Origin of the sequence: Amycolatopsis samaneae, assembly GCF_039541975.1 — a bacterium.
Classification (GTDB): domain Bacteria; phylum Actinomycetota; class Actinomycetes; order Mycobacteriales; family Pseudonocardiaceae; genus Amycolatopsis; species Amycolatopsis samaneae.
The window spans coordinates 281502-337617 of sequence record NZ_BAABHG010000003.1 but is presented as its reverse complement, the minus strand read 5'-3'; the positions used below and the strand labels follow the sequence as shown (position 1 = coordinate 337617).

General features: G+C 70.1%; 56 protein-coding genes (2 of these 56 only partly in view). 27 read left to right on the top strand and 29 right to left on the bottom strand.

Annotated elements, in window-relative coordinates; genetic code table 11:
• The 5 genes in view from ABD987_RS08670 to ABD987_RS08650 are tightly spaced (at most 55 nt apart) and all read right to left on the bottom strand, a layout consistent with a single transcriptional unit that may run on beyond the window.
• A protein-coding gene (locus ABD987_RS08670; protein WP_345388936.1) for an HAD family acid phosphatase crosses the window boundary here: on the bottom strand, window positions 1-595 show its 5' portion. It extends 176 nt beyond the left edge of the window; the window shows 595 of its 771 coding nt (coding positions 1-595); the start codon lies at window positions 593-595; the stop codon falls past the left edge of the window.
• Between the two features lie 39 nt (window positions 596-634).
• Window positions 635-1810, bottom strand: a complete 1176-nt coding sequence (locus ABD987_RS08665; protein ID WP_345388934.1) for a class I SAM-dependent methyltransferase — start codon at window positions 1808-1810, stop codon at window positions 635-637.
• Between the two features lie 3 nt (window positions 1811-1813).
• Window positions 1814-2794: a class I SAM-dependent methyltransferase gene (locus tag ABD987_RS08660; RefSeq protein WP_345388932.1), complete on the bottom strand. Its 981-nt coding sequence runs from the start codon at window positions 2792-2794 to the stop codon at window positions 1814-1816.
• Window positions 2795-2798: 4 nt separating this feature from the next.
• Window positions 2799-3578 (bottom strand): enoyl-CoA hydratase/isomerase family protein, encoded by a 780-nt coding sequence (locus tag ABD987_RS08655; protein WP_345388930.1) that lies wholly within the window; start codon window positions 3576-3578, stop codon window positions 2799-2801.
• Between the two features lie 55 nt (window positions 3579-3633).
• The gene (locus tag ABD987_RS08650) at window positions 3634-4446 is read right to left on the bottom strand and encodes an ABC transporter ATP-binding protein (RefSeq protein WP_345388928.1); all 813 of its coding nucleotides are present in this window, start codon (window positions 4444-4446) and stop codon (window positions 3634-3636) included.
• A gap of 324 nt (window positions 4447-4770) precedes the next feature.
• Here ABD987_RS08650 and ABD987_RS08645 point away from each other — a divergent pair, with 324 nt between their 5' ends.
• Complete coding sequence (locus ABD987_RS08645) at window positions 4771-5316, top strand: cysteine dioxygenase (protein WP_345388925.1); 546 nt, start codon at window positions 4771-4773, stop codon at window positions 5314-5316.
• The gene (locus ABD987_RS08640; protein WP_345388923.1) at window positions 5313-5708 is read left to right on the top strand and encodes a rhodanese-like domain-containing protein; all 396 of its coding nucleotides are present in this window, start codon (window positions 5313-5315) and stop codon (window positions 5706-5708) included. Before ABD987_RS08645 ends, ABD987_RS08640 begins: the two co-directional genes overlap by 4 nt.
• A gap of 179 nt (window positions 5709-5887) precedes the next feature.
• On the opposite strand, the gene ABD987_RS08635 is transcribed toward ABD987_RS08640, so the two are convergent.
• Window positions 5888-6166: a hypothetical protein gene (locus ABD987_RS08635; RefSeq protein ID WP_345388921.1), complete on the bottom strand. Its 279-nt coding sequence runs from the start codon at window positions 6164-6166 to the stop codon at window positions 5888-5890.
• A gap of 132 nt (window positions 6167-6298) precedes the next feature.
• Here ABD987_RS08635 and ABD987_RS08630 point away from each other — a divergent pair, with 132 nt between their 5' ends.
• Window positions 6299-7153: a helix-turn-helix domain-containing protein gene (locus ABD987_RS08630; RefSeq protein ID WP_345388919.1), complete on the top strand. Its 855-nt coding sequence runs from the start codon at window positions 6299-6301 to the stop codon at window positions 7151-7153.
• Window positions 7154-7171: 18 nt separating this feature from the next.
• Entirely contained in the window at window positions 7172-7357 is a 186-nt protein-coding gene (locus ABD987_RS08625; protein WP_345388917.1) for a DUF397 domain-containing protein, read from the top strand.
• Here the strand turns inward: ABD987_RS08625 and ABD987_RS08620 are convergent.
• The gene (locus tag ABD987_RS08620; RefSeq protein WP_345388915.1) at window positions 7354-9498 is read right to left on the bottom strand and encodes an ATP-binding protein; all 2145 of its coding nucleotides are present in this window, start codon (window positions 9496-9498) and stop codon (window positions 7354-7356) included. The genes ABD987_RS08625 and ABD987_RS08620 overlap by 4 nt on opposite strands.
• 460 nt (window positions 9499-9958) lie before the next feature.
• Between ABD987_RS08620 and ABD987_RS08615 the strand changes: the two genes are divergently transcribed.
• Window positions 9959-11170 (top strand): hypothetical protein, encoded by a 1212-nt coding sequence (locus tag ABD987_RS08615; protein ID WP_345388913.1) that lies wholly within the window; start codon window positions 9959-9961, stop codon window positions 11168-11170.
• A gap of 465 nt (window positions 11171-11635) precedes the next feature.
• Here ABD987_RS08615 and ABD987_RS08610 read toward each other — a convergent pair whose 3' ends face one another.
• The gene (locus ABD987_RS08610; RefSeq protein WP_345388911.1) at window positions 11636-12625 is read right to left on the bottom strand and encodes an LLM class F420-dependent oxidoreductase; all 990 of its coding nucleotides are present in this window, start codon (window positions 12623-12625) and stop codon (window positions 11636-11638) included.
• A gap of 105 nt (window positions 12626-12730) precedes the next feature.
• On the opposite strand from ABD987_RS08610, the gene ABD987_RS08605 reads away from it, so the two are divergent.
• From ABD987_RS08605 to ABD987_RS08595, 3 genes are read left to right on the top strand one after another with little or no spacing between them, the layout of a single operon-like run.
• Window positions 12731-13069 (top strand): PadR family transcriptional regulator, encoded by a 339-nt coding sequence (locus tag ABD987_RS08605; protein WP_345388909.1) that lies wholly within the window; start codon window positions 12731-12733, stop codon window positions 13067-13069.
• Complete coding sequence (locus ABD987_RS08600; protein ID WP_345388907.1) at window positions 13066-14019, top strand: hypothetical protein; 954 nt, start codon at window positions 13066-13068, stop codon at window positions 14017-14019. Before ABD987_RS08605 ends, ABD987_RS08600 begins: the two co-directional genes overlap by 4 nt.
• 42 nt (window positions 14020-14061) lie before the next feature.
• Window positions 14062-15825 (top strand): arabinofuranosyltransferase AftB family protein, encoded by a 1764-nt coding sequence (locus tag ABD987_RS08595; RefSeq protein ID WP_345388905.1) that lies wholly within the window; start codon window positions 14062-14064, stop codon window positions 15823-15825.
• A 28-nt stretch (window positions 15826-15853) separates the two neighbouring features.
• Here ABD987_RS08595 and ABD987_RS08590 read toward each other — a convergent pair whose 3' ends face one another.
• The gene (locus tag ABD987_RS08590) at window positions 15854-16348 is read right to left on the bottom strand and encodes a hypothetical protein (protein ID WP_345388903.1); all 495 of its coding nucleotides are present in this window, start codon (window positions 16346-16348) and stop codon (window positions 15854-15856) included.
• 14 nt (window positions 16349-16362) lie between these two features.
• Complete coding sequence (glgP, locus tag ABD987_RS08585; RefSeq protein ID WP_345388901.1) at window positions 16363-18903, bottom strand: alpha-glucan family phosphorylase; 2541 nt, start codon at window positions 18901-18903, stop codon at window positions 16363-16365.
• Between the two features lie 119 nt (window positions 18904-19022).
• Between glgP and ABD987_RS08580 the strand changes: the two genes are divergently transcribed.
• Window positions 19023-20480, top strand: coding sequence for a neutral zinc metallopeptidase (locus tag ABD987_RS08580; protein WP_345388899.1), 1458 nt, complete (start codon window positions 19023-19025; stop codon window positions 20478-20480).
• 287 nt (window positions 20481-20767) lie between these two features.
• Here ABD987_RS08580 and ABD987_RS08575 read toward each other — a convergent pair whose 3' ends face one another.
• Window positions 20768-21751, bottom strand: coding sequence for a tetratricopeptide repeat protein (locus ABD987_RS08575; protein WP_345388897.1), 984 nt, complete (start codon window positions 21749-21751; stop codon window positions 20768-20770).
• A gap of 118 nt (window positions 21752-21869) precedes the next feature.
• Here ABD987_RS08575 and ABD987_RS08570 point away from each other — a divergent pair, with 118 nt between their 5' ends.
• Window positions 21870-22274, top strand: coding sequence for a hypothetical protein (locus ABD987_RS08570; RefSeq protein ID WP_345388895.1), 405 nt, complete (start codon window positions 21870-21872; stop codon window positions 22272-22274).
• 7 nt (window positions 22275-22281) lie between these two features.
• Here the strand turns inward: ABD987_RS08570 and ABD987_RS08565 are convergent, their stop codons facing one another.
• The gene (locus ABD987_RS08565) at window positions 22282-22581 is read right to left on the bottom strand and encodes a thiamine-binding protein (protein WP_345388893.1); all 300 of its coding nucleotides are present in this window, start codon (window positions 22579-22581) and stop codon (window positions 22282-22284) included.
• Between the two features lie 89 nt (window positions 22582-22670).
• Between ABD987_RS08565 and ABD987_RS08560 the strand changes: the two genes are divergently transcribed.
• Window positions 22671-23171: a MarR family winged helix-turn-helix transcriptional regulator gene (locus ABD987_RS08560; RefSeq protein WP_345388891.1), complete on the top strand. Its 501-nt coding sequence runs from the start codon at window positions 22671-22673 to the stop codon at window positions 23169-23171.
• Between the two features lie 32 nt (window positions 23172-23203).
• Here the strand turns inward: ABD987_RS08560 and ABD987_RS08555 are convergent, their stop codons facing one another.
• From ABD987_RS08555 to ABD987_RS08515, 9 genes are all read right to left on the bottom strand, one after another.
• On the bottom strand, window positions 23204-23455 hold the full coding sequence (locus ABD987_RS08555; RefSeq protein WP_345388889.1) for a hypothetical protein: 252 nt from the start codon (window positions 23453-23455) through the stop codon (window positions 23204-23206).
• 118 nt (window positions 23456-23573) lie between these two features.
• Window positions 23574-24431, bottom strand: a complete 858-nt coding sequence (locus ABD987_RS08550; RefSeq protein WP_345388887.1) for a helix-turn-helix domain-containing protein — start codon at window positions 24429-24431, stop codon at window positions 23574-23576.
• Complete coding sequence (locus ABD987_RS08545; RefSeq protein ID WP_345388884.1) at window positions 24431-24976, bottom strand: DUF6879 family protein; 546 nt, start codon at window positions 24974-24976, stop codon at window positions 24431-24433. Before ABD987_RS08545 ends, ABD987_RS08550 begins: the two co-directional genes overlap by 1 nt.
• On the bottom strand, window positions 24963-25157 hold the full coding sequence (locus ABD987_RS08540) for a hypothetical protein (protein WP_345388882.1): 195 nt from the start codon (window positions 25155-25157) through the stop codon (window positions 24963-24965). Before ABD987_RS08540 ends, ABD987_RS08545 begins: the two co-directional genes overlap by 14 nt.
• Before the next feature lie 144 nt (window positions 25158-25301).
• A complete protein-coding gene (locus ABD987_RS08535; RefSeq protein WP_345388880.1) occupies window positions 25302-25673 on the bottom strand; it encodes a DUF3817 domain-containing protein in 372 nt (123 codons plus the stop codon).
• Between the two features lie 205 nt (window positions 25674-25878).
• Window positions 25879-26208: a hypothetical protein gene (locus tag ABD987_RS08530; protein ID WP_345388878.1), complete on the bottom strand. Its 330-nt coding sequence runs from the start codon at window positions 26206-26208 to the stop codon at window positions 25879-25881.
• A gap of 129 nt (window positions 26209-26337) precedes the next feature.
• Window positions 26338-27336, bottom strand: a complete 999-nt coding sequence (locus tag ABD987_RS08525) for an ArsR/SmtB family transcription factor (RefSeq protein WP_345388876.1) — start codon at window positions 27334-27336, stop codon at window positions 26338-26340.
• A 156-nt stretch (window positions 27337-27492) separates the two neighbouring features.
• Window positions 27493-29892 (bottom strand): GH92 family glycosyl hydrolase, encoded by a 2400-nt coding sequence (locus ABD987_RS08520; RefSeq protein ID WP_345388874.1) that lies wholly within the window; start codon window positions 29890-29892, stop codon window positions 27493-27495.
• Window positions 29893-29975: 83 nt separating this feature from the next.
• Window positions 29976-33209 carry a GH92 family glycosyl hydrolase gene (locus ABD987_RS08515; RefSeq protein ID WP_345388872.1) on the bottom strand — a complete coding sequence of 1078 codons (3234 nt, stop codon included), beginning with the start codon at window positions 33207-33209 and terminating at the stop codon, window positions 29976-29978.
• Window positions 33210-33528: 319 nt separating this feature from the next.
• Between ABD987_RS08515 and ABD987_RS08510 the strand changes: the two genes are divergently transcribed.
• The 7 genes from ABD987_RS08510 (at window position 33529) to ABD987_RS08480 (ending at window position 39988) form a co-directional block, all read left to right on the top strand.
• Window positions 33529-34515, top strand: coding sequence for a LacI family DNA-binding transcriptional regulator (locus ABD987_RS08510; RefSeq protein WP_345388870.1), 987 nt, complete (start codon window positions 33529-33531; stop codon window positions 34513-34515).
• A 76-nt stretch (window positions 34516-34591) separates the two neighbouring features.
• A complete protein-coding gene (locus tag ABD987_RS08505; RefSeq protein WP_345388868.1) occupies window positions 34592-35638 on the top strand; it encodes a class I mannose-6-phosphate isomerase in 1047 nt (348 codons plus the stop codon).
• Window positions 35635-36402 carry an ATP-binding cassette domain-containing protein gene (locus tag ABD987_RS08500; RefSeq protein ID WP_345388866.1) on the top strand — a complete coding sequence of 256 codons (768 nt, stop codon included), beginning with the start codon at window positions 35635-35637 and terminating at the stop codon, window positions 36400-36402. The genes ABD987_RS08505 and ABD987_RS08500 overlap by 4 nt, the downstream gene beginning before the upstream one ends.
• 70 nt (window positions 36403-36472) lie before the next feature.
• Window positions 36473-37531, top strand: a complete 1059-nt coding sequence (locus tag ABD987_RS08495; RefSeq protein ID WP_345388864.1) for an ABC transporter permease — start codon at window positions 36473-36475, stop codon at window positions 37529-37531.
• A gap of 31 nt (window positions 37532-37562) precedes the next feature.
• Window positions 37563-38552: an ABC transporter substrate-binding protein gene (locus tag ABD987_RS08490; protein ID WP_345388862.1), complete on the top strand. Its 990-nt coding sequence runs from the start codon at window positions 37563-37565 to the stop codon at window positions 38550-38552.
• A 558-nt stretch (window positions 38553-39110) separates the two neighbouring features.
• Entirely contained in the window at window positions 39111-39374 is a 264-nt protein-coding gene (locus tag ABD987_RS08485) for a PLD nuclease N-terminal domain-containing protein (protein ID WP_345388860.1), read from the top strand.
• Between the two features lie 86 nt (window positions 39375-39460).
• The gene (locus tag ABD987_RS08480) at window positions 39461-39988 is read left to right on the top strand and encodes a DUF6069 family protein (protein ID WP_345388858.1); all 528 of its coding nucleotides are present in this window, start codon (window positions 39461-39463) and stop codon (window positions 39986-39988) included.
• An 18-nt stretch (window positions 39989-40006) separates the two neighbouring features.
• On the opposite strand, the gene ABD987_RS08475 is transcribed toward ABD987_RS08480, so the two are convergent.
• On the bottom strand, window positions 40007-40750 hold the full coding sequence (locus ABD987_RS08475; RefSeq protein ID WP_345388856.1) for a DJ-1/PfpI family protein: 744 nt from the start codon (window positions 40748-40750) through the stop codon (window positions 40007-40009).
• A complete protein-coding gene (locus ABD987_RS08470; protein WP_345389888.1) occupies window positions 40747-41733 on the bottom strand; it encodes a GlxA family transcriptional regulator in 987 nt (328 codons plus the stop codon). Before ABD987_RS08470 ends, ABD987_RS08475 begins: the two co-directional genes overlap by 4 nt.
• Window positions 41734-41895: 162 nt before the next feature.
• Between ABD987_RS08470 and ABD987_RS08465 the strand changes: the two genes are divergently transcribed.
• The 6 genes from ABD987_RS08465 (at window position 41896) to ABD987_RS08440 (ending at window position 48203) form a co-directional block, all read left to right on the top strand.
• Window positions 41896-42936, top strand: a complete 1041-nt coding sequence (locus tag ABD987_RS08465) for a sensor histidine kinase (protein WP_378214386.1) — start codon at window positions 41896-41898, stop codon at window positions 42934-42936.
• Entirely contained in the window at window positions 42933-43691 is a 759-nt protein-coding gene (locus ABD987_RS08460) for a LytR/AlgR family response regulator transcription factor (RefSeq protein WP_345388854.1), read from the top strand. The genes ABD987_RS08465 and ABD987_RS08460 overlap by 4 nt, the downstream gene beginning before the upstream one ends.
• The gene (locus ABD987_RS08455; protein ID WP_345388852.1) at window positions 43688-44038 is read left to right on the top strand and encodes a hypothetical protein; all 351 of its coding nucleotides are present in this window, start codon (window positions 43688-43690) and stop codon (window positions 44036-44038) included. The genes ABD987_RS08460 and ABD987_RS08455 overlap by 4 nt, the downstream gene beginning before the upstream one ends.
• A gap of 388 nt (window positions 44039-44426) precedes the next feature.
• Window positions 44427-46154, top strand: coding sequence for a sodium/solute symporter (locus tag ABD987_RS08450; protein ID WP_345388850.1), 1728 nt, complete (start codon window positions 44427-44429; stop codon window positions 46152-46154).
• 70 nt (window positions 46155-46224) lie between these two features.
• Window positions 46225-46572 (top strand): DUF485 domain-containing protein, encoded by a 348-nt coding sequence (locus ABD987_RS08445; protein WP_345388848.1) that lies wholly within the window; start codon window positions 46225-46227, stop codon window positions 46570-46572.
• Window positions 46569-48203 carry a solute symporter family protein gene (locus ABD987_RS08440; RefSeq protein WP_345388846.1) on the top strand — a complete coding sequence of 545 codons (1635 nt, stop codon included), beginning with the start codon at window positions 46569-46571 and terminating at the stop codon, window positions 48201-48203. Before ABD987_RS08445 ends, ABD987_RS08440 begins: the two co-directional genes overlap by 4 nt.
• A 122-nt stretch (window positions 48204-48325) precedes the next feature.
• Here ABD987_RS08440 and ABD987_RS08435 read toward each other — a convergent pair whose 3' ends face one another.
• A complete protein-coding gene (locus tag ABD987_RS08435; RefSeq protein WP_345388844.1) occupies window positions 48326-49069 on the bottom strand; it encodes an isocitrate lyase/PEP mutase family protein in 744 nt (247 codons plus the stop codon).
• Window positions 49066-49530 (bottom strand): carboxymuconolactone decarboxylase family protein, encoded by a 465-nt coding sequence (locus ABD987_RS08430; protein WP_345388842.1) that lies wholly within the window; start codon window positions 49528-49530, stop codon window positions 49066-49068. Before ABD987_RS08430 ends, ABD987_RS08435 begins: the two co-directional genes overlap by 4 nt.
• Before the next feature lie 46 nt (window positions 49531-49576).
• Between ABD987_RS08430 and pdxR the strand changes: the two genes are divergently transcribed.
• Complete coding sequence (pdxR, locus tag ABD987_RS08425; protein ID WP_345388840.1) at window positions 49577-50959, top strand: MocR-like pyridoxine biosynthesis transcription factor PdxR; 1383 nt, start codon at window positions 49577-49579, stop codon at window positions 50957-50959.
• Window positions 50960-51005: 46 nt separating this feature from the next.
• The gene (locus tag ABD987_RS08420) at window positions 51006-51692 is read left to right on the top strand and encodes an MBL fold metallo-hydrolase (protein ID WP_345388838.1); all 687 of its coding nucleotides are present in this window, start codon (window positions 51006-51008) and stop codon (window positions 51690-51692) included.
• 420 nt (window positions 51693-52112) lie between these two features.
• Here ABD987_RS08420 and ABD987_RS08415 read toward each other — a convergent pair whose 3' ends face one another.
• The 3 genes from ABD987_RS08415 to ABD987_RS08405 form a co-directional block, all read right to left on the bottom strand.
• Window positions 52113-52817 (bottom strand): peptidylprolyl isomerase, encoded by a 705-nt coding sequence (locus tag ABD987_RS08415; protein WP_345389882.1) that lies wholly within the window; start codon window positions 52815-52817, stop codon window positions 52113-52115.
• 126 nt (window positions 52818-52943) lie between these two features.
• Complete coding sequence (meaB, locus tag ABD987_RS08410; protein WP_345388836.1) at window positions 52944-53909, bottom strand: methylmalonyl Co-A mutase-associated GTPase MeaB; 966 nt, start codon at window positions 53907-53909, stop codon at window positions 52944-52946.
• Window positions 53909-55096, bottom strand: a complete 1188-nt coding sequence (locus tag ABD987_RS08405) for an acetyl-CoA C-acetyltransferase (RefSeq protein WP_345388834.1) — start codon at window positions 55094-55096, stop codon at window positions 53909-53911. Before ABD987_RS08405 ends, meaB begins: the two co-directional genes overlap by 1 nt.
• Window positions 55097-55235: 139 nt before the next feature.
• Between ABD987_RS08405 and mce the strand changes: the two genes are divergently transcribed.
• Complete coding sequence (gene mce / locus ABD987_RS08400; RefSeq protein ID WP_345388832.1) at window positions 55236-55688, top strand: methylmalonyl-CoA epimerase; 453 nt, start codon at window positions 55236-55238, stop codon at window positions 55686-55688.
• Here mce and ABD987_RS08395 read toward each other — a convergent pair.
• Window positions 55685-56116, bottom strand: the 3' portion of a protein-coding gene (locus ABD987_RS08395) for a TetR/AcrR family transcriptional regulator (protein ID WP_345388830.1). It continues 144 nt past the right edge of the window; the window shows 432 of its 576 coding nt (coding positions 145-576); its start codon lies beyond the right edge, outside the window — the gene reads right to left on this strand; it ends in the stop codon at window positions 55685-55687. The genes mce and ABD987_RS08395 overlap by 4 nt on opposite strands.

Here is a 56116-nt window from a genome sequence, read left to right as displayed (position 1 = left end):
AGTCGGGCGCCTTCGTCTTCGGCTTGAAGAAGGCGTCGGCCGGGGCGGGGAAGCCTTCGTTCGCCAGGTTCTTCAGCGACTGCGGCCCCTGAAACTCGTTGCGCCCGGTCAGGAAGTAGATCTTGACGCCGCGCTGCGCGGCCCAGTTCGCCAGCTCCAGCACCGGCTTGTTCGGGCCGAACGTCCCGTTGTCGATCGCCTGCTGCTGTTTGACCGGATCGAACCCGAAGTCGTTGTCTGCCTCCCAGCCGTAGGTGATCTCGGCGGTGTCGTCGACGTCGAACACGATCGCCGGGTTCTTCACCTGGTCGGCCAGCCGCTTGGACAGGTAACGCTTGGCGTTCTCCACGACGCGCTTCGTGTCCGACACGAAGCGGCTGCTTTCGGAGTAGTGGTGCTTCCCCGACGCGTCGAGATAGTCGCCGTAGTAGGCCTTGACGTCGTTCTTGACCTGCCCGATGTTGGCGGGTTCCTTGGCACGGGCGGCACTCGCGTCGTCCTGCCCGGCCAGCGCGGACGCCCCGCCCGCGATCGTGGCGCCGACGGCCGCCGCGGCGGCGAGCTTGACGAGTCCGGACACACGGCTTCTGAACACGGCTTTCCTCCCAGCGTGACGACTGACCGGGAGAACGTACTACGGAATCCGCTCGGCGCGGCACAGGAAAGCGACCGGCGACCGGGCGATCCGGGTGAGCACCACGGAAGCCTCGGCCTTGCCCCGGGGTTTCAGCCTGCGACGCAGGGCGTCCGGATCGACGTCGAGGCCGCGCACGAGGATTTCCAGCCTGCCGACGTCGTGTCGCTTGAGGACGGTCCGCAGCGCCTTCTCCTGGTACGGACCGTGTTCGAGCACCCGGAAGGCGCGCACACCCGAAGGCGGGGTGTCACCGGTGAGGTAGGCGATCCGCTCGTCGAGCTGCCAGAGCCCGTGCCGGGCCGCGTAGTGCCGCACCAGCCCGGCCCGCACCACCGCGCCGTCGGGATCGACGATCCACTCCCCCGGTCCCTTGTGCGGCAGTTCGTCCGGTTCGGCGTCCGTGACCGTCCACTGTGTCCCGTCCGAACGCAGGACCGTCGCCCGGCGGGAGACGCCCTCGCCCAGCCCGCGCCACAGGCAGGCCTCCCGGACCTGACCGTCCAAAGAGACCAGTTCGACCTCCTCGGCCCACGGCGCGATCGCGAAGTCGAGACCGGGCGCGCACTTCACCGACAGCGGCCTGCCGGGGTACGCGTCGACGAGATCGTCCAGCGGAGGAAGGAAGTCCGCCGGTTTCCACGCGCGGCGCCCCGCCGAATCACGCCGGGCCGGATCGGCGACCACCACGGCGTCCCGGCTCACCGGACGCAAGGCGTCGGCGCGTACTAGCGCCGGGGAAACCCGGGCGGTTTCGGCGTTGTGCCGGGCCATCGCCAGCCGCACCGGGTCCACATCGGACCCCAGCGCCCGCCGCGCCACCCGCGAGATCTCGACCAGGTCCGCGCCGACGGAGCACGTCACGTCGTGGACGTCACGACCGTCCAACCGGGACGCCCGGTGCCGCGCCACCGCCGTCGCGCTCGCCTGCTGCAGGGCGTCCGAAGTGAACAGCCAGGACGTCGCATCATCCACTTTGGACGAGGATTTCCGGCGCAACACCAAGGTTTCCAGCACCGCACCGGCGTACCGCTCGCCGACGGCACGCCGTACGAAGCCGACGTCGGACAGCCGCGAGGAATCCGTCAGCGGCAGCGCGGCACACTCGTCGAGCGCCGCGCTTCCCGCGCCGGAGCGCAGGAAGGCGACGTCGTCGAGCGTGAACGCATAAGGCATCTACTACGAAGGACGCTTGGTCCCGGTGATCATCACGTTGTAGAACAGCTCACGCGGCAGCACCTTCGAGAGCAGCTTCTTGTCCAAAGCGGACAGCCGCAGCCAGAGGCGGTAGGCGAACAGGCGCCAGCGCAGCGTCAGCCGCTCCTGCGGCACGGCGGCCTCGAAGGTCCGGATCGGCCAGCCGGTCAGCGCCGCGGCGAACTCCTCGGTGACCGCGCGGACGTCCTGCGCCCCCGCACCCCGCGCCATCGACTCCAGTTCGGACGGGTCGAAGGTGTGGATGTCGACCACGGCCTCCAGCGCCGCCGCCCGCGAGGACTCGTCCAGTTCGGACTGCGGACGCCGCCAGCCCGACAGCGCGGGCAGCTTCGTCAGGTTCGTGGTGAGGTACCAGGTCAGCTGGCCGAGCTTGCGCGCGTAGAAGTCGCCGACCTTCGTCGGCTCGCCCGCGAACACGAACCGCCCGCCCGGCTTGAGCACGCGCAGCACCTCGGCGAACGCCGCGCGGACGTCCGGGATGTGGTGCAGCACCGCGTGCCCGACCACCAGGTCGAACGTGTTGTCGTCATAGGGAATGCGCTCGGCGTCGGCGACCCGGCCGTCGACGTCGAGGCCCAGCTTCTCGGCGTTGCGCAGCGCGACCTGCACCATCCCCGGCGAGAGGTCGGTGACCGACCCCTTCTTGATCACGCCGCCCTGCATCAGGTTGAGCAGGAAGAACCCGGTGCCGCTGCCCAGTTCCATCGCCGTCGGATACGGCTGGCCGTCCTCGCCCGCGACCGCGTTGAACACGTCGGTCGCGTACGAGATGCAGCGCTCGTCGTAGGAAATGGACCACTTCTCGTCGTAGGTCCCGGCTTCCCAGTCGTGGTAAAGCACGTTCGCCAGCTTCGGGTCGGCGTAGGCCGCCTGGACCTCTTCGGCGCTGGCGTGCGGGTTCGGGGCCGGATCGGAGACGGCCCTGTCGGCGGTGTCGGTCAAGGCGCTACTTCCCTTCGAAGGTGGCCTTGCCGGGGCCGTTCTCGATGAACGACTTCATGCCGTTCTTCTGGTCCTCGGTCGCCCAGAGCGCGGCGAACAGGTTCGATTCGAGCTTGAGCGCGTTGCCGAGGTCGGTGTCGAGACCGCTGTCGATCGCGGTCTTCGCGGCGCGCAGCGCCACGGCCGGGCCGTGCGCGAACTGGGCCGCCCACCTGTGCGCCTCGGTGTAGACGTCGTCGGGCGCGACGACCCTGTCGAGGATGCCGAGCGAAAGTGCCTCGTCGGCCTTCACGAACCGGCCGGTGAACACGAGGTCCTTGGCCTTGCTGGGGCCGACGAGCCGCGCGAGCCGCTGCGTGCCCCCGGCGCCGGGAATGACGCCGAGCTGGATCTCCGGCTGGCCGACCTTGACGTTGTCGCCCGCGACCCGCCAGTCCGCGGTGAGGGCGAGTTCGAGGCCGCCGCCGAGCGCGTAGCCGGTGATGGCGGCGACGACCGGCTTCGGGATCGACGCGATGAGCGCGAGCGAGTTGGTCAGCGCGGTGCCGAACTTCGAGATCTCCGGGTAGGTCCGGGTGGCCATCTCCTTGATGTCCGCGCCACCGGCGAAGGTCTTCTCGCCGCCGTAGAGGATCACCGCGCGGACGTCGTCGCGGTCGGTCGCCTCGCGCGCGGCGTCGGCGAGCTCGGCCGTCAGCTGGGCGTTCAGGGCATTGACCGGCGGCCGGTTCAGCCGGATCGTGCCGACCCCGTCCTCGACCTCCAGGGTTACGAACTCTCCCACGCCGAATCCTCCTCGTTGACGATCTGCCAGCAGGCTACCGGTCAGTAAACACAACTTACCGCCGCCGGGCGAAGAACCGGTCACCCGAACGCTGGAGAACCAGGTCCTGATCGAAGGTCTTGGACAGGTTCTCGCTGGTCACGACGTCATCGACGAGCCCGGACACGACGGCGTGCCCCTCGCGCAGCAGCAGCGCGTGGGTGAAGCCGGGCGGGATCTCCTCGACGTGGTGGGTGACCAGCACCATCGCCGGCGCCTCCGGGTCGAGCGCCAGCGCGGACAGCCGCGCGACCAGGTCCTCGCGGCCACCGAGGTCGAGCCCGGCGGCGGGCTCGTCGAGCAGCAGCATCTCCGGGTCGGTCATCAGCGAACGCGCGATCAGCGCCCGCTTGCGCTCGCCCTCGGACAGCGTGCCGAAGGTGCGCTCGGCGAGGTGCCCGATGCCCAGCGCGTTCAGTAGCTCCTGGGCGCGGGCGGTGTCGAGTGTGTCGTACGCCTCACGCCAGCGGCCGACGACCGCGTACCCGGCGCTCACGACGACGTCGAGCACCTTCTCGTCGCCGGGCACGCGCTGCGCGATCGCGGCGGAGGTGAACCCGATGCGCGGGCGCAGCTCGAAGATGTTGACCTTGCCGATGCGGTCGCCGAGCAGATCGACCGTGCCGCTGGTCGGGTGCAGCTCGGCCGCGGCCAGCCTGAGCAGCGTCGTCTTGCCCGCGCCGTTGGGTCCGAGCACCACCCAGCGCTCGTCCAGCTCGACGTTCCAGTCGAGGTCGGCGAGGAGGTCGTTGCCGTTTCGGCGTACGCCGACGCCGGCCATCCTCACCACGAGATCGTCAAGGTCGCTGGGCTGGATCGGCTCGCTCACGCGCCCATTGTGTCCGCTCACGCGCGCGCGTCTGCACCCGCCCGGTCGTCGGCGGCTCCATGCCTGGTCGAAGCGTCCAGCGACTGGGACGCGCCCCGGCGCGTGTGCTCGTTGTGGCATGATCGGGTCATGTCCGCAGCCGCGCCCGCACCCTCGGTGACCCGGGGTTCGTTCTGGCGCCGCCGGACCATCGACCTGCTCCTGGTCGCCTCCTGCGGGTGTACCGCCTCGCGGCACGCCTGAATCCCCCTCGCCCCGGCTCTTCGCCGCCGAGCGGGTGCGTGCCGCGCGTACGCCCGCCCGTCGCTACCCGAGGAGCCCGTCTTGACCACGTCCATCGCCCGTCCCGACGTCGAGATCCACCCGCGGCTGACCGATCCGCTGCTGGCCGACCTGCTGCACCCGAAGCGTCTGCTGTGGACACCGAGGGAGCTGGCGGATCTGACCGCCACCGTGACCACCGAGCTGACCGCGAACCTGCGCTCGATCCTGCGTTTCGACTCCGAGCAGCGCTGGTGGGCGCGGCTCGCGCTGACCGACGGCGTCGAGCTGTGGCTGCTTTCGTGGCTGCCCGGCCAGCACACCAAGCCGCACGACCACGGCGGCGCGTCCGGCTCGTTCACCGTGCTGCAGGGCGAACTCGGCGAGGAGTACCGCTATCCCGGCGGCCCGATCCGCCGCCGCACGCATGTCGCGGGCGAGGGCATCGGCTTCGGCGCCGGGCGGGCGCACCAGGTCACCGGCCTCGGCACCGAACCGGCCGCCAGCGTCCACGCCTACTCGCCGCCGCTCGTGCCGACCCGCGACTACACCTCGCTGGCCGAGGTCCCGCCCGAGATCCCGCCGCTCCCGGCGCTGGTGCGCCCGTGACGGGTGTCGACGACCTGCTGACCTCCGCGCGGGCCCAGCTGGATCGCGTGGAGCCGGAGCGGGCCCGGCGGCTCCAGGCCGAGGGCGGGCTGATCGTGGACATCCGCCCGCACGCGAACCGCCTGGCGGAGGGCGAGATCCCGGGCTCGGTCATCGTCGAGCGCATCCACCTGGAATGGCGGCTCGACCCGGCCGGCGAGTGGCGGCTGCCCGAGGTCCGCGCCGAGCTGCCGGTGATCGTGGTGTGCAACGAGGGTTACGCCTCCAGCCTGGCCGCCGCGGACCTCCAGCGTCTCGGCCTTTCGCGGGCGACGGACCTCGTCGGCGGCTATCGCGCGTGGCGGGCCGCGGGGTTGCCGGTGCGTCCCGGCGGCAGCCCCGCCGTTCCCTAAAGGACGCCTTCAGTGCGTTGGGCGCGCTGAAGGACGCTTTCAGTGCGCTGGATGCACCGAAGGCGTCCTTCAGCACTCCCAGCCACCGAATCATCGAACGTCTCGAACGGAGCGGCCGGGCATGTCCCGAACGTCCGTGAAGGCCTCCTTCACAGCGCTCAACGCTGTGAAGGAGGCCTTCACGGCACGACGACACCTTTGCCACCCGTCCTTTTACGTTCCTCCTCCTCGTCGCGCAGGTCGGCGTCGGCCTGCGCGATGGCCTCGTCGAGCGCGTCGCGGAAGTCGGCGATTTCCGCGCCGCCGTCCAGGCTGAAATCGCCGCAGCCCGGGAGCCAGATCACGATCCGCCCCCGGTTGACCTCCAGCACGCACACGGCGTTGGAGAGATCCTCGTCCGTACAGCGCACGAGCCATTCCCGGCGCGGCACGGCACTCTTGATCATGGTTTCCGGCATGTCCTTCCCCTTTCGAGTGATCCCAGGTCGTGGCAGGCCCCTTCTCCCGCCGACAGTTGCTAGCCTGAACCTGAAGCCCTTAATTTGCAACTGCTGTAGAGCAATTGACTCGAACAGGTGATGGCCTTGCCGATGACTCCGACCGTGCGACTGAAGTTCCTCTCGATCTACATGCGGGAGGCGCGGAAGGAAGCAGGCGTCGACATGAAGGACGCCGCCAAGCTTCTCGGCCGCGACACCACGCGGGTCACGAAGATGGAGAAGGGCCGCGAGGGCCTCACGCCGGGCGACGCCAAGATGCTGCTCGACCACTACGACGTGCACAGCGACGAGCAGAAGGCCGCCATCGTCGAACTGGCGCGGACCCGCAGCCAGCGCGGCCGCTGGTCGGGTCACCGCGCCGCCGTCCCGCTCCAGCAGCGCGCCTACTACGACTTCGAATGGGACGCGAACCGCATCCAGCACTACGGCGCCGAGATGGTGCCCGGCCTCCTCCAGACCGAGGCGTACATGCGCGCCATGTTGGCTCGCGCCATTCGTGTCGAGTCGGACGAGGTCGATGACGTGATCACGACTCGCTTGGAGCGTCAGGAGGTACTGTTCCGACAGCGGCCCGCGACCGCCAACTTCGTGCTCAGCGAGAGCTGCCTGCGCCGGATGGTCGGTGGCAACGCGGTGATGCACGAACAACTGAAACATCTCGCGACCATCGCCCGGCGGCCGAACGTCCAGCTCCAGGTCCTGCCCTTCGACGCACCAGGCAATGCCAGCACGTTCGGCTTCACCATGCTGCGCATCCCCGCACCCACCGCGTCGGCGCAACCGCTGGAGATGGTCTACGTGGAGAACCTGCACGACGCGGACTACCTCGACGGCATCGCAGAGGTGTCGGACTACGCAGCGTTGTGGAGCCGCCTTACCGCGAACGCGTCAGGTCTCGACAAGTCTCGGCGGCTTATCCTGGAGATCGCCCAGACTTACGAGTAACAACGAAGGACGGTCCCCATGTCCCCCGACTTCTCCACGGCCACCTTCAGGATTTCCACCTACACCGAGGAAAACGGTACCTGCGTCGAGGTCGCCACCATCCCGGGCTATGCCGCAGTCCGTGACACGAAGGACCGCGCCTCCGGCCACCTCACCGCATCCGCCGCGAGCTTCACCGCCCTCCTCACCACGCTGAAGGACTAACCACCGTCAGACTCCAGCGCGCGGAGGCGTTCTCGCAGTTCGGGCGCCTGGTGGTAGTCGAAGTGGTCGAAGATGGCCAACGCTTCGCGCCAGCACGTGATCGCCCTCGCGGTGTCACCGGTGTGCCGCAGTGAATCGCCGAGGGTGTCGAGGATGAAGGCGTGGTTGCGCGGGTCCCGGACGACGGGTTCGATGCGGAGCGCCTTCTCGCACAGCTCGATCGCCTCGGCGTGCGCACCGGCGCCCTGCCTGGCCTTCGCCATGTAGTGCAGGATGTACGCCTCGACATCACGATTGCCGGATTTCCGGTGGAGTTCGAGGCTGCGTTCGGCGTGCCGGAGTGCCTGCGCGAAGTCGCCCAGCCCGGTGCACACCGCGCTGAGGTTGAATTCGATGAAGGCTTCCAGGTATCCGAACTGTGCGCCGGGGCTGAGCGGGAGCGCCGCCCGCAGGTGTTTTCCCGCCTCCACGTACTGCCCGTGTTCGACGTACGTGTGGCCGAGGTTGCTCAGCGCCTCAGCCTGGAGCCAGGCGTCACCGAGATCGCGAGCCAGTGTCAAAGCGGCTTGGAAAGCATCGTCGACCTCCTGCCACTGGGCGACGTTGCGGTGTGTCGTGCCGAGCCGCAGCAGCAGGAAGTATTCGGCGATCCGATCGCCGATCCGGCGAGCCGCCGCCAGGCCGAGACGACAGGCGTCGAAAGCGTCGCTCCAGTGTCCCTGTACCAGCAGGGGAAGCACGGAAAGGTCCGCCATGAGGACAGTGAGGTGCGGAAGGTCATGACGGGCGGCGGCGCGGACGGCGGCGATGAAGTTGAGGTATTCGTCGGTGATCCACCGGTATGCCTCGACGGCGCCGGGGAAGGCGATTTCCGGGCTGGCCCGGGTTTTCAGGCCGGCTCCGGCATGCCAGCCGTCGAGCGTGGGAATGATGACCCGGTGGACGCTCCTGATGTGATGGGCGTACCACTCCAGGAGAACACGACGAGCGTGGTCGCGGTCCTCGGGAGCATCGTCGGTGTTGGCGCGCTCGGCCGCGTAGGCACGGAGAAGATCGTGTAACCGGTAGCGGTCCCGGGCCACCTGCTCGATCAGATGACCTTCCGCGAGCGCGTCGAGCAGCCGTCGCGCCGCCACCACGTCGAGACCGGCAGCCGCCGCGGCGGCGTGGAGGCTGATCTCGGGACCCGGATGCAGCCCCAGACGTCGGAACATCCGTGCCTGTTCGGCGGAGAGCCGGCGGTAGGACCAGTCGAACACCGCGCGCACGGCGGTGCGCTCGTCGGTCGCGACGCTCAACGCCTCCCAGCGCCCCTGTTCGCTGTTCAGCTCGGCCACCAGATCGGCGACCGTGAGGTACGGCTGGGCGGCGACACGCCCGGCGGCGATCCGCAACGCCAGCGGCAGCTGGGCGCACGCCCGGATCAGCTCGGCCACCGCCCCCGGCTCCGCGTCGGCCCGTTGCGGGCCCAGCACCGCCCGCGCCAGCTCCAGCGCTTCCTGCTCGGTGAACAGATCCACGGTGATCCGGGTCGCGCCCTCCCCGATCGCCAGCCCGGTCAGCCGGGACCTGCTGGTCACCACCACGCATCCCGCGCCACCGGGCAGCAGGGGCCGGACCTGCTCGGCGGCGTGGGCGTTGTCCAGCACGATCAGCACCCGCCGCTCCGCCAGCACCGACCGGTACAGGCCCGACCTGGCCTCCACCCCGACGGGGATCCGCTCGGACGGCACGCCCAGCGCGCTGAGGAACCCGGCCAGCACTTCGTCGGGGGTGGCCGGTTCGCCGGGGCCGTAGCCGCGCAGATTGGCATACAGCGTGCCATCGGGAAAACGGTGCTGAACCCGGTACGACCACCGGATGGCCAGCGCGGTCTTGCCCACCCCCGCCGCGCCGTCCACCGCCGAGATCACCACGTCGCCGCCGGGGCCGTCGTCCCCTGGCAACCAGGAATCGAGCGCGGCCAGGTGATCGGCACGACCGGTGAAATCCCGGAGCGCCAACGGCAGCTGACGGGGCACTATCGGCTGCTCGTCGGCCGCGGGGCCGCCCACCCAGACGTCCCCCATCGCCCCGGACTGCACGAAAAGGCTGTTCGCCGCACCACCGGCAATGTTGTGCACGCTCGGCTGACCGCTCACCCGAAGCAGTCTGTCATCTCGACCGGCGACTTCGGGGGATGATCCGCCAAGACCACACCTACGGATCACGCTCACCGGCGTCGCCGGGCAGGGCGGCGAGCGCGAACAGCCCGGCCGCGAACACCAACCACCTGCCGAGCGCGGGACACCGTCGCCCCGTCACTCCGAAGACTCCTTACGGCGTAACGATTCATGAGGCCAACCAGGAGCGATTATGACCGGCGTCACACAGGCAACCTTCGGGACCCCCAGCCGCGTCAGGTGATTATCAGGGGGGTACCCGGCCGGCGGCGACGCCACGGACATGGGGCAAGAAACGTCGATATCGACGTTTCTTGTCGTGTCGGTGTCGAACAACGCGGCTATTTCCGGTTTCTCCGTCTGATTCTCATTCTTTCGCTGGTTCACCCAGCAATGCCACACGACGACTGATCGATGCCTTCACCGGAAAGTTGACGCCATGAAACCAGCGCTCGCCCGCCACGCCAAGCTGGGTTCCCTCGTGGGGAAAACCGTTACCGCACAAAGACTCTGGGCGTACCTGGGACTGCTCACCGTCACCCTGCTCAACGTCATCTCGCACGCGAACCTGGAACCCGGCGCCCACCGCAAAGCCTGGGGCGACGCGGTGAACTACTACCGGATGTCCGAACAAACCGGCGCCCCGGTGGACAATCCCTTCGCGCTCCGGATGCTCAGCCCGTGGCTGGTACACCGCGCGCACCTGCTCACCGGGGTCTCGCTCGACACGCTCTGGCTCGGCCTGACGGTCATCTTCACGTTCGCCGCCCTCGTCGTGTTCTTCGAATTCCTCTGGTCCCGCCTGAACGTGCGGCTCTTCACGGCCGTGCTGATTTCGATCGCGCTGGCCTGCACGTTCTGGTACGCGCCATACGCTTTTTCCAACCCGTATCTGGTGGACCCGCTCAACAACCTGGCCTACGTCTGCGCGCTCTACGCCGCTTTCGATCGCCGGCTGGTACTGTTCACCGCGATCATCGTTCTCGGCTCACTCAACAAAGAAACCACACTGCTGCTCGCGCCCCTTTATCCGTTGCTGGCCTGGTCGCGCAGCCGCACCCTGCGCGATCGCGGCGTACTCGCCGGAGCGGCCGTGATGGTCGTCGCGGGCGGCGTCTACTTCGGCTACCGGCTCTGGGCACAGCACCTGATCGGCGGCGACTACGGGTTCGGCGCCGGACAGGCCAACGGAAGCCTGCTCGGCAACATCCAGTTCGCACTGTCGGCGAACAAGGGAACCGACCAGCTCGAACTGTTCACGACATTCCACTTCTTCTGGCTGGTCTTCGCCTACGGGCTCTATCAGCTCTACCGGCGGCACGGCCTGCGCAGCGAGCTGCTGGTCGCGAGCATCTGGGTGTTCGCCTGCTGTGTCGCCGGAAGGCTGGTCGCCACCGACACCACGCGCGTGTTCGTCATGATGGCCCCGCTCGTCCTCGGCGTCACCGCGCTCGTGCTCGACAAGCACCGCGACGAACGCCGACAGCACTGGGTCGGACTGCTCGTGTTCCTTTATCTCGCCGTCAGTCTCCGCTGGGTCCCCGCCCCGGCGAGCTTCTTCCTCGATGTCGCCGGCGCCGGCGTCTTCGTCGCGCTCATCACCTTCCCGGTACGGCTGCCCGGCACGCCGCCACCGGTAGCCACGCCCTAGCCGGACCCGCCGCTCACGTCCCGCTCGCCGACGGGCCGTCGCGCCGACCAGTAGGCGAACACGGCGTCGCTGAGTTCCTGAACCCGACTCGTCGCGAGCCTGTGGCACGGGCGGCGGCGCGCCGAACTGGCCCAGCTCGCCTACGCCCAGTGGGAGCGAGCCCGCCATCTGGAGGAGATGGTGCTCCGTGCCCAGCCCGCCGTCGCGAGGCCGCCGCTCGGCCACGGGCCGCGTCCCTACCCGTGAGCTTCTCGCGCCTGGACACACCAAGATCCCCTTGCCCTCGTCTTGGCCGTGGCCGATGCGCCCCAATGTGGCGTTCGGTGCGTCCAACGCACCGAACGCCACATTCGCTGCGTGGAATGGGGGCTGGGCGCGGAGCGTCTCCGTTGAGGGTGGTGGTGGGGGCAAGGAGTGGAGCACCCAATGCCACATTGGGGCGCTCGACCCCGTGAACGGCGCGCGCTACCCGGCGAGCGCGGGGACGACTTCGCGGGTGAACAGGTCGATGCCCGACCGGTCGTAGGCGGCCTCGGCGAAGTTCAGGATCGCGTAGGTCATGCCCAGCTCCCGCATCCCCGCGAGCCGTTCGGCGATCCGCTCCGGCGTGCCCACCGTCGGGCTGTTCGCGAAGTTGCCGAGTGCCCGTTCCAGTGCGTCGGCCGGGATCAGCGGCTCGTAGTGGGACCGGATCCAGGCCAGCCGGTCCTGAACGTCCTTTTCGGACTCGCCGATCACCACGTTGAAGTTGGCCGAGCGGGTGATCGCGCCGAAGTCGGTGCCCAGATCGGCGCAGTGCCCGGCCAGGATGTCCGACTTGCGCCGGAACTCCTCCGGCGCGTTGCTGAAGTTGGTGTACCTGGCGTACCGCGCGGCGATCCGCAGCGTCTTCTTCTCGCCGCCGCCCGCGATCCACAGCGGCGGCCCACCCGCCTGCGGCGGCAGCGGGCGCAGCAGCGCGCCGTCGGTGCGGTAGTGCCTACCGTCCAGTGTGGACGTACCGGTCGTCCAGAGGTCCCGCATGATCCGCACGCCCTCGTCGAGCATGCCGAGCCGGTCCCCGGCGCTGGGGAAGCCATAGCCGTAGGCCCGCCACTCGTGCTCGTACCAGCCCGCGCCGATGCCCATCTCGACGCGGCCGCCGGAGATCAGGTCGGCGGTGGCCGCGACCTTCGCCAGGTACGCCGGGTTGCGGTAGCCCATGCAGGTGCACATCTGGCCCAGCCGGATCGTCGAGGTCGCGGCGGCGAAGGCCGAGATCAGCGACCACGCCTCGTGCGTGGCCTCCTCGGTCGGCACTGGGACGGTGTGAAAGTGGTCATAGACCCAGATCGACTCGAAGGGTCCCTCCTCGGCGTGCCGGGCGAGGCCGAGCATGGTGGTCCAGTGGTCCGCGGGGTCGATGCCGGCGAGGTCGAGCCGCCAGCCCTGCGGTACGAAGAGTCCGAAGCGCATGCCCCAACCTAAGCCACGGCGTCGGGAAAGTTTCGCGGACGGCGACGCAACCCGGGCCGCTATATATCGTCTTCTGATATATGTGGACCCATGGCGGAGCGGAGCATGTCCGAACAGACCTTCCTGGTGCTGACCGCGCTGGCGGACGAGCCGCGGCACGGCTATGGGGTCGTCCAGCGGGTCCAGGAGCTGTCCGATGGCCGGGTGCGGCTACGGGTCGGCACCCTCTACGGCGTGCTGGACCGGCTGGTCGCGGACGGCTGGGCCGAGCCGGACCGGGAGGAAATCCACCAGGGCAGGCTCCGGCGGTACTACCGGCTGACCGGGGCGGGCGAGACGGCGCTGGCCGAGCAGACCCGCCGGCTGGCCGCGAACGTCGACGCCGCCAGTGCGGTCCTGCGGGCCCGCGGTCATTGGCCCCGATCCGCGGAGGTGCGGGCATGATCGACGCCGAGGTCCGGTACCGCGCGCTGGTGCGGGTGCTCCCGCCGTGGTACCGCGCCGAACGCGGCGACGAGATGGTCGGCACCCTGCTCGACCTGCACGACGAGCGAGCCCGCGCGGCGTTGTGGAGCGAGCTGTGGGCCATGCTGGCGCTGGGGGTGCGCACCCGGCTGGCGGCCAGGGCCGCACCCGTGCGCGCGGTCGCCCTCGGTGATCTGGTGCGGCAGGTCGCGCTCCTCGGCCTGCTCTGGGGCGTGCTCAAATCCGCCTGCGGCGTCGGAAACACACTCTGGACGCTGTTCAGGTTCTCCAGCTACTACCCCGGGAACTTCCGCGCGACGCTGACGGCCGACCTGGGCAAGGACCTCGTCCTGCTGGCGGCCGCGCTGATCCCGCTCGCGCTGCTGGCGGACGGGTGGCGCCGCGCGGCGCGGATCGCCGCCGGGGCGATACTGGCCGCGGGCGCGATCTGGTTCCTGGCCAGGCACTCGGCCGATCTCGGCCCCGAACCGATCGCGTACTACGCGCCACAGTGGCTTCCGCTGGTGCTGGCGCTGGCCGCCTTCCACGTCGACGCCCCGCTGCCACCCGCGCGGCCGTGGTGGTGGGCCATCGGCGGCAGCCTGGCCCTCGCTCCCGTCCTCGCGCTCAGGTTCGGCCTCCCGGTCGATCTGGCCCAGCTCGACGGACTGTCCCCGCTCGTCTGGCTGTGCTCGCTCGCCGGAGCCGGCTACCTGTTGTTCCGGCACCGCACCGGACCACGCCCGGCGTGGACGCTGGCGCTGGCCCTGTGCATCGCACTGGTGCTGATCCAGAACCTGGTGCTGAAAAACGGGGTCGTCCCGTTCGACGCGATGGTGATCGCGCAGGTCTGCTGCGCCGGGGCGATCGTCGTGGCACTGACCGCCGTCGGAATCCGTGACTACCGCCGGACCGTCGTGAATCGCTGATTCTTCTCGTTATTTCCCTCTCCAGAAAAGGATTCTGGCTTCATGGACACCATTCCCGTCGCGCCCTCGCGCGCCCTTTTACCGCCGCTCGAAGCATCACCGTCGCGGGCGAGAATCCGCTGGAACGGCCTGCTCGCACCCGCCGCGGCGGTGCTCATCGCGGTCCTGGGCTACCTGACGCGCTGGATCTGCGACGACGCGCTGATCTTCACCCGGATCGTCGAGCAGATCCTTTCCGGGAACGGCCCGGTCTATTCCGTGGGCGAACGCGCGGAAACCGCCACGAGCGCGCTTTGGCAATGGCTGCTCGCCCTCGCCGGGTTCGTTTCCGGGAACACCGACACCTCGGCGATCTCCTGGATGCTCGGGCTGGCGCTGACCGCGGGCGGATTCGCCGTCGCGGTGGCCGCGACCCGGCGCCTGCACGACCGGGCGGGAACGTGGCTGCTGCCCGTCGGTGTCCTCGTCCTGCTCGCGCTGCACCCGGTCTGGCAGTACGCGACCTCGGGCCTGGAGACCGGGCTCAACACGTTCTGGATGGCGGCGTGCTGGTGGCTTCTGGTGCGGCTGCGCGGAAGCACGTCGGGGAAGGCGATCGCCGGCGCGGCGCTGGTCATCGGGCTCGGCCCCCTCGTCCGGCCGGAACAGACGCTGGTCGCCGCGGTGTTCCTCCTCGCGCTGTGGCTGCTGGTGCGGCCGGGCCCGCGGGTGACGCTCGCGGCGGCCGGGGCGGCGGCCGCGCTGCCGCTGGGTTACGAGATCTTCCGCATGGGCTACTACGGCGTCCTCGTCCCGATGCCCGCGATCACGAAGAACGCCGACGCGTCGAGGTGGGCCCGCGGCTTCACTTACCTCACCGACTTCGCGGATCCGTACCTGCTGTGGATCCCGCTGGTGCCGGTCACCGTAGCGCTCGCGTGGCTCCTGCGGCGGTCGCGCGCGGACCGGACCGGCCTGCTGGTGACGCTGACCCCGGTGGTGGCCGGCCTGCTGCTCCTGGTGTACGTGCTGAAGGTCGGCGGCGACTACATGCACGCGCGCATGCTGCTGCCGTCGCTGTTCCTCGTGCTGCTGCCGGCCCTGGTGCTCCCGCGATCGCGGACCACGGGAGTGCTCACGCTGGTCGTCGCGGTGTGGGCGCCGCTGTGCGCCGGGCTGGCCCGGTACCAGGAGGCGCCCGCCGCGGTGCGCTCGATCGACGACGAACGCGCCTACTACCACGCGTGGACCGGCCGCGAGCACCCGACGGATTCCGCGGACTTCACCCCGGTACAGCGGAACCTTCAGGACGCGGTGGCCGGCGCGGTGAACTCCGGCCGGCGAGTCCTGATTTACCAGGGAGTACACAACGAGACCATCACCACCCCGCTCCGCGCGGATCTGCCGGGCAAGGCCGCGGTCGTCGGCGTGTACCTCGGCACGGTCGGGATGCTGGCGCCCGTCGATGTCGGGATCGTCGACTTCTGGGGGCTGGCCAACCCGATCGGCGCCCGGCTCGCCTTCCCGGAGGGCAAGCCCGGCCATTCGAAGCCGCTGAGCAACGCGTGGCTCCTCGCCGACTACGCCGCTCCCGAGGCACCGGTCCCGCCCGCGGGCAACTTCGCCTTCCACGACGAGGTCACGCCCGCGCAGGTGGCCGCCGCCCGGCACGCGCTGTCCTGCGGCGACCTCGCGGAGATCCAGCGATCGGCCCGCGAACCGATGTCGTTCGGCCGGTTCTGGCGGAACCTGACCGGCGCCTGGCACCGGACCGGGGTGACGATCCCGCCGGACCCGTTCGCCGCCGAACGCGCCTTCTGCGGCTAGTCAAGGCCCGCCGGGAATCGCTGAGCCTTCACAGGTAGTCGAAGAAACGGATCCACCAGGTCGGCGGGTACCGGGGCGAGTAACGGGAGGCCAGCGCGCTGACGCCGTCGTACCTGTTCCAGAGGAGATGCTCCGAGAGGGCGACGTAGCCGTGCGCGCGAAGCTCGTCTTCGACCTGGCGCCGGTCGTCGGGGTGGAAGAGAACCTGTTCTTCTTCCTCGTCGTGGCTGCCGGGGTTCCCGAGGGTCACGACGGCGAGATCGCCGAAGTTGCTGACCGTGACGGTGAGGTGGTCGGCGCCGGCCGTCGCGGTGGCCGGGACGACGATCGTCCCGTGGTGGCTGGCGTCCTGGACATTGCGGTCGACGGCGCAGGAGCAGCGGAACCGCTCGTCCAGCCCGGCCGCGAGCCGGTCGAACCGGGCGCGGGCCGCCGGGTGGTCGTAGCCGCGGGGGTGTTCCAGGTACTCCGGATCGTCGAGATCCCGCAGGAGGGCCCGGGTGGCCTCGTCGTCGAGTGGCATGTTTCCGGCTCCCGCTAGGCCAGGACCACCTTGGACAGCTCGGCGGACGTCGCGAGCAACGGGTGCTTCGGCAGCACGCGCACGGTGTAGCCCACCGATCCCGGTCGTGGCAGCCGCAGCCGCGCCGCGAACGCGCCGATGCCGTCCTCGGTCATCGGTATCGTGACCGGCTCACTCAGCTCGTCGTCCTCGCCGACCCGCCCGACAACCGCCTGAATGTCCACTTCGGACGGTTCGAGCCCGGCGAGGTCGATCCGCGCCCGCACGGTCACCTCGGTGCCCACGACCAGCGGCTGCCGGTCCTCGACCAGCAGCTCGGAGTCGAAGATCCGCACCCGGGGCCAGGCGACCTCGATCTTCGTGCGGTAATCGGCGAGGGACAGCGCGCCCCGGTACCCGTCCCCGGTCGCGGCCGCGACCATCCTGGCGGCGGGCAGGTAGCCGGATTCGACGTACTCGCGCACCATCCGCGCGGCCTGCACCCTCGGCCCGAGCGTCTCCAGCGTGTGCCACACCATGGACAGCCAGCCGTTGGGGACGTCCTCGCCGTCGCGGTCGTAGAACAGCGGCGCGATCTGCTGGCCGAGCAGGTCGTAGAGCGCGGCGGCCTCCAGGTCGTCGCGGCGCAGCGGATCGGTGACGCCCTCGGCGTTCGGGATGGCCCAGCCGTTGCTGCCGTCGTAGCACTCCTCCCACCAACCGTCGCGAATGGACAGGTTGAGCCCGCCGTTGAGCGCCGACTTCATTCCCGACGTGCCGCACGCCTCCAGCGGCCGCACCGGGTTGTTGAGCCAGACGTCGCAGCCTCGGTAGAGGTACCGCGCCATCGACATGTCGTAGTCGGGAAGGAACACGATCCGGTGCCGCACCGCCGGATCGTCGACGAACCGGACGATCTGCTGGATGAGCTGCTTGCCGCCCTCGTCGGCGGGGTGCGACTTCCCGGCGACGACGAGCTGGATCGGCCGCCGCTCGTCGAGCAGCAGCGTGCGCAGCCGGTCCGGGTCGCGCAGCATCAGCGTCAGCCGCTTGTACGTCGGGACGCGCCGCGCGAAGCCGACGGTCAGCACGTCCGGGTCGAAGACCGAGTCGACCCAGCCGAGTTCGAGCGGCGAAGCCCCACGCTGCAACCAGGCCGCGCGCACCCGGCGCCGGACCTCGGCGACGAGCTTCTCCCGCAGTTCCCGCCGCAGTCCCCACAGCTGCGCGTCGGAAACACCGTCACGCAGCGGTTTGCCGCCGTTGCCGTCCAGCCCCCACTCCTCGTGGTCGCGGCCGAGCAGCGCGCTCAGCTCGCGCGCCACCCAGGTCGGCCCGTGGACGCCGTTGGTCACCGAGGAGATCGGCACCTCGTCGTAGTCGAATCCCGGCCACAGCCGCGAGAACATCCGGCGCGTGACGCGCCCGTGCAGCTGGGACACGCCGTTCGCGCGCTGCGCCAGCCGCAGGCCGAGGTGCGCCATGTTGAACAGGCCGGGGTTGTCCTCGGCGCCGAGCGCCAGCACCCGGCGCGGGTCGACGTCGGGCACGAGCCTGCCGTCGGTGAAGTACCGCTGGACGACGTCCACCGGGAACCGGTCGATGCCCGCGCTGACCGGGGTGTGCGTGGTGAACACCGTGCCCGCGCGCACCGCGGGCAGCGCTTCCTCGAAGGCGAGGCCGTCGGCCTGGATGATCTCGCGGGCCCGTTCCAGGCCGAGGAAGCCCGCGTGTCCCTCGTTCGTGTGGAAGACCTTGGGCTGCGGGTGCCCGGTGAGCGCGCAGTACTTCCGCACCGCGCGGAACCCGCCGATCCCGGCCAGGATCTCCTGCCGGATGCGGTGGTCGGCGTCGCCGCCGTAGAGCCGGTCGGTGACCGCGCGCAGGTCGTCGTCGTTGGCGTCGGTGTCGGTGTCCAGCAGCAGCAACGGGACCCGGCCGACCCGCGCCTTCCAGATCTGTGCCCGCAGTTCCCGCCCACCCGGCATCGCGACGGCGACGAGTACCGGTTTCCCGTCCTCGGTCAGCAGTTCCAGCGGGAAGGCGTTCGGGTCGATCACCGGGTAGTGCTCGACCTGCCAGCCGTCCAGCGACAGCGACTGCCGGAAGTACCCGGCGCGGTAGAGCAGCCCGACGCCGATCACCGGCACGCCGAGGTCGGAGGCGGCCTTGAGGTGATCCCCGGCGAGCACCCCGAGCCCGCCGGAGTAGTTCGGCAGCGCCTCGGTGACCCCGAACTCCATGGAGAAGTACGCCACCGCGCTCGGCAGGTCGGCGTCCTCGCACCGCTGGTACCAGCGCGGCTCGGTGAGGTAGCGCTCGAGATCGGCGACGGAGTCGCGCGCGCGGGCGAGGAACTCCGCGTCCTCGGCCAGTTCGTCGAGCCGTTCCGGGGGCAGCGCGGTGAGCATCCGGAGCGGGTCCCGGACGGCGTTGAACAGCTCCGCGTCCATCGACGCGAACAGGTCGCGGGTCGGCGGATGCCAGGTCCAGCGCAGATTGGTGGCGAGTGCGCCGAGGCCGGCAAGGGGCTCCGGCAGGCTCGCGCGGACGGTGAACCGGCGGACTGCACGCATGGTCAGCGACCATATCGGGCGAGGCGGCTCCGCACACAGTTCGGGGATAACGTGAACGCGCGCGATAACCGCTGGGTAGGGTCCTGCCTGCCTGTGTTGTCGATGTGAAGCGAGTGAACATGATCCAAGGGGGAGGGCGGGGCGTACGCCGTCCGGCTCTGATCGCCGTCGTCACGGTGGCCGTCCTGGGCTTGAGCGCCTGTGGTGGTAGCGGTTCGTCCGGCTCGTCGGCGGACACCGGCGCGGGCAGTGTCGCCGGGCTGCCGGTCACGCACTTCGAGAGCGGCCTGAAGTCCGGCGCGCCGACGCCGGACCTGAACGTCCGCAACGCCGCCGGCACCGAGGACGACAAGCTCGCCACGGCCGCGATCGCCGACGTCCAGGCCTACTGGACCGAGCAGTTCCCGGCGAACTTCGACGGCCAGCAGTTCAAGCCGGTGAAGTCGTTGCTGTCCTACGACGCGAAGCGCGACACCCAGAAGACCGAGTGCGGCAGCGTCAAGGGGCTCGTCAACGCCTTCTACTGCCCGCCCGACGATTCGGTGGCCTGGGACCGCGGCGTGCTGCTGCCCTCGCTGCGGGAACGGTTCGGCCCGATGTCGGTGGTCACCGTGCTCGCGCACGAGTTCGGCCACGCCATCCAGTACCGCCTCGGCGAGAAGGCGGGCGTCACCAAGAGCACGCCGACCGTGGTGAAGGAACAGCAGGCCGACTGCTTCGCGGGCGGCTACTTCCGGTGGGTCGCCGAGGACAAGAGCAAGTTCTACCGGGTGTCCACCGCCGAGGGCCTGAACCAGGTGATGGCCTCGATGTTCTTCATCCGCGACTCGGCGGGCACCAGCGGCAGCGACCAGCAGGCACACGGCACCGCCTTCGACCGCACCTACGCCTTCCAGGCCGGATTTGCCAAGGGCCCCAAGGAATGCGCGGCGATGAACGCCGAGAACGTCAAGGCCCGGCTCACCGAGCGGCCCTTCGACAAGGGTGACAAGGGCAAGGGCGACGAGAAGCTCAACACCCAGATGGTCGCGATGCTCAAGAAGAGTCTCGACGAGGCGTTCAAGGGCGCCGGGGTCGCCGCGCCGGAGATCGTCGACCAGGGCGGCAACTGCTCGGGCGGCAAGAGCACCCCGCCCGCGTCCTACTGCGCGGACAACAACACGGTCAGCATCGATCTGGCCAAGCTGAACCAGATCGCGCAGCCGGTGGACCGGCGCGCCGAGCAGAAGGGACAGGTCCGGGGCGGGATGGGCGACTTCGCGGCATTCGCCGAGGTCGCGTCCCGCTACGCGCTGGGCATCCAGAAGGGCGTCGGCGCCTCACTGGACAACCCGAACGCGGGCCTGCGGACGGCGTGCCTGGTGGGTGCCTGGGCGTCGGCCACGAGCAAGCCGGGACAGACGCTGCGGCTGTCCGCGGGTGACCTCGACGAGGCGATCGCGGACCTGCTGATGCCGGAGAGCCTCATCTCCTCCGACGTCAACGGCAAGCGTCCCGACAGCGGTTTCGACCGGGTCGAATCGCTGCGGAAGGGCTACCTCGAAGGCTCGTCCGTCTGCTCGACCCAGTACGGCTGAGTCTCAACGCTTTCCGCGAAGGTCCGTGGGGGCCTCCCTGAGGGACTCTAGGTCCCTCAGGGAGGCCCCCACGGCTTTTCGGGTCTGTCCTCGCTGACGCGTTCGAGGCCGATCGCGCGGGGCGGGCGGGGCGCACCGAACGCCCGAATGTGGCATTGGGTGCTCCGCCCTTGCCCCCACCGCCACCCTCAACGGAGACGCTCCGCGTCCAGCCCTGATCCCACGCACCCAATGCGGCGTTCGGTGCGTCCCACGCACCGAACGCCACATTGGGGCGCATGGGCGGCTCAGAACAGGGCGCTGGCCAGGTCGCGGCGGGCCTTCATGACGCGCTCGTCGGCAGGGTCGAACAGGTCGAACAGCGCCACCAGGTGCTCGCGGACCTTGTTGCGCTCCTCGCCCGCGGTCCGGCGCACGGTCGCGATGAGCCGGGCGAACCCGGCCTCGACCTGCTGCTCGGCCACCTCCAGGTCGGCGGCGGCGAGCTGCGCGGCGACGTCGGACGGGTCGGCGTCGGCCTTCGCGAGCGCGTCCGGGGCGGCCGCCTCGGCACGCGCGGTGAACTTGACCTGGGCGAGCGCGGTCTTGGCCAGCTCGTTGGCGGGCTCGACGTCGAGGATGCGTTCGTACGCCGCCTGCGCGGCCGCGAAATCGCCCTGCTCGAAGGCCGCCTCGGCTTCGGTGAACCGCGGGTCCTCCGGCTCCTCGACGGGGCCACCGGCGCCGCCGCCCTGCTCGGCCGCGGTGATGCTGGGCAGCTTGTCCCGCAGCGCGTCCATCAGCGCGCCGAGCCACTTCCGGATCTCGGGCTCGGGCAGGGCGCCGGAGAACGCGTCCACCGGCTGGCCCGCGCCGATCGCGACGATGGTCGGGATCGACTGGGCGCCGAACAGCTGCGCGATCCGCGGGTTCGCGTCGACGTCGACCTTCGCCAGCACCCAGGCGCCGTTGCTCTCGCCGGCGAGCCGCTCCAGCACCGGGCTGAGCTGCTTGCACGGGCCGCACCACTCGGCCCACAGGTCGACGATCACCAGCTGACGCAGCGAACGCTCCACGACCTCGGCCTGGAACGTCGCCTCGGTGACCTCGATCACGGCGTCGCTCGGCGGGGCGCCGTTCGCCGACGGTGCCGGGCCGCCCTCTGGCGGGGCCGGCGGCTGTTTGCGTGCCTGGTCGGCACGGGCCTTCAGTGCGGACAGATCGACCGCGCCGGAGAGGGCGGCGGACATGGCCGCTGACTTCGCTGCTGCAGATCCGCGTGGGTGTGTCACGGGTCCATCCTGGCACGCATCCGCGAGCGTTTCACCGCTGGTGTCCGGCCCGTCCGGTTGGCAGGAAACCCGGCGTGGGGCAAGCTCGGCCGGACACGCACGAGAGAACGGGCCGGTAGTGAGCAAACGAGACCTCCGGGTCGGCGCGGCGGTCGTCGCCCTGCTGGCCTGGATCGCCACGATCACCCTGCTCATCGCGCACGAACCCGAGGCGGGCGCCGGCTCGGCCACGGACCTGCGCGACCGGCTCGCCACCGCGCTGGCCACCCGCGACGCGGACGCGCTGGCCAACCTCGTCGACTACGGCGGCAAGGACTCCGGCGACTTCGCGAAGAGCTACGTCGCCAAACTCGACGAGGGCCAGGTCCAGGAGGTGTCCGTGCGGCTGGCCCCCGACGAGCGGGAGCCCACCCACGCCGTGGTCACCGGCGTCCGCGCGCACGGCGAGCGGTTCTCCTACCCGCTCGCCGTGGCCGAGGCCAAGGGGCGGTGGAAGGTCGCCTTCACCCCGCCGCTCCCCTGAACCCGGTTCAGTCCTTCAGCCGCGCCTCGACACGCTCGACCTTGGCTTCCAGCTGACCTTCGTAGCCCGGCCGGATGTCGGCCTTGAGCACCAGCCCGACCCTGGCCGCGCCCTCCCCCGCCGCCTCGACCGCGCGCTTGACGACGTCCATCACCTCGTCCCACTCGCCCTCGATGTTGGTGAACATCGCGTTGGTGGAGTTGGGCAGCCCGGACTCGCGCACGACCCGCACCGCGCGGGCCACCGCCTCGCTGACTCCGCCGTCCTCTTCCCCACCGGACGGGCTGACACTGAAGGCGACGATCATCTTCTGTCCTCTCCTGCGGGGAACTCGCCCCGCCCCTATTGCCCGGTCAGCCGACACGAACGCGGTACCCGCTGGTAACTTCGATCGTCATGAACCGTCCGCTGCCGTTCGACCCGATTGCCCGCGCGGCACAGCTGTGGGAGGCCCGGATCGGGCCCTCCGGCACCATGGCCGCGGTCACCGGCGTGATGCGGGTGCAACAGATCATCCAGTCCGCGGTGGACGGTGCGCTCAAGCCGCACGGCCTCACCTTCGCCCGGTACGAGGCGCTGGTCCTGCTGACCTTCGCCCGCAGCGCGCACCTGCCCATGCGCGTGATGGGTGAACGGCTGCAACTGCATCCCACCAGTGTCACCAACATAGTGGACCGGCTGGAGCGCGACGGGCTGGTGAAGCGTGTCCCGCATCCCACCGACCGCCGCACCACCCTGGTCGAGATCACCGAGGACGGCCGGACCCGCCGCGAGGCGGCGACCGAGGCCGTCACCTCGATCGACTTCGGGCTCACCGGGCTGACCGGCCGGCAGACCGAGCAACTCACCGACCTGCTGACGAAGGTCCGCCGCGCAGCGGGCGACTTCACGGAGTAAGCGCTTCGCTCCGGCGTGTCCTATCAGTCCGATCAGGACGGGAAGCCGAGCCGTGAGGTTCGCTTCGGCCGCACCGCGTTCACTTTCCCGCGGCAGGCCGGGCACTCCCGTATCGGCACCGGGCCCGGCACGACGAGCCGGGCCCGGACGACCACCTTCACCATTTCGCCGCACAGCGCGCGCCGAGTCGCCGTCACCCCAGGCGGCACTTCGCGCGCCAGCGCGTGCAGCGCCCTACCCGTGTTCACCCACCAGATCAGCCGCCAGTCGAGCCGTTCACCCATTCACCGGACAGTAAGCACGAACTCAATTCTGTGACGGGAATATTCGCGCCAGGAAACCACATCCACCCGAATGTATTCACTTCACCTGCCGCGATACCCGATATTCCATGACAAGAATTCACCCGGCTTCGCCGCGAAAATCCTCGGCTATACCACGGATGAACTCCCGCGCCTCTTCGCCGCCGAGCGCCTTGGAGGAGAAGTAGTCGAACTGTGCCCGATAGAACGCGATGTCCCCCGGATCGCGCAGCGCCAGACCGCTGGTCGAAGTCTCAATCCTCACCAGGCGGTCATCGTAGGCGACGAAGACTTCGAGCGGGGTATCGGCCATGGTCATCGACAGCGGAATAACCCGCACGGAAACACTCGAAAGCGCAGCGAGTGACACCACCTTGTCCAGCTGGATCGCCATTCCCGGCGCAGGCAAGAGTCTCCAGCGTAAAGCCGCTTCGGTGAAGAGAAAATCGAACCGCTTTCCGGTGTCGTAAAGGATTCGCTGGCGAGCAAGTTTCCGCGCGACGATCTCCCGCTGCACCGTCTCGGATTTCGGCGACCCGACCGGAGCGTTCACCGCCACCGACGCGTACTCGGCTGTCTGAAGCAGGCCGGTGATCATGGTCGGGAGGACAAACCGAATCTCGGTGGCGGACCGCTCGATCGCGGCAAGCCGATCCTGCACCTTGCCCCAGCCGAGCTTGCTCTTGACGCGGCCGGACTCGTACTCAACGGTGCCCAGCCGTGCCAACGTCAGCAGCTCATCAGCATAGCCACGGTCGACACCGAGTGCGTGGACGATCCGTTCCACGTCCATGATGCTCGGCACGAGTTTGCCGGTCTCGATCTTCGAGATCTTGGACTGGCTGATGCCGGTCCGATCGGAGAGCCGTTCTCCGGACAGACCAGAAGCCCTGCGCAGGGTGCGCAGGGCTTCCGCGAGGCTGAGCTGCCCAGCCGCGGCGCTTTCGGGTTCGAACATCAGTCCTTCGCGACGTACTCCAGGAACGGAACGCTGTGCTGGATGGCCAGCTCTTTGTACCGAACATAGGGCGCCGGGTCCACGTCGACCAGCCGCTCCCGGCCCAACTGTGTGCCGTCCTCGGCGTAGTGCATCAGGACGATCACCTCGTCGTCGAACATCCAGAAGTCCCGGTCAGGGAGCCCAGGGTTCGGTGTCTGCGAGTAGTCGAGGATGCGCACTTCCTCACCAGCCTCGACATTCTCGCGGTAGCACGCGAACTCGTACTTCAGGTAGTCGCTCAGCGGCGGAGTGATGGCGTGCACTCGACCGACGGTGCGCCCCGCGGCCGCATGGGCTCTCAACTCGGTGGACCACCGGCTGGAGCGATTGATCTCGCCGGTAGCGAGAAACCGCTCGACCTTGCCAGTCTCCGGGCCAACGCGGTAAACGGGCAGCGTCTCCAGACGCCATGCGCTCCGCTCGAAGCTCCGCCACTGCGCATCCCAAGCATCACCAGTCAGCCAATTGTCGCCCGACCTGAGCTTCTCGTCACCGGGCCGCACGAGCCGCCTCCAGCAGTAGATCGAGCGAAATCTCGACGGCAGCCTCGCCGCGCCCCGGGCGCACGTCACCTTCGGGTTGCAGCAGGTCGCCCTGGACGACGACGCTCCCCCACTCCGTCAACGACACCTGGGCCCAATCGTCATCTTCGCAATCCGGGCCTGCGAGTCTCTTCAGCTTCATGAGCCACCTCTCCCCTCGGAACCGGTCACGCTCAGCGTAGCGACGGACACCGACAGTTCGTGCCGCCCGAAAGGCTATTCGCGAGGGGGAATGAGAACGGCCCCCGTGAGCAGTGCTCACGGGGGCCGTTCAAAGACCGAAAACTCAGGCCGCGGCGGTCTCCGGGGCCTTCGCCTGGAACAGGCCGGTGCCGCCCTGGCTCAGCCGCTGCGGGCCGTCGAGCTTGCCGTTGCGCAGCGCCCACTTCTCGAACAGCCAGGTGAACAGCGGCGGGATGGACGCCAGCAGCGCGAGGATCAGCGTGCGCGGACGCCAGCCGAGCGGCTTCGCGACGGAGAGGGAGACCACGACGTAGAGGACGAAGATCACGCCGTGCACCATGCCGAGCACGGGGACACCGCCGTCGTTCGCGGCGCCGACGACGTACTTCAGAAACATCCCGATCAGCAAACCGGCCCAGGACAGGGCTTCGGCGACTGCGGCCACGCGGAACACTAAAGCGGCCTTGCTGGACACGGCTCCTCCTGAGTGGGTCTCACACTCTCACTGGGTCTCACATGAACAAGTCCGACACGCGTTGCGTCCAAACGGGACTCCGCTCGAACGTCAACAGCACTGTCGGACGTGTAATACCAGTGTGATGCGTGACGGCGCTCACCGGAACACCGGGGTCCGTGATGATGCTCACGGACCCCGGTACGTACCGGTCTGAACCACTCGGTCAGCAGTTCTCGTTCCGGATGAACTTCCCGAAATACCCGCTCGTGAAGTACCAGTTGCCCCCGGAGCCGATGCGCGCGCAGCCGCTGTCCGCGGCGTACTGCAGCACGACCTTGACCTTGACCGTGGACGAACACCCGTTGTGCACCATCCAGTGCGAGCCGCCGGGGCCGACGCTCAGCTTCGTCGTCTTGACGCAGCTGGGCGCCTTCCCCGCCGGCTCCACCCCGGTCGGCTCCGCCTGGGTGCTCGCCTGCGCCGCGGTCCCCAGCGCGGCACTCACCGCGAACGCGGCCGCGGTCATCGACAGCGTGGCAATCGCCTTTCGCATGTCTGCTCCTCCCTCGTTTGCCTTGTACCGGCCCCTTTCCGGTACACGAAGGAGTCTTCCGGGGCGTCGGTGACTTTCCGACGCCCTTTTACGAGGTTCGAAAAGCCTTGACCGGCGATGACGTGGTACCTACACTCCCGCGCCCACCGTGCCGTCGAGCAGCTGGAGGCCCAGCCGCGTCGGCCAGTGGGTCACCGCGGGCCCGGAACGCCTGCTCTCGATGAGCCCGCCCTCGCGCAGCACCTTCGTGTGGTGGCTGACCGCGGGCGGCGACAGCGACAGCCGGGCGGCGATCTCGCCGGTCGTGTGCGCGTGCCCGGCCGCGACGCAGTCCAGGATCGTCGCCCTGGTCTCGCCCAGCAGCGGCGCCACCGACGTACCGCGCTCCACCGGCTCGCGGCGGAACCGGCCGGGGACGTGGCTGAGCGGGTACACCAGTGTCGGCGCGAGCGACCGGTCGGCGAGGGTCACCGGGTACCGGACACAGAAGAACGAGCCGACGATGGTGAGCCCGCGCCCTTCGAGGTGCAGATCGCCGTCGGCCGGGTACTGGACCTGGAGCACCGGCGGTGTCCAGCGCATCATCGGCTCCAGCGAGCGGACCAGGCCCTCCCAGCCGAACTCGGCCAGCCGCCCGCTGCGCAGGCGCCACGCGTCGTCGAGCGCGGTGCGGATGCGCTCCCGGAACGGCGCGATACCGACGTCACGCCAGGTCACCAGCGCGCGGGAGAGCGCGGAGACGGCGTCGACCTCGCCGCGGGCGAGCCTGCCGACCCAGCGGGGCAGCCGGTGGTACCGGCCGAGCTGGGTGATCTCCGCGCGCAGCCGCCGCGCCGGGGTGCGGCGCAGCAGGTCGAGGCCCTCGTCGAAGTCCGCGCCCCCGCTCGGCGTCAGGAAGTCCGGGAAGTACGGCCCGAACCGGTTGAGCGTGCCGAACAGCCGGACGGCCTCGGCCGCCCGTTCCCGCTGGACGGCTCCGCGCACTTCGCGCCGCCACGGGTCGAACACCATCGGTAGCTCTCTGGTCTGCAGCAACTGCAGGCTGAGCACCGATTCCCACATCTCGTGCGCGGTCCGCTGGATCCGCACCCGGCCGAGATCTTCCGCGGTGAAATGAATACGCAGCATTTCCTACCCCCTGCCCAGTGAAGCAAGGGGGCCGGGGACACACCACCGTTTCGCCGGAATTGCCCGCGATCGGGCTATCCCGGCTCCAGGTCCGTGAATGCCACATTGAGGGACTCTGAGTCCCTCAATGTGGCATTCACGGACAGGTGGTCCGGCTTACCCGGCGCAGGGGGACGCCGGGGCACCGCCGGGGCCGGTCGCCCAGGTGGCCTTGGCGGCGTCGGCGGTGAGCCGGAAGTCCAGCGTCGCCCCGCGGTTGAGCTGCTCGAAGCTGACGTAGGCCCGGTCACTCGGCGAGGACCACCAGCCGTTGCCGACCTTTAGGCTCTCGACGTACTGGAGTTTCGCGCCGTCCGCCCCGCCCGCGGTGATCGTCACGTCCCGCCGGTTCTGCAGGTGGATCACCGACTTGGTGAACCGTGGCGCGGAGAGCAGGAAGTTCCCGGTGCCCGGCGCGCCGGGGTAGATCCCGAGCGCGCTGAAGACGTACCACGCCGACATCTCGCCGAGGTCGTCGTTGCCGGTGACGCCGTTCGGGGCGTTGGTGAACAGCGTCTGCGCCGCGCGCAGCACCGCGGAGGTCTTCCACGGCTGCCCGGAAAGCGTGTACATCCACGGCGCGTGCAGGTCCGGTTCGTTGTTCGGGTTGTACCGGAACTGGTTGTAGTAGTTGTACGGCCCGACGACCCACTTCTCCCGCACGGTCTTCGCGGGATCGGCCACGAGGTCGGGGTAGGCGAAGAAGTCGTCGAGCCGCTTGCCGACGTTTTCCTTGCCGCCCATGAGCTTCGTGATGCCCGGGACGTCCTGCTGGGTGAGCCACTGGTACTGCCACGACGTGCCCTCGTGGAACCCGTCCTGGCTCTGCGGGCTGTAGGGCTTGTCGGCCGGGGTGAACCAGCCGCCGCCCGCCACCTTCGGCCGGAAGAAACCGTCGAAACCGCGGTCTTTCTGGCTCGAATCCCACAGTGTGCGATAGGTACGGGACTTCTCGGACAGCGCCTTCGCGTCGTCCTTCCTGCCCAGCGCCGCCGCCATGATCGACAGCGAGCAGTCGCCGAGGGCGTACTCCAGCGTCGCGGACGCGCCGTGGTTCGGGTCGGTGTCCTGGCCCTTCTTCGGGAAGTTCGGGTCGTACTGGACGAACCCGTCCCGCTGGTAACTCGGGTTCCCGGACCGGCCCTGGAACGGCGAGGACGCGGGCGGCACCTCGCGCGCGTTCTGCAGCAGCGCCTGGTACGCCTTGACCTCGTTGCCGGACAGGGCCCCGTAGCGCCACAGGTCGACCAGGAACGGCGTGACCGGGTCACCGGTCATCGTGTTCGTCTCCTGGCTGGCATAGGCCCAGCGTGGCAGCCAGCCGCCCTGGTCGTGGATGGCCAGCACACTCTTCGCGATGTCCTTGGCCCGGTCGGGACGCAGCAGCGCGAGCAGCTGGTTCTGCGAGCGGTAGGTGTCCCACAGCGAGAAGAAGTCGTAGTAGGTCCAGCCGATCGCCCGGTGGATCTTCTTGTCGAAGCCATAGTAGCGGCCGTCCGCGTCGTTCCCGGTCAGCGGCTGCAACAGGGCGTGGTAGAGGGAGGTGTAGAACACCGTGCGGTCGTCCGGCTTCCCGCCCGTGATGTCCACAGTGGACAGCTCGCGCCGCCAGGTCCGCTGGGTGTCGGCGCGGACCTGGTCGAAGGGTCGGACGCGCTCGGCGGCGAGGTTGACCTTCGGGCCGTTCGCGTCGACCTGGGAGATCGCGGTGGTCGCGGTCACCGGGCCGCCGTCGAAGTTGAGCCACGCGCCGCGCAGCCCGGCGCCGCCCGCGGACTCCCTGCTCCCCGGCGTCCCGCCGGTCGGCGACCAGGTGCCCGAGGACTTGAACGGCTTGTCGAAGGTCGTGCGGAACCACGTCGTGTACGGCTTGCCACCGCAGAACGCCTGCGATTCCACGGTGCCCTCGACCGTCCGGTCGTCGACCACGCGGATGCTGCTCGCGGTCACCGGTTCCTTGTCGTTGGCCTGCCCGACGTTGACGAACACGTTGGCGTCGCCCGACTTCGCGAAGTTGTAGCGCTCGACGCCGGTCCGGGTGGTCGCGGTCGTCTCGACGTCGATGCCGCCGTAGCCGGTGAGCCGCACCTTGTAGTAACCGGGCTTTCCGACCTCGCCGTCGTGGGTGTAGGGCGAGGCGTACCGCTTCTGGTCGAAGGTCGCGGGCTTCGCCGTGTCGAACGCCTTGCCGGGGCCGACCTCGCCGGTGGTCGGCAGGGTCGAGACGAGCCCGCCCTGTTCCCAGCAGCCCGCGCCGGACAGGAAGAAGTGCCCGAACCCGCGGATCGCGGTGTCGTCGTAGCGCCAGCCCGCGTAGTGCGAGCCGATGGGGCTCACCTGCGTCATCCCGAACGGTGCCGACGCGCCGGGGAAGGTGTTCCCGTCGTCCTTGGTGCCGATGAACGTGTTCACACTGTCGATCACGTCCCCCGGCCGCGCCTCGGCGACGACGGGCGTCAGCCCGGTCGCCACCACGGCGAGGGCGAGCGCCCCCGCCCCCAGCCTTCTCTTCCTCATCAAGCCTCCTCGCAGTGGTCCGTGAATGCCACATTGAGGGACTCAGAGTCCCTCAATGTGGCATTCACGGACGGGTGGAAATCTCAGCCGGCGGCGACGGCGAAGACGTGCAGATCGCCGCCGGACGTCGTGGCCGGGAAGGTGACACTGGCGACGGTCTTCCCGGCGTCCAGCGTGATCGGCGCGGTGGCGAACACCATCGTGCGGATCTGCTGCGGGCTGCCGCCCGCGGCGTTGCGGTACGGCGTGGACGCCACGATGCGGTTGCCGAACGCGGGTTGCGCGCCACCACCGCCCAGCGTCCAGTCCGAGAACCCGATGGTGGCGGTCGACTTGCTCCCGTCGGTGTAGGTGACCGTCAACGTGCCCGACGCGTTCCCGTTCGACGCCGAGCCCAGCAGCGCGAGCCGTCCCGCGCCCGAGACGTTCAGGGTCTGCCCGGACGCGGAGATGTTGTCCGGGTCCCCGGTCGCGGCCGTGGGCCAGGTGAACTTCAGCCCGTCCGAGGTGACCGTGCCGCCCGGCCTGACCCCGGCCGCGGCCAGCGCGTCGGCCGAGTAGCTCCAGCCGCCGCCGTCGAAGTTCGCCGCCTCCGGTTTGGCGTCCGGCGAGATCCCGGCGTTGTTCACCGTCGCCAGCCAGCTGCCCGGCTGCGCGACCAGCACGGTGAACGTCGCCTGGGTGTTCGGCAGGCCCGGCGAGGAGAAGGTGACCGGGATCCGGCGGGCGCCGTCGGACGTGCCGGCCGGGACGCTCACCGTGAGGTCCGCCCGCGCCGTGCCACCGGCCGGGACGTCGATGCCGCCCGAACCCGGCGACACCGCGACACCGTCCACAGAGGACGCCGTCCAGGTCCACTTCCGTGCCACGCCGGACAGGTCCTGCACACCGACCGACGCCTTCCCGCTCGTCCCCGCCGGGGTCACCACCCGCGCCGGATCCACAAAGGACAGACTGGGCTTCTCCTGGTCACGGAACGAGGGCGGGGCGTCCGCGGCGGCGCTGCCCCACGCCGTCGGCGTGGCCGAGAGCGCGAAGTCGAGCTTGCCGCCGGTCGAGATCAGCGCCTCGGGCAGCCAGGCCTTGCCGAAGTCGGTGCCGTTGACCTTCAGGCCCGCGACGTAGCCGCCCGAGCCCTGCCCGCTGATGGCGATCTTCTTGCCCGCGCCCGTGGTCAGCGTCGCCTTCGGGAACAACGGGGTGTTGAGCAGCGTCTCGGCGCGGCCCGGGATCTCCGGGTAGATGCCGAGCGCCGCCCAGACGTACCAGGACGACATCTGGCCGAGGTCGTCGTTGCCGACCAGGCCCTCCGGCTTCGGGTTGTACAGCTCGCTCATCGCGCGGCGCACGATCGACTGCGTCTTGGCCGGGGCGCCGGCGTAGGAGTACACCCACGGCGCGTTCGAGTTCGGCTCGTTGCCGAGGAACGCGTAGGGATCGTGGGTACCCGCGTTGAGCTTGGTGAAGAAGGTGTCCAAACGGGACTCGACGGCCTTGTTCCCGCCGAACGCGGTGACCAGCCCGCCCAGGTCGTAGGGCACCATCCAGTCGTACTGCGCGCCGTTGCCCTCGACCCAGCCCTGCGAGCTCGACGGGTTGTAGTTCGCGGAGAACGCGCCGTCCGCGCCGCGCGGCTGGAGGTGGCCGCTGCCCGGGTTGTACAGGTTCTGCCAGTTCTGCGCGCGCTTCATGAACGTCTGGTACGTCGCGCTGTCGCCGAGGCGCCGCGCGAACTGCGCGATCGAGAAGTCCGCGCTGGTGTATTCGAGGGTGTCCGCGCCCGCGCCGGGCACGTAGCCGAGCTTCTGGTAGTCGTCGAGGCCCGGCCGTTCGGTGTAGCCCTGCGTCGGCTGCGTCGCGCCCTTGATCATGAGCAGCAACGCCTTCTTCGCGTCGAAGTCACGGGCGCCGAAGGCGTACGCGCTGGACACGATGATGTGGTACGGGTCGCCGTTCATCACGCCGGTGTAGTCGTTCGCGACGGTCCAGCGGTCCCAGGAGCCGCCCTGCTCGGCGTAGGCCATCATCGAGCGGACGATGTCCGAGGTCTCCTTCGGCGCGATCGTCGCCAGCAGCGGGATCTCCGAGCGGTAGATGTCCCAGCCGGAGAAGTTCGTGTACATCGCGTGGCCCCGCTCGGCCTGGTGAATCCGGCCGTCGAAGCCCGGATAACGACCATCGACGTCGGAGAAGACGTTCGGCTGGAGCAGCGAGTGGTACAGCGAGGTGTAGAACGTCGACGTGTCCGCGTCGGAACCGCCTTCGACCGCGATCTTGCCGAGCTGGTCGTTCCACGCCTTCCGCGCCGCCTTGGCCACGTCGTCGAAGGACCGCTTGGTGTTCTCCGCCTTCAGGTTCGCCTTCGCACCGTCGACGGACACAAAGGACAGTCCGACCTGGACGTTCACCTGCGCGCCGGCGAGGTTGTCGAAGGTGACGTACCCGCCGCTGCCCGGCCCGCTGACGGTCGTGTCCTGCGGGGCGATCGACGCCGCGCGGGCGAGCGTCGCGTTGTCGCCGTTGGGCCGCGCCACCTTCGGCCGCGCTCCCCCGGTTTCGGCGGCCTTGCCCGGCGTCACGGCGCCGTTCTTCCACGTCCCGATCGAGGCGAACGGGGTGTCGAACTTCGCCGAGAAGTACACCCGGTAGCTGTTCTTGGCCCCGCAGAAGCGGCCGCTGGTCGCCCAGCCGCTGATGGTGTCCCTGCCGATGGTGATCGAGGCGTCGTCGGTGCCCATGACCGAGCCGGAGGTGTTGACCAGCAGCGTCGAGGAGGCCCCGGCGGGGTAGGTGAACCGGCCGGAGCCGGTGCGCTGGGTGGTGCTCAGCTCGACCTTCGCACCGCTGTCGAGGGTGACGTCGTAGCGTCCGGGGCTGGTGTGCTCGTTCGCGTGGGAGAACTTCGAGGTGTAGCGGCCGGGATCGGTCGCGGGCGAGGTGGTGACCTCACCGACGAACGGGATGAACGGGATGTCCTCGTAGGTCGAGCAGCCCGCGCCCGAGAGGTGCGTGAGGCTGAACCCTTTCAACGCGTTGTCGTCGTAGAAATAGCCGCCGTGCTGGGCCTTCACCGTGTCCGGGCTCCACTGCACCATCCCGAACGGGGACACCGCGCCCGGGAACGTGTTCCCGGCACCGCCCCCGGTGCCGTGGTCCTGGCCGCCGGGCCGGGTCCCGACGAACGTGTTCACCCACTTGGCGGGGTCCTGCACCGCGGCCGTGGCCGCCGCGGCGGGAATCGCGGGTGCCACCGCGGCCGTCACGGCCGTCGTCAGCAGCACCAGCCCGGCTCTGAAGCGCGCTCGCGCCATCGCCATCGCCTCTCCTACTCCAGGCGCGACCGTGTCGTCCTTTCGAACCGAGAGCGTGGGGGTGACAACCTTGTCGCGCACACCGTCGATGCGGGCAACGATGGGCAAGGGCTCACGAGAACGTCAAGGCTTGCGTCGGAGCCTGTCTGTTTCGAGACACGCTGATCATCCGTCCGTCGTAACGTTTTGGGCCGGGAAAAACCGGTCTTTATCGATTCGGGTATTGACACGGCCCGGGGTCGTGAGGTCGAATCCTGCCACTATGACAACGTTGTCGCCCGGTGGCCCGGATTCCGGCCACCGCACCACCAGCAGACGAGCCACGATGAGCGATGTGGCCCGGCTCGCGGGCGTCAGCATCAAGACCGTCTCGCGGGTCGTCAACGACGAGCCGGCCGTCCACCCGGACACCGCCGAGCGCGTCATGGCCGCGATCGAGCAGCTCGGGTTCCGGCGCAACCTCGGGGCGCGCAACCTGCGCCGCGGCTCGACCACCGGCACGATCGGCCTGATCGTCGAGGATGTCGGCAACCCGTTCTACTCCGAGCTGAACCGCGCGGTCGAGCGCATCGCGACCTCCTTCGGGCGCCAGGTGCTCACCGGTTCCTCGGAGGAGAACTCCGACCGGGAACGGGAACTGGCGCTGGAGTTCTGCGCACGCCGCGTGGACGGGATCCTGATCGTGCCCGCCGGGATGCAGCACGGCTACCTCGTGCCGGAGATGCGCGCGGGCACGCCCGTGGTGTTCCTCGACCGCCCGGCCGGGGACATCGTGGCCGACACCGTGCTCGTCGACAACCTCGGCGGCACCATCGAAGCCGTCACCCACCTGGCGAAACACGGTCACCGCCGGATCGCCTTCCTCGCCGACAGCCCGGACATCTTCACCGCCGCCGAGCGGCTTCGCGGGTTCCGCGAAGGCTGTGTCCGCAACGGAATCCCCTACGACGAAAGCCTCGTCGCGATGGGGACGCCGACGCCGGAGAGTGTCGGCGAGGCCGTCCGCGGCCTGCTGACCGGACCGGCGGCGGCCACCGCGGTCATCGCCGGGAACAACCGGGTCGCGGTGCACCTGCTGCGCGCGCTCGCGCACGCCGAGCACCGGCCCGCGATGGTCAGCTTCGACGACTTCGAGCTGGCGGACCTGCTCGACCCGCCGGTCACCGTCATCGCGCACGACGTCGGCGCACTCGGACGAGCGGCGGCCGAGCTGCTGTTCGCCCGCGTCCAAGGAGATCCCACCGCCCCCAGAAAGGTAGTCCTGCCCGTGCATCTAGTCGCCCGTGGCTCCGGGGAGGTGGCGCCGACATGAGTGAAGCTTGCGAGCGAATCATGGATGTCATGCGCCACAAGGAATTCAACACTGTCTCGCGAAGCGAGGCGATCGCATGAGCGCCCACCTCGAACCTATCCGGCTCCCGGCCAATCAGCCGCCGCAGTTCTACCGCGGCGGCGACGCCATCGCGGCGCTGCGAGGACAGTCCAATTCGGACAGTAAATTCGGCCCGGAGGACTGGGTCGGCTCCGCCACCACGATGTTCGGCCAGGAGACGAACGGCCTGACCAAACTGCCCAGCGGTGTCTGGCTGCGCGACGCGGTCCGCGAGAACCCGGTGGCCTGGCTCGGCGCCAAGCACGTCGAAGCACTGGGCGACTCCACCGGTCTGCTGGTCAAGCTGCTCGACGCCGGGCAGCGGCTGCCGGTCCACTTCCACCCGTCCGACGCCTTCGCCCAGCGGCACTTCGACTCGCACTTCGGCAAGACCGAGGCGTGGATCGTGGTCGGCACCTACGGCGACGACCCGCGCGTGTACCCGGGGTTCAAGGAGACGGTGAGCAAGCAAACCGTCGCCGAATGGACCCGTGAGCAGGACGCGCCCAGCATGCTCGGCGCGCTGAACAGCATCCCGGTCACCGCGGGCGACACGGTCTACATCCCGGCCGGACTGCCGCACGCGATCGGTGAGGGCGTGTTCGTCGTCGAGCTCCAGCAGCCGACCGACTTCTCGCTCACCCTGGAGTGGCGCGACTTCCTGGCGGCTCCGGAGAAGGGGCATCTCGGCCTCGGCTTCGACACCGCCATCGAAACGCTGGACACCTCCGGCTGGGACGCCGACCGGCTCAAGACCATCGTGAAGCACACCGCCGCCGCCCAGGAGTCCACTGTGGACCTGCTGGCCGACGGCTCGGACGCCTTCTTCCGCGCCGACCGGCTGCACCCCAGCGCGACAACGTTGTCACTCGACCCGTCGTTCGCGGTGCTGGTGGTCATGGAGGGGTCCGGGGTGCTGCGCACCGAGCACGGCGGCGAGTACCCGCTGCGCAAGGGCGAGACCTACGTGGTCCCGCACGACGCGGGACAGTCGATCGTGGATGGTGAGCTGACGATCATCCGCTGCCGTCCGCCCGTACCGGAAAAGAGGACCCGGTCGTGAGTGAAATCCTGCTGGACGCCCAGAACCTGACGAAGTCCTACGGCTCGGTCGAGGCGCTGCGCGGCGCCTCGTTCCAGGCCCGCGCGGGCGAGGTCACGGCGCTGATCGGCGACAACGGCGCCGGGAAGTCCACTTTGGTCAAATGCCTGTCCGGGGCGGAGCAGCCGACCTCGGGCAAGATCCTGCTCGACGGCGTCGAAGCGCACCTGGACTCGCCGACCACCGCGCGCCGGATGGGCATCGAGACGGTGTACCAGGACCTCGCCGTCGCGCCGGAGCTCGACCCGGCGGCGAACCTGTTCCTGGGCAGGGAGATCCACCGCAAGGGGATCCTCGGCAAGCTCGGGATGCTGGACAAGCCGGAGATGCGCCGTCAGGCGGTCGAGGAGTTCAAGCGGCTCGGCGTGACGTTGCAGAGCACCGACGTGCCGATCGGCTCGCTGTCGGGTGGCCAGCGGCAGAGTGTCGCGGTGGCGCGTTCGGTGGTGTGGGCCTCGAAGGTCGTGTTCATGGACGAGCCGACCGCCGCGCTCGGCGTCGTGCAGCGGGAACGCGTGCTCGACGTGGTCAAGAAGGTGCGGGACAAGGGCATCGCGGTCGTGTTGATCAGCCACAACATGCCCGAGGTGCTGTCGGTGTCCGACCGGATCGAGGTGCTGCGGCTCGGCAAGCGGGTAGCCCGGTTCACCGGGGCCGACACGAAGCTGGAAGACCTGGTCGCCGCGATGACCGGCGCGCTCGTGCAGGAAGAGGAGGCAGCGTGAACACACAATGGCGAAGCCCCGTTCACGCTGCCGACCGGGTGCGGGTGTCCCGCATGGATAAGGAGGCGGCGTGACCGTGACAACTCCCGCCAAGAACGACCCGGGCATCCAGGAGTCACCGGCCGCGGGCTTCGGCAAGCAGCCGCTGGGCAAGCGCCTGATCGGGGCCAACACGTTCTGGATCGCGCTGGTGCTGCTCGCGCTGGTCCTGGTGTTCACCGCGATCGCGCCCGCCGAGTTCGCGACGCTGTTCAACCTCCAGCAACTGCTCATCGAGACGTCCGTGCTGCTGGTGCTCTCGGTCGGCATGACGTTCGTGATCATCACCTCGGGCATCGACCTGTCGGTCGGCTCGGTGCTGATCTTCGCGGGCATGGTGGCCGGGAAGACGATGGAAGCGCTTTCCGGCGGCAACGCGTCCAACGCGGGCTGGGGCGTGATCACCGTCGGGCTGATCGCCGCGGTCGTCGCCGGGACGGTGTGGGGCCTGATCAACGGGTTCCTCATCGCGGTGGCGGGCATCCCGCCGTTGATCGTCACGCTGGGCACGATGGGGGCCGCGCTGGGCGCGGCGCTGCTGCTCAACAACGGCTCCGACGTGCGCAGCGTGCCCACGGCGCTGAACCAGCAGCTCGGGTACGGCACGTCGTTCGGTGTGGTGCCGAACCTGGTGCTGATCGCCGTGGTGATCACGCTGATCGGCGCGTGGCTGCTGCACACGACGAAGTTCGGCCGCTACACCTACGCGGTCGGCTCGAACGCCGAGGGTGCCCGCCGGGCGGGCATCGGCGTCACCGGGCACCTGCTGAAGGTGTACCTGCTGACCGGTTTCCTGGCCGGGATCGCCGGGTTCCTTTCGCTGTCGTACTACAACTCGACCACCATTTCGGGACACACCAGCGACAACCTGAACGCCATCGCGGCGACGGTGATGGGCGGGACGAGCCTCTTCGGCGGCGTCGGGTCGATCCTCGGCACCGTGATCGGCGTGTTCATCCCGGCCGTGCTGAAGAAGGGCTTCAACATCACGCACGTCCAGGACTTCTGGCAGATGATCGCGGTCGGCGCGGTGCTGATCGCGGCGGTGTGGTTCGACCAGCGACGCCGGCGTCGTCGCAACTCCCGGTAATTTCCCCTATCGCACAAAGAGGTGCTCCACCATGAAGTTGAGAAAATCCCTCGTCGCCGCCGGCGCGCTCGCCTCCGCCGCCGCCCTGCTGACCGCGTGTGGCGGCGGCCAGATCGGGCAGAGCGGCGGTGACTCCAAGCCCGCCAACGGCAAGAAGCTGATGCTGGTCCCCGGCGTGCAGGCCGAGCCGTTCTACATCTCGATGCAGTGCGGCGCGGAGGCCGAGGCGAAGAAGCTCGGCTACGAGCTGACCACGCAGGCGCCGCAGAAGTTCGACGCGCCGATGCAGACCCAGATCGTCAACGCGCTGGGCGCGAACCCGCCCGCCGCGCTGCTCATCGCGCCGACCGACGCGCAGGCGATGCTGGCGCCGATCCAGCAGGTCAAGAACCGCGGCTCGAAGATCGTCGAGGTGGACACCGCGCTGCAGGACACCAGCGTGGCCGCGTCGTCGATCTCCTCGGACAGCGCCGAGGGCGGCAAGCTGGCGGCGCAGACGCTGGCGAAGCTGGTCGGCGACAAGCCGGGTTCGGTGCTGGTGCTCGACACCATCGCCGGGACCTCGACCACGAACGCCCGCGCCAAGGGCTTCGAGGACGAGCTGAAGAACCACCCGAACCTGAAGTCGGCGGGTGTGCAGTTCACCCAGAACGAGCCGGACCAGGCCGCGACGAAGGTGACCGCGGCGCTCTCGTCCACGCCGGACCTGGTGGGCATCTTCGCCACCAACCTGAACACCGGCGAGGGCGCGGCGACCGGGCTGCGCAACGCGCACAAGATCGGGGCGGTCAACCTGGTCGGGTTCGACGCCAGTCCGTCCGAAGTGGAGGGTCTGCGGAAGGGCGAGTACCAGGCCCTCATCGCGCAGGACCCGGCGTCGATCGGCCAGCAGGGCGTGCAGCAGGCGGTGAACGCCCTGGAAGGCAAGGCCGTGACCCGCAACCTGACCGCGGCCCTGCACCCGATCACCAAGGCCGACCTGGACGCGAACGCGCAGTACTTCTACAAGCAGCAGTGCTGATTTCGCGGCGCTGATTTCGCGGCGTTGAAGTGCCCTCAAGGCCACCTTACCGGCGTCTGACGCCCGTAAGGTGGCCTTGACGGCTTTTGGGGTCAGGGTGGCGCAGGTCTCTGAAGGCCACCTTCAGAGACCTGAACGCCCCAAACTCGGCCTTCGCGTCCCAGTACCTCCAGCCTCGACATGCCGTGAAGGCCTCCTTCACGGCATTGAGCGCTGCGAAGGCCCCCTTCACGGCGCTCAGTGCCGGTAAGGACCCCTTCACGGCGTGAGAGTCCCTCAAGGTGGCCTTCAGAGGCTCGACGGCAGCGCAGAATTCCCGGCATGTCCCGAACGGAGCGTCCGGGACGTTTGGGGGCCGTCGCGGTTCCTGGCCGGGTGGGCAGGACGGGATCGGCCGATCGGCCGAGGGCGGCGGGCCCGCGCATGACCGTCTGCCCGAAGTACGCGGGGTCCGGTCTCGGACAAGATCGTCATCGCCGGGCGGGCACGGTCGGCCGACCACGACCGTGTCACCGGCGAAACGGCACCACCACCCGAGAGCGAAGGACCGCCGACCCCATGCCGCACCACCTCGTGCACGTGCTCGCCGAGGGCCAGGGCGCCCTCACCCACGGGCTGGGCCTCGGCCTCGGCCTGGTCCTGGCCCTCGCCGGGCTCGCCTACCTGGGCTTCTTCCTGTGGGCACTGTTCAGCATCCTGGGCGCCCGCATCGGCTGCGGGGCGACGCTCCTCTGGCTGATCGTGATCTTCTCGCTGCCGTTCATCGGCAGCCTGCTGTGGTACGTCGTGGGCCGCAAGAGCGTCGATCCACACCTCAGGTGACCGGCGCACCACCCACTGGCGACAGGCGAGACGCCGCCGTTCGCGCGACAATCGGGGTGAGGAGACCCGCGACGGAAGGACCGCAGATGTCCGACTACCCGCGCGACCCCCGGCAGGCGCAGCCCGGCGTGGACGCGGCAAGGCTGTGGGCGGGCGGTGTCGCCACCGCGGTGGTGGCCGCGCTGATCGCCATCGTCGGGCTGCTGATCGCCAGGGGGATCTTCGCGGTGGAGGTGCTCGCACCCAAGGGCGACGGCGTCTGGGGCAACGCCAGCACCACGACCTACGCCGTGGTGGCCGCGATCGTCGCCCTGCTCGCCACCGGGCTGATGCACCTGCTGAGCGTGGCGACGCCGGCGCCCGGCCAGTTCTTCGGCTGGATCATGGTGCTGGCCACCGCGATCGCGGTGGTGCTGCCGCTGAGCCTGACCGTGAACGTCAGCGCGAAGATCGCGACCGCGCTGATCAACCTGGTGATCGGGCTGGCGATCGCGGTCATCGTGAGCAGCATGGCGGCGAACGCGCGCACGCGGTACCGGCGCACCACGCCCGAGCAGGCGCCGACGCGCCAGTGGGACCGTCCCGAACCCCCTTCGCGGTACTACGACAGCTGACCGTCCTCTGTAGACGGTCTAGTGCTGCGACTCGGCCAGCAGCCGCAGGGCGAGCGCCTTGAGTTCCGGGCTCGCGGTGGCGGCGTTCCCGGCATCGAACGGCGGACGCGGGTCGTACTCGACGGCGAGCTGGATGCCGCGGGCGACGTCGTCACCGGCGAGCAGCGAGGCGAGGTACAGCGCGAGGTCGATGCCCGCGGACACGCCGGCGGCGGTGATGATCTTGCCCGCCCGCACGTACCGCTCGGGCACGTACCGCACGCCGAACGTGCTCTCCAGGTAGTCCGCCGAGGCCCAGTAGGTGGTCGCGCGGTCGCGAAGCAGCCCGGCGGCGCCGAGGATCAGCGAGCCGGTACAGACCGACGTGGTCCACGTCGTGTGCTTGTCGACGCGGCGGATCCAGTCGAGCAGGACCGGATTCCGCATCGCGGCGACCGTGCCCCGGTTGCCCGCGCCCGGCACCAGCAGCACGTCCAGCCGGTCCACCTCGGCCACCGACCGCTCGGCGAGCACCGCGGCCTGCCGGGTGTCGGTGCGCACCGGGCCGCGGTGCTCGGCGATCATCGTCACGGTCGCGCCCGGCAGCCGGGAGAGCACCTCCGCGGGCCCGGTCGGGTCCAGCAGGCTGAAACCGTCGTAGAGCAGGATGCCGATCCGCGGGCCCCGGGTCCCGGCGTTCGCGGTACCGGCGGTGAGGCCCAACGCCGCGGTCGCCGCCGCGCCCGCCAGCACCGTTCTGCGGGTGGTCTTCGCACTCGTCATACCGCGGGAGTCTGCGCGGCTCGCGTGGCCAGTGGGCGCGGCATGTCCGTCATCCGGCGAAGCATGTCCCCGGTGACCCCGTAGTGGTCGAGAAACGCCTGCCGCAGGGTCCCCGCCGAGGTGAACCCGCATCGGCGGGCCACCGCGGACAACGGCAGCCCGCTCCCGCGCGCCAGGTGCGCGGCGGCCTCGGTACGGGCGGCCCGCACCACGCGGGCCGGGGTGCTGCCCAGCTGCGTGGTGAACAGCCGGGTGAGGTGCCGGGTGGTGACCCCGGCCCGCGCCGCCAGCGCGCGCGGGCCGAGATCGCCGTCCAGATGCGCGGCGATGTGGCCGAGCAGGTCGCGCACCACCCGGTTGCCCGGCGGCGGAGCGGCCAGGAACATGCTGATCTGCGCCTGGTCGGCCGGGCGGTGCAGGTAGGTCACCAGTTCGCGGGCGACCTCGCGGGCCAGGCTCGGGCCGTGATCCTCCTCGATCAGCGCGAGCGTGAGATCCAGCGCGCTGGTGACCCCGGCCGAGGTGTAGACGTCGCCGTCCCGGATGTAGAGCGGCGCGGAATCCACCGTCACCGCGGGAAACCGCGCGGCCAGCAGCTCGCCGTAGCCCCAGTGCGTGGTGACCCGCCGCCGGTCCAGCAGTCCGGCCGCGGCCAGCACGAACGTGCCCGTGCACACCGACGCGATCCGCCTGCTCCGCCCAGCCAGCCGCCGCACCTGGGTCAGCAGCCGCTCGTCCACCGCCGCCTTCGGTGTCCCGGCCCCGCCGACCACCAGCATCGTGTCGATCCGCCCGGTCACCGCGGCGAGCCGCCGCGCGCCGGCCAGCACGATCCCGGACGAACTGCGTGTGTCCGCCCCGGCGACCGTCGCCAGCTCCACGGCGTACCGGGGCACGGCCCCGTGCGAGTTCGCGATCTCCAGCGCCCCGCTGGGACACGCCACGTCGAGGATCTGCGCGTCGTCGTACGCGACGATCACCATCCGCCGTACCGATCGTTCTTGGCTCCCCATAACGAAAACCTACCGCCGGGAACCCGCTCGGAACCGGCCGCGAAACCCGGACGCGTGTTCTCCGCGTCACGCCCGGTTAGACTCTCCTTCCCCACCTGACCCGACGTGGCGCCGAGGGGAGGCCCGACATCCGTGCTGCCGAAACGCGCGGCCCCGCCCGCCGATCCCCTGCCCGTGCTCGCCGCCGCCCGCCGGATCACCCACGACCTGATGGACGGCCTGGCCGGGGCACACGCCCGCCGGGCCGCGCACGGCCTGCGGAAGCTGTTCGGCGTGCCGGGTCTCGGGCTGGCGGACCTGTCCGGGTCGCTGCTGTGGTCCGGTCGTCCCGGTCCGGACGACCTCGTCTCGAAGGTGCTCGAAGAGGCGCTGCGCAGCGAGGAACCCGGGGCGGAGGCCGGGCTGCGGGTGCTGCCCCTGCACGTGCGCGACGAGCCGGCCGGCGCGCTGCTGACCGTCGGCGACGTACCGGCCAACGTCGCCCGCGAGGCCGCCGACCTGGTGGTCCAGGCGCTGGAGCGGGGCAGGCTGGAGGCGTCCGCGGAGCGGGCGGCCGAGGCCGAGCTGCGAGCGCTGCGGGCGGAGATGTCCCCGCACTTCGTCTACAACGCGCTGACCGTGATCGCGTCCCTGGTGCGCTCGGACCCGGACCGCGCCCGCGACCTCATGCTCGACTTCGCCGACTACACGCGCTACAGCCTCGCGCGGCACGGCGAGTACACCGTGGTCGCCGAGGAGTTCCGCGCGGTCGAGACCTACCTGGCGCTGCAACGGGCGGTGCTCGGCGAACGGCTGCGCGTCCAGGTCAGGGTGGCACCGGAGGTGCTCGCCGTCGCGGTGCCGTACCTGGTGCTGGAACCGTTGGTGGAGAACGCGATCCGGCACGGGATCGAGCCGCGCTCGGCCGCCGGGCTCGTCCAGGTGCACGGACAGGCGGAAGGGAATCACTGCGTGATCACCGTCGAGGACGACGGAGTCGGGATGGCACCGGAGCGGGCCGCGGAGATACTGGCCGGGAAGGGGTCCGACGGCGGCGTCGGACTGGCCAATGTGGACAGACGACTGCGTGACGTCTACGGCGCCTGGTACGGCCTCGTGGTGGAGACCGCCGTCGACGCGGGCACCAGGGTGATCGTGCGCGTGCCCCGCTTCCAGCCAGGGGTGCTGCCGTGACTTCCGGGACAGGACTGCGTGTGCTCGCCGTGGACGATCTGGCGCCCGCGCTCGACGAGCTGTGCCGGATGCTGCGCGAGGCGCCCGAGGTCGGCGAGGTCGTCGGTGCCGGGGACGCGCTGAAGGCGTTGAAACTCCTTCAGGCGGACCATTTCGACGCGGTGTTCCTCGACATCTCCATGCCCGGCCTCGACGGGCTGGAACTGGCGTCGCTGCTGGCGAAGCTGTCCGAACCGCCGGTGATCGTGTTCGTCACCGCGCACGACGGGCACGCGGTCACCGCCTACGGCATCGGCGCGGTCGACTACCTGCTCAAGCCGGTCCGCGCCGAACGACTGTCGGCCGCGCTGGCGAAGGTGACGCGCATGGCGGCCCCGTCGCGTCCGGCGCCCGACGCGATGGCCGCGCTGCCGGTCGAGGCGGGCGGCCGGACCCGGTACGTGCGGCGCGACGACGTCCTGTTCGCCGAGGCGCACGGCGACTACGTCCGGCTGCACACCAAGAGCGGGGTGCACGTGGTGCGGATGCCGATCTCGCGGCTGGAGGAGTACTGGGAGGGCACCGGGTTCAGCCGGGTGCACCGCGGTTTCCTGCTGGCCGTCGACGCGGTGCTGGAGCTGCGCAGCGACACCACCGGCGGGCTGCTCGCGCACACCGAGGCCGGGGACGTCCCGGTCAGCCGCCGGCACGCGCGCGACCTGCGGGACCGGCTCCTGGAGGCCGCGCAGCGCGGCCAGCTCGGACCGCGGCGATGAGCCGGGTCCGGCGGGTCGCGGTCACCAGCCCGCAGACCCGGCTCGCGCACGCGCGGCGGCAGGCGCGCGGACGCTGGCGGCAGCCCCGGCTGCGCGCGGCGGACGCCCAGCGCGCTTCCGAGCTGTACCGGGCACAGCGGCGGCGCGGGATTCCGGCGCTGGTACTGATCTTCGCGCTGCTGCTCGGGCTGCCCGCCGTGTTCGCGCTGTTCCCCGGGCTGGACTCGGTGCGGCTGTGGGGAGTCCCGCTGTCGTGGCTGCTGATCGCGGTCCTGCCCTACCCGGCCATGGCGCTGCTGGCCCGCTGGCAACTGCGCCGCGCCGAACGCCTCGAGGACGACCCGTGATCCCCGGCGGACGAACGCCCCAATGTGGCATTGGGTGCGCTCAACGCACCCAATGCGGCGTTCGGTGCGCTGGACGCACCGAACGCCACATTGGGGCGCTTGGGCCACGGCGGGTCGGGACGCTGCCGCAGAAGCCCGCCCTGGCAGCGGGTCCCGACCGGCTCGGGCGATGTGCTGAAGGACGCCTTCGGTGCACTCATCGCACTGAAGGCGTCCTTCAGCACGCCCAACGCACTGAAAGCGTCCTTCAGCTCCCGCGCGCCCGTGCTCTGAAGGCCACCTTGAGGGCGTTCAGGTCCCTGAAGGTGGCCTTCAGAGACCTGCCGACCCCAGCCCAGTCGAGCCGCACGGACCACGGCGACCACCACGACCACGGCGGGAAAACCTAGTGGGGATCGCGTTCGCGGTCGCGCCCGTGGTGGCGGTGACGTTGCTGATCGGGATCCGGGGCGTCGCGGCGATGCGGACGACGTCGGACTTCCTCGTCGCGTCCCGCCGGGTGTCGCCGCTGGTGAACTCGGCCGCGGTGTCCGGCGAATACCTGTCGGCGGCGTCGTTCCTCGGGGTGGCCGGGCTCGTGGTGAAGGACGGGGTCGGCGCGCTCTGGTACCCGGTCGGCTTCACCGCGGGCTACATCGCGATGCTCGTGCTGGTCGCGGCGCCGATGCGGCGCTCGGGCGCGCTCACCGTGCCGGACTTCGCCGAGGCGCGGCTGGCCTCGCCCGCGCTGCGCAGGCTGTCGGCGGTGGTCATCCTCGTGATCGGCACGATCTACGTGCTCCCCCAGTTCCGCACCGCGGGCCTGGTGCTCAAGGCGGTCGGCGGCACGCCGTACTGGGTCGGGGTCGTGATCGCCGGGACGGCGGTGAGCGTGACGCTCGCGCTCGGCGGCATGCGCGCGGCGACCTACGTGCAGGCGTTCCAGTTCGTGCTGAAGCTGCTGTTGTTCCTGGTCCCGGCGATCTGGCTGGTGCTGCAGGCGGGCGCGGTCAACCGGGACGCCGCGCTGCACCCGGTGGAGTTCACCCGGTTCGGGCACGACACCACGGTTTCCTTCGAGATCGACACGACCCTGCGGATCACCGAGCCGACGACGCTGCGTACCCCGGACGGCGGCACCCGCGTCGTCCCGCCCGGCGAACTCTCCTTGAGCAGCAAGGACAAACTGACCTTCGCCGCGGGGACGCCGGTGCCCTCGGTCCCGGGGGTCGCACCGCTGGGCGGGGCCGACTGGCAGCGCCCGCTGCTGGATCTGGGCGATCAGGGGTACCCGCTGCTGAGCACCTGGTCGATCCTGATCGCGATCATGCTGGGCACGATGGGCCTGCCGCACGTGCTGATGCGCTTCCACACCAGCCCGGACGGCCGCGCGGCCCGCCGGACCGCGGCGATCACCGTGGCGCTGCTCGGCGTGTTCTACCTGTTCCCCGGGATCTACGGGGTACTCGGCCGGGTACTGGTACCCCAGCTCTATCTTTCCGGCGGTACCGACACCGTCGTCGTCGCTCTTCCGTCCCAAGTGGACACCGGATGGGCGGGCCAGCTGTTCACCGCGCTGCTCACCGCGGGCGCGTTCGCGGCGTTCCTGGCGACGTCGCTGGGCCTGCTGCTGGTGATGTCCGGGGCGCTGGCCTACGACCTGATGCCCGGCGGGCTGCGGCGGCTGCGGGTGACGGTGGTCGTGGTCGCGGGCGTGATGGTGCTGCTCGCGCTGCCGTCTGCGCGGTTCGGCGCGGGCGAGCTGGTCACCTGGGGATTCACCGTGGCGGCCTCGACGTTCTGCCCGCTGCTGGTGCTCGGCATCTGGTGGCCGCGGCTGACCGCGGCGGGCGGGATCGCCGGGGTGCTCGCCGGGCTGCTGGCCTCGTCGGGCTCGTTCCTGTTCTCGCTGGCCGGGCCCAAACTGCACGGCTGGGTGGCGATCTTGGTGGCCCAACCGGCACTCTGGTCGGTACCGGTGGCATTCGGCGTAATGATGCTGGTCTCTTCGCGCGGCAGGCCACCTTCCTGGTCGACCGCGGCCATGCTGCGGCTGCATCTGCACGAGCGCCGTTCGTCCCCGGCCGCCCGCCGTTCGTCGACCGTTCGTCGTCGGAGCCCGCGTTTGAACCGCTGACGGTTCCCTCCCCCACCCGGTGTCCCTACCGTGGCGCGCACCACATTCGCAGTGCCGCGAGGAGACGCCGATGAGCACCACAGACACCGACGTGACCGGCGGGCCACCGGACGCCTCGGTCTGGGAAAAGGCCCACGACAGCGCGGAATTCCGGGAGTTGCGGAGCAGGCTGCGCCGCTTCGTCTTCCCGATGGCGATCCTGTTCCTCGCCTGGTACCTGCTCTACGTCCTGCTCGCCGACTACGCGCACGGGTTCATGAGCACCAAGCTGTTCGGCAACATCACCGTCGGCCTGGTCTTCGGCCTGCTCCAGTTCGTGTCGACGTTCCTGATCACCTGGCTGTACGTCCGGTACGCCAACAAGAAGCTCGACCCGGTGGCCGAGAAGATCCGCGCGGACATCGAGGAGCAGGCATGAGCAGCACACTCGCGGCGGGCGTCGAGGGCAGCAGCCCGGCCCTGAACATCATCATCTTCGCGCTGTTCGTGCTGATCACGCTGGTGATCGTGTTTTGCGCGAGCCGGAACACGAAGACGGCGTCGGACTACTACGCCGCCGGTCGCGCGTTCACCGGTCCGCAGAACGGCATCGCGATCTCGGGTGATTATCTTTCGGCGGCGTCGTTCCTCGGTATCGCCGGGGCGATCGCGGTCTACGGGTATGACGGGTTCCTGTATTCGATCGGGTTCCTGGTGGCGTGGCTGGTCGCGCTGCTGCTGGTCGCGGAACTGTTGCGCAACACGGGAAAGTTCACCATGGGCGACGTGCTCGCCTTCCGGATGAAGCAACGTCCGGTGCGGGCCGCGGCCGCGATCTCGACGCTGGCCGTGTCCTTCTTCTACCTGCTCGCCCAGATGGCGGGCGCGGGCGGGCTCGTCGCGCTGCTGCTCGGCATCGAGGGCAAGACCGGCCAGACGCTGGTGATCGTCGTCGTCGGCATCATCATGATCGCGTACGTGTTGATCGGCGGGATGAAGGGCACCACCTGGGTGCAGATCATCAAGGCCGCCTTGCTCATCATCGGCGCGCTGGCGATGACGCTGTGGGTGCTCGGCAAGTACGGCTTCAACTTCTCCAGCCTGTTGCAGGCCGCCGTGGACAAGGGCGGCAAGGCCGGGGAGGCGCTGCTCGGGCCGGGCAAGCAGTACGGCACCAACGGAACGACCAAACTGGACTTCTTCTCGCTCGGGATCGCGCTGGTGCTGGGCACCGCGGGCCTGCCGCACGTGCTGATGCGCTTCTACACGGTGCCGACCGCCCGCGAGGCGCGGCGTTCGGTGGTGTGGGCGATCGTGCTGATCGGCGTGTTCTACCTGTTCACGCTCGTGCTCGGCTACGGCGCCGGCGCGCTGGTCGGCCCGGACAAGATCAAGGCCGCGCCCGGCGGGGTGAACTCGGCGGCGCCGCTGCTCGCGCTCGAACTCGGCGGGCCGGTGCTGCTGGGCCTGATCGCCGCGATCGCGTTCGCGACGATCCTCGCGGTGGTCGCGGGCCTGACCATCACCGCGTCGGCCTCGTTCGCCCACGACGTCTACGCGAGCGTGGTCAAGAAGGGCAAGGCGACGCCGGGTTCGGAGGTGCGCGTCGCGCGGATCACCGCGCTGGTGATCGGCGCGGTGGCGATCGTCGGCGGCATCCTGGCGAACGGGCAGAACGTGGCGTTCCTGGTGGCGCTGGCGTTCGCGGTCGCGGCGTCGGCGAACCTGCCGACGATCCTCTACTCGCTGTTCTGGAAACGCTTCAACACCCAGGGCGCGCTGTGGTCGATCTACGGCGGTCTGATCGTCACCATCGTGCTCATCGTCTTCTCCCCCGCGGTGTCCGGGAAGCCGATCGACCCGAAGACGGGCAAGAGCGCGTCGATGATCCAGGGTGTCGACTTCCACTGGTTCCCGCTGGACAACCCGGGCCTGGTGTCCATCCCGATCGCGTTCTTCCTCGGCTGGCTCGGCACCGTGCTGTCGAAGGAGCACGACGAAAAGAAGTACGCCGAGATGGAGGTCCGCTCGCTGACCGGGGCCGGCGCCGAAAAGGCCGTCTCCCACTGAGACCCCGGGGGCGCCAGGAGGTGCCGCGCCCAACCGCCTCCTGGTAGCTCCCGGCCAAGTTCCGTGAATGCCACATTGAGGGACTCTGAGTCCCTCAATGTGGCATTCACGGACTTTCCCGGTCAGTACGGGAGCGTTCCGTCGGCCAAGTCGCCGAGGACGGACCGGATATGGGCCTGCGTGTGCCTCCAGAGCCCGGCACCCAGCGAGATCCGCGCTACCCCCAGTTCAGCGAGCGCGGCGATTCCGGGGCCACCGGGGAGGGCGGAGACGTTGACCGCGCCGGGCGCGACCGCGCGGACGAACTCGCCCAGCACCTCGGGCGAGCGCACCAGGATCGGGTAGACGCAGTCCGCCCCGGCCGCCAGATACGCCTTCGCCCTGGCGATCGCGTCGTCCAGTACCGCGTTCTCGTCCTCGGCGCCGAGGAAGACGTCGACCCTGGCGTTGATCACCAGCGCGTCCCCCGCCGCCTTCCGCAGGTCCGCGACGCGCGCGGCCTGGGCTTCGACCGGCCGCACCCCGCCCGCGACGTGGTCGGTGTCCTCGAAGTTGAGACCGGCAGCGCCCGCGTCCACCAGTCGTTCGGCCAGTTCCGGCGCGGCGAGGCCGTACCCGGATTCGGCGTCCACGGTGACCGGCACCGACACCGCGCGGGCGATCCTGGCGGCCGCGGCGAACATCTCGTCCACCGGGGCCGCCTCGCCGTCCGGATAGCCGAGTGCCGCCGCGACCGCGACCGAACTCGTTGCCACCACGGGGAAACCGGCCTGCTCGACCAGCCGCGCGGTATCCACGTCCCAAGCGTTCGGCAGGACGAGGGGCTTGCCGGGGACGTGCAGCGCCCGCAGGGCCCGCGCGGTCACGCGTCCCGCTTCGGGAGCGGCGCGTGGCTGGTGACCTGCATGCGGTTCCAGCTGTTGATCGCGATGACCTCCCAGGCCACCGCGCGGTACTGCTCCTCGGTGAACACCCGCGTCGCCTCGGCGTAGACGTCGTCGGGCACGTCCTGAAGCTGCGACACCTTCGTCATCGCCTCGGTCAGTGCCAGCGCGGCGCGCTCCTGCTCGGTGAACAGCTCGGTCTCGCGCCAGCCGTCGAGCACGAACAGCCGCCGCGGCGACTCGCCGTGCTGAATGGCGTCGTTGCTGTGCATGTCCAGGCAGAACGCGCAGCCGTTGATCTGGGAGGCCCGCATCTTGACCAGTTCGAGCAGCTTCTGGTCGATGCCCGCGTTGGCGGCCGCCTTCTCCACGGCCTGCTGCAGCTTCGACATGGCTTGGTAGATCTCCGGGACCTGCTGTGACAGGGCGATTCGCTTCGTCATGTCATAGACGTTAGCGCCGACTGGACCACGTGTATGGTCCAGTCACATGGCAGTTTCGTGGTCCAGTTCGGGAATAGACGTCCACCTCGCCTGGCGGCGCGAGACGGGCCGGACCGGGCTCGCGGCGGCGATCCGCGCGGCGATCCGGGAAGGCCGCTGGCAGCCCGGCGCCACGGTCCCGTCGACGCGCGCGCTCGCCCAGGACCTCGGCGTCGCGCGGGGCACCGTCACCAGGGTCTACGCCGACCTCGCCGCCGAGGGCTACCTGCGCACGGCCCAGGGCGCGCCGACGCGGGTCGCGACCGCGGGCACCCTGCCACAGTCGGCGCCCCGGCCCACGCCGTGGGATCCCGCGCCGCGCTGGGACCTCCGCCCCGGCAGGCCCGATCTGACCGCGTTCCCCCGCGCGGAGTGGCTCGCCGCGACCCGGCGCGCGCTGCACGAGATGCCCGCGACGGAACTGGGGTACTCCAACGAACTCGGCGTGCCCCGGCTGCGGGAAACGCTGGCGGGTTACCTCGCGCGCAGCCGGGGCGTGCTCGCCGATCCGGCGCGGATCGCGGTGTGCAACGGATACTCGCACGCGCTCGCGCTGCTGACGCAGGTCCTGCGGGGACGCGGCGCGGCGGAGATCGCGTTCGAGAACCCGTCGCTGTACCTCTTCCGGGACATCGTCGCGGCCAACGGCTCCCGCGTCGTCGGGGTGGAGGTGGACGAGCACGGCATCGACGTGTCCGCTGTGGGCAGTCCGGCGGTGGTGGTGACCGCCGCGCACCAGTACCCGATGGGCGTGCCGCTCGCGCCGCACCGGCGCGCGGAGCTGACCCGGTGGGCGAACGATTCCGGCGCGTTCGTACTCGAAGACGACTACGACGGCGAATTCCGCTTCGACAGCCAGCAGGTCGGCGCCTTGCAGGCACTCGCGCCCGAACGCGTGGTGTACGCGGGCACCGCGAGCAAAACGCTCGCGCCGGCCCTGCGGCTGTCCTGGCTGGTGTTGCCCCGTTCGCTCGTCGAACCGGTGCGCGCGGCCATGCTCGACAGTGGGACGCGGCCGCCGGTGCTGCACCAGCTGGCACTGGCGGAGCTGATCGACTCCGGCGGCTACGACCGGCAGGTCCGCCGTCGCCGCACCGAGTACCGGTCCCGGCGCGACCGGTTGCTGGCCATGCTGCCGGAAAACCTTGCCCCGCGCGGGATTTCGGCCGGGCTGCACCTGGTGCTCATGCTGCCGGAGGACGGGCCGACGGAGGCGGAGGTGCTCGCGTCCTGCCGCCGCCGCGCGATCGGCATCGAGGGCCTGGGCAGCTACTGGATGGATTCCCCTCGGCCCGGCGGTCTGATCGTCGGGTACGGCGCGGCGCCGAAACACGCGTTCAACGGCGCGGCGCAGACGCTCGTCGAAGCGTTGTGGGAGGTTACGCCATGAGCAAACTCGTGGCTTCCGGGCCGAGGTTCCGCCTATCGTCAGCGGGGTGAAGATCACCTCGCTCACCCCACGACTGCACCTGCTCGAATTCGAAATCGGCCAGGCCTATCTGTGGGCCGACGATGACGGCTTGACACTCGTCGACACCGGAATCGTCGGCTCGGGCGACGCGATCCGGGACGCGATCACCGAACTCGGCTCCGGCGCGCTCACCCGCGTCGTCATCACCCACTTCCACGGCGACCACGCCGGTTCGGCGGCGGAGATCGCGTCGTGGTCGGACGCGCCGGTCATCGCGCACCGGCTCGACGCGCCGGTCATCCGGGGCGAGGCCGCACCGCCGCTGCCGAACCTGCTCGACTGGGAACGTCCGCTGTTCGAGCAGGCCAAGCAGCACCTGACCGGGCCGCCGGCCCGCGTCGATCAGGAGGCCGAGGACGGCGACGTGCTCGATTTCGGCGGCGGGGCAAGGATTCTCTGGATCCCCGGCCACACCGAGGGCAGTATCGCGGTCCACCTCCCCGAGCACCGCGTCCTGTTCACCGGGGACACCGTCGCGACCTGGCCGGACCCGGTGCTCGGGCCGTTCAACGTCGACCGCGAACGCGCCATCGCCTCGGTGGGCACCCTGGCGGACGTGGACGCCGAGATCGCCTGCTTCGGCCACGGCGCCCCGCTTCTGAGCGGCGCCCAGTCCCGCCTCCGCGCCCTGCACACCCAGCTCACGTCCTGAGGTGGCCCAAGCGCCCCAATGTGGCATTGGGTGCGTTGGACGCAGCGAATGTGGCGTTCGGTGCTCCACTCCTTGCCCCCACCACCACCCTCAACGGAGACGCTCCGCGTCCGGCCCCGATTCCACGCACCGAACGCCACATTGGGGCGCATGTCCCCGGGCAGGTGCGCCTGGAGTCCTCTGTGGACGGAGCAGCGGGGCCGTGGGGCAGCGGGCAGCGGGCCGTGGGCCGTGGGCGGAACACCGAGGGACGCCCTGGGTGCGTTCGGTGCGACGGGGGCGTCCCTCGGTGCGGCCAACGCACCGAAGGCGTCCCTCGGTGCCAAGCCCCGCCCCCGAAGTGGCCCGGAGAAAGTCCGTGGGGGCCTCCTTGAGGGACCTAGAGTCCCTCAAGGAGGCCCCCACGGACCGTCCGACAGCTCAGAACCAGCAGGTGACGCGGGCGCGGTGGATGTCGGTGGTGAGCACCGGCCTGCCGTCGACCGGCGCCGGGCCGCCGGGAGGCGCCTTCGGGTCCGGCTGGATGCCGCCAGCGGCCACCTTGTCCAGCGTGGCCAGCCCCGCGTCGTCGACCGTGCCGAAGATCGTGTAGTTCGGCTTCAGCGCGGAATCGCCGTAGACGACGAAGAACTGACTGCCGTTGGTGGCCGGTCCGGCGTTGGCCATCGCGAGCACACCCCGCGCGTAGACCTTGCGCGCGCCGGTCGGATCGCTGGGCGCGGGCGGCAGGTCGGTCGGCAGTTCGTCCTTGTACTTGTAGCCCGGCCCGCCCTCGCCGGTCCCGGTCGGGTCCCCGCACTGAAGCACCTTCAGCGTCGGGTACGCGGTGAGCCGGTGACACGTCGTCCGGTCGTAGAACCGGTGCGTGGTCAGGTGCAGGAAGCTCTGCACGGTGCACGGCGCCTTCGCGCGGTCCAGGGTCAGGCCGATGGTGCCCTGGTTCGTCGAAAGCCGGACACGGGGCTTGCCCCAGCTCGGGGTGTGCCGGGGATCCGGCGGCAGCGGGACGGGACGCGCGGCCGGGTCGTCCGGCGTTTCGGTGTACTGGCACGGGCCGTGCGTGACCTTCGGCGGCGCGGTGGCCTCCGAAGACGCCGACGCCATCGGGGCGCCCAGCGCGAGCATCAGCCCGGAACCCAGCACTGCCACGACGATCTTGGTGAGTCTCTGCACGGTGCCTGCCTCCCAGTCACAGACGAAGGGACGCAACATACCAGGGAGACCACGTCCGGCCCCAGGTCCGGAATTCGGTCAGCGGCGCAGATCCTCGATCAGCGCGTCCGCCGCGGCGAAGGGGTCCAGTTCCCTGGCGACCACGCGGTCGGCGAGCCCGGCGAGCCGGTCACCGTGGCGCAGGTCGGCGAGCTCGGCACGCAGCCGCCGCATCGCGATGGCGGCCACCTCGTCCCTGGCCCGTGCCGCCCGGCGCCGCGGCAGTTCCGCGTGCGTCACCAGCCACTCGTGGTGCTCCGCCAGCGCACGGACGAGGTCGTCGGCCCCCTCGCCCGTCGAGGCCACCGTCCGCACGATCGGCTGACGCCAGCTTGGCCCGCGAATTTCCCTGCGTGCCAAGGAAATCATCTGTTTCAGATCGTGCACGGTGGCGTCGGCGCCGGGCCGGTCGGCCTTGTTGACGACGAACACGTCGGCGATCTCCAGCACGCCGGCCTTGGCCGCCTGGATCCCGTCGCCCATTCCCGGCGCGAGCAGCACCACGGTCGTGTCGGCGAGCTTCACGACGTCCACTTCGGACTGTCCAACCCCGACGGTCTCGATGAGCACGACGTCGAAACCCGCCGCGTCCAGCACCCGCACCGCCTGCGGGGTCGCCCAGGACAGCCCGCCGAGATGGCCCCGGGTGGCCATCGAGCGGATGAACACCCCGGGGTCGGTGGCGTGCTCGGTCATCCGGATCCGGTCGCCGAGCAGTGCCCCGCCGGTGAACGGCGAGGACGGGTCGATCGCCAGCACCCCGACGCGCTTCCCCGCCGCCCGCAGCGCGGTGAGCAGCGCGGACGTCGATGTCGACTTGCCGACACCGGGCGGCCCGGTCAGCCCGATCACCCGCGCGTTCCCGGTGAACGGCGTCAACGCCCGTGCGACGTCCGCGACCCTCGGGTTGGCGTCTTCGACGAGCGAGATCAGCCGGGCGATCGCGCGATGCTGCCCGTCGCGGGCCCGGCCGACCAGCTCGTCGAGATCGAAAGCAACAGCCACTAGGCCGTCGGCACCCGCAGCAGCAGCGCGTCACCCTGGCCGCCGCCACCGCACAGCGCGGCCGCGCCGAGCCCACCGCCGCGGCGCGCCAGCTCGTGGATCAGGTGCACGGCCAGCCGCGCGCCGGAGGCGCCGATCGGGTGCCCGAGCGCGATCGCGCCACCGTTGACGTTGACCTTGGCCGCGTCGACGCCCAGCTTCTCGGTGGACACCAGGCCGACCGCGGCGAACGCCTCGTTGATCTCGACCAGGTCGAGCGCGTCGGCGGTGAGCTTCTCCTTCGCCAGCGCGGCGAGGATCGCGTTCGACGGCTGCTCGTGCAGGCTCGCGTCCGGCCCGGCGACGACGCCGTGCGCGCCGATCTCGGCCAGCGGGGCGAGGCCCAGTTCCTCGGCCTTGGCCCTGCTCGCCACGACGACCGCGGCGGCGCCGTCGGAGATCTGCGAGGCGGACCCGGCGGTGATGGTGCCGTCGGAGGCGAACGCGGGACGCAGCTTGGCGAGTCCCTCGGCGGTGGTGTCCGCGCGGACGCCCTCGTCGGCCGAGAACAGGATCGGGTCACCCTTGCGCTGCGGGATGGACACCGGCGCGATCTCGTCGGCGAAGTACCCCGCCTCGGCGGCCGCGGCGGCGCGCTGGTGCGAACGCGCGGAGAACGCGTCCTGCGCTTCGCGGGTGACGCCGTAGCGGCTGTTGTACTTCTCCGTCGAGGCGCCCATGGCGACCTGGTCGAAGGCGCAGAACAGGCCGTCGTGGGCCATGTGGTCGACGAGCGTGGTGTCGCCGTACTTGAAGCCGGACCGGGACTTCGGCAGCAGGTGCGGAGCCTGGGTCATCGACTCCTGGCCGCCCGCGACGACGAGGTCGAACTCCCCCGCCCGGATGAGCTGGTCGGCCAGCGCGATCGCGTCGAGGCCGGACAGGCACACCTTGTTGACGGTCAGCGCGGGCACGTCCATCGGGATGCCGGCGGCGACGGCGGCCTGGCGCGCGGGGATCTGGCCCGCACCGGCGGTGAGCACCTGGCCCATGATCGTGTACTGCACGGCTTCGGGGGCGACACCGGCACGCTCCAGCGCGGCCTTGATCGCGACCCCGCCCAGTTGCGCGCCCGAGAAGTCCTTCAGGGAACCGAGCAATCGCCCGACGGGCGTACGGGCGGCACCCAGGATCACGGAACCGGACACGGCAGTCCTCCAAGCTTCGGCGCGAGGTCGGTCGGAACGACCATACCCAGTGGTACGGCATCTTGATGCAGCCAGTGTGAGCCGGGGCACGCCCGTTCGCGACCGTCGTCACCCCGGCGACCGCCTTATCCTCTCGTGCATGACTGACGCCCTGAAGCCTTTTGTCACGGCCATCGACCACGTGGGGATCGCGGTGCCGGATCTCGACGCCGCGATCGCGTTCCACCGCGAGCACTTCGGCCTCGAGGTGGCGCACGAGGAGGTGAACGAGGAGCAGGGCGTCCGCGAGGCGATGCTGCGCGCGCCCGGCACCGCGGGCACCGAGACGCAGATCCAGCTGCTCGCGCCGCTGCGCGAGGACTCGGCGATCGGGAAGTTCCTCGCCAAGAGCGGCCCCGGGCTGCAGCAGCTCGCCTACCGGGTGTCCGATGTGGACGCCGCGGCCGCCGCGCTGCGCGCACAGGGGCTGCGGCTGCTCTACGAGGAGGCGAAGCGGGGGACGTCGAACAGCCGCGTCAACTTCGTGCACCCGAAGGACGCGGGCGGCGTGCTCGTGGAGCTGGTCGAACCCGCGCGCGACGGCGCCCACTAAGCAGGGGCGCGGCCGTTACGCCCGGTCAACGCGTCGGCGATGAACTTCAGCTCGGCGTCCATGTCGGAGGGCTGGGTATCGGCGTGCCGCGCGGTCGCGTGGCGGTGCGTGACGGCCCTGGCCAGCAGGCCGGACGCGCTGTCCACGTCCGCGATCGGCAGGACGCCGCCGGTGGCGGTGACGATCACCGCGCGCACCTGACGCACCAGGAGCTGGAACCGCGCCAGCAGCGCGTCGCGCACGGCGTGGTGGGTGTCGGCCTCGCGCCAGAGCAGATGTGAGAGCACGCGCGACCCGGTGAACCGGCGGTCCAGCTCGCGCACCAGCCTGCCGAGGCTGCCCGCCACGTCGCCGGGGATGACGAGGGTGGCGGGCTCGATGCGTTCCTCCGGCAGCCGTTCGACCAGCGCCGTCAGCAGGTCGGCCTT

Bases quoted from the DNA above. Each gene is read 5' to 3' on its own strand.
- ABD987_RS08560 (WP_345388891.1), top strand. From the start codon at position 22,671: ATGAACCGTCCGCTGCCGTTCGACCCGATTGCCCGCGCGGCACAGCTG.
- ABD987_RS08540 (WP_345388882.1), bottom strand. From the start codon at position 25,157: ATGAAGCTGAAGAGACTCGCAGGCCCGGATTGCGAAGATGACGATTGG.
- ABD987_RS08590 (WP_345388903.1), bottom strand. From the start codon at position 16,348: ATGCCACTCGACGACGAGGCCACCCGGGCCCTCCTGCGGGATCTCGAC.
- pdxR (WP_345388840.1), top strand. From the start codon at position 49,577: ATGGCAGTTTCGTGGTCCAGTTCGGGAATAGACGTCCACCTCGCCTGG.
- ABD987_RS08615 (WP_345388913.1), top strand. From the start codon at position 9,959: ATGAAACCAGCGCTCGCCCGCCACGCCAAGCTGGGTTCCCTCGTGGGG.
- ABD987_RS08565 (WP_345388893.1), bottom strand. From the start codon at position 22,581: ATGATCGTCGCCTTCAGTGTCAGCCCGTCCGGTGGGGAAGAGGACGGC.
- ABD987_RS08600 (WP_345388907.1), top strand. From the start codon at position 13,066: ATGATCGACGCCGAGGTCCGGTACCGCGCGCTGGTGCGGGTGCTCCCG.
- ABD987_RS08555 (WP_345388889.1), bottom strand. From the start codon at position 23,455: ATGGGTGAACGGCTCGACTGGCGGCTGATCTGGTGGGTGAACACGGGT.
- ABD987_RS08520 (WP_345388874.1), bottom strand. From the start codon at position 29,892: ATGAGGAAGAGAAGGCTGGGGGCGGGGGCGCTCGCCCTCGCCGTGGTG.
- ABD987_RS08610 (WP_345388911.1), bottom strand. From the start codon at position 12,625: ATGCGCTTCGGACTCTTCGTACCGCAGGGCTGGCGGCTCGACCTCGCC.
- ABD987_RS08625 (WP_345388917.1), top strand. From the start codon at position 7,172: ATGTCCCCCGACTTCTCCACGGCCACCTTCAGGATTTCCACCTACACC.
- glgP (WP_345388901.1), bottom strand. From the start codon at position 18,903: ATGCGTGCAGTCCGCCGGTTCACCGTCCGCGCGAGCCTGCCGGAGCCC.
- ABD987_RS08605 (WP_345388909.1), top strand. From the start codon at position 12,731: ATGTCCGAACAGACCTTCCTGGTGCTGACCGCGCTGGCGGACGAGCCG.
- ABD987_RS08635 (WP_345388921.1), bottom strand. From the start codon at position 6,166: ATGCCGGAAACCATGATCAAGAGTGCCGTGCCGCGCCGGGAATGGCTC.
- ABD987_RS08470 (WP_345389888.1), bottom strand. From the start codon at position 41,733: ATGGTGATCGTCGCGTACGACGACGCGCAGATCCTCGACGTGGCGTGT.
- ABD987_RS08475 (WP_345388856.1), bottom strand. From the start codon at position 40,750: ATGACGAGTGCGAAGACCACCCGCAGAACGGTGCTGGCGGGCGCGGCG.
- ABD987_RS08445 (WP_345388848.1), top strand. From the start codon at position 46,225: ATGAGCACCACAGACACCGACGTGACCGGCGGGCCACCGGACGCCTCG.
- ABD987_RS08480 (WP_345388858.1), top strand. From the start codon at position 39,461: ATGTCCGACTACCCGCGCGACCCCCGGCAGGCGCAGCCCGGCGTGGAC.
- ABD987_RS08580 (WP_345388899.1), top strand. From the start codon at position 19,023: ATGATCCAAGGGGGAGGGCGGGGCGTACGCCGTCCGGCTCTGATCGCC.
- ABD987_RS08430 (WP_345388842.1), bottom strand. From the start codon at position 49,530: ATGACGAAGCGAATCGCCCTGTCACAGCAGGTCCCGGAGATCTACCAA.
- mce (WP_345388832.1), top strand. From the start codon at position 55,236: ATGACTGACGCCCTGAAGCCTTTTGTCACGGCCATCGACCACGTGGGG.
- ABD987_RS08550 (WP_345388887.1), bottom strand. From the start codon at position 24,431: ATGTTCGAACCCGAAAGCGCCGCGGCTGGGCAGCTCAGCCTCGCGGAA.
- ABD987_RS08630 (WP_345388919.1), top strand. From the start codon at position 6,299: ATGACTCCGACCGTGCGACTGAAGTTCCTCTCGATCTACATGCGGGAG.
- ABD987_RS08510 (WP_345388870.1), top strand. From the start codon at position 33,529: ATGAGCGATGTGGCCCGGCTCGCGGGCGTCAGCATCAAGACCGTCTCG.
- ABD987_RS08490 (WP_345388862.1), top strand. From the start codon at position 37,563: ATGAAGTTGAGAAAATCCCTCGTCGCCGCCGGCGCGCTCGCCTCCGCC.
- ABD987_RS08515 (WP_345388872.1), bottom strand. From the start codon at position 33,209: ATGGCGATGGCGCGAGCGCGCTTCAGAGCCGGGCTGGTGCTGCTGACG.
- ABD987_RS08530 (WP_345388878.1), bottom strand. From the start codon at position 26,208: ATGCGAAAGGCGATTGCCACGCTGTCGATGACCGCGGCCGCGTTCGCG.
- ABD987_RS08415 (WP_345389882.1), bottom strand. From the start codon at position 52,817: ATGCTCGCGCTGGGCGCCCCGATGGCGTCGGCGTCTTCGGAGGCCACC.
- ABD987_RS08440 (WP_345388846.1), top strand. From the start codon at position 46,569: ATGAGCAGCACACTCGCGGCGGGCGTCGAGGGCAGCAGCCCGGCCCTG.
- ABD987_RS08455 (WP_345388852.1), top strand. From the start codon at position 43,688: ATGAGCCGGGTCCGGCGGGTCGCGGTCACCAGCCCGCAGACCCGGCTC.
- ABD987_RS08595 (WP_345388905.1), top strand. From the start codon at position 14,062: ATGGACACCATTCCCGTCGCGCCCTCGCGCGCCCTTTTACCGCCGCTC.
- ABD987_RS08505 (WP_345388868.1), top strand. From the start codon at position 34,592: ATGAGCGCCCACCTCGAACCTATCCGGCTCCCGGCCAATCAGCCGCCG.
- ABD987_RS08525 (WP_345388876.1), bottom strand. From the start codon at position 27,336: ATGCTGCGTATTCATTTCACCGCGGAAGATCTCGGCCGGGTGCGGATC.
- ABD987_RS08665 (WP_345388934.1), bottom strand. From the start codon at position 1,810: ATGCCTTATGCGTTCACGCTCGACGACGTCGCCTTCCTGCGCTCCGGC.
- ABD987_RS08485 (WP_345388860.1), top strand. From the start codon at position 39,111: ATGCCGCACCACCTCGTGCACGTGCTCGCCGAGGGCCAGGGCGCCCTC.